Here is a 56,198-nt window from a genome sequence, read left to right as displayed (position 1 = left end):
CAGCAAAGCCTCGGCCTCCCGGCAGGTTTCTTCGTAGTCCTCCTTCGAAATTACTCCTTCCTCCAACGCAGCGTCCAAATCGTCCTGATCGATCAGATCGGGCTCGTAGGGGGAAAAACAGACGACATCCAAATACATATCGTCCCAATAAGGGATTCCGTCCGAGGATAGTCCGACTTCCCTGGCAACATCGTAATACCACTGCCTCACCTGCAGCTTACGGTCGAGCATGATCGTGAGCGTATGGCGCCCGCCGTCCGGAAACAACTGCATCCATACGTACCCGTCGTCGGCTACGCAACGGCGGACTCCCTGTACCTCCACCTCCAAGGGCTGCTTCACCCGGTCCAGCCACAGCCAAGTTATATACCCGTGAAACCCGGCATGATCCAGCCGCTGTTGCTCGTATCTTTTGCTTAGAATCCGCAACCAGTCTGCACGGTTCGCATATTTCCTTTTCATCGTTGCAGCGGCCGCCTTTCCGCGAAATTATCGCAGCACATATTTGACGATTGCTTTGTAAACCCCATCATTCTGGTTGGAAGCCGTCTCGGCGTCCGCTCTCTGTTTAAGCTGCCAAGGAGCGTTCCCCATAGCGATGCCCAATCCGGCATACTGAATCATACTCAGATCATTATATTGATCCCCGATCGCCGCTACCTCCTGCCGGCCGATCCCCATCGACCGGGCCAACCGCGCCAGCGCCTCGCCCTTGTTTGCGTTCGGATGCATGATGTCCATCGTATAATCTTTCACCGTTTTTCTTAAGGCTGTCCCAATCGATTGCCATCCGCCCATTCTGCGATCGTCCTCCACTTTTAATTTTACTACCGGCTCGCGCTCCGCCAGAACATCTTTCCGTATCGAATAGTCCCTAAGATTTTCGTTGTATGGCCGCTCCACGACCATATCGAATGCCGTATACACTCGAAAAGGAATTTCGCGCCCGCGGCAGTAGTGAATGAAAGGGGCGACGGCCTCCACCGGAAACGACATCCGGTCCAGTACGGTTCTGCTCCCAATCTCCGACGTGACCGCGCCGTTATGGGTAATAACCGGTCCTTCCAAGCCGAGCTGCCGGGTAATGTCGGAGCTTTGCCGCAAACTGCGGCCTGTGCACAATACGACTTGAATGCCTGCCGCTACCGCTTCCTTCACGCCTTCCAGCGTCTTAGCGGATATCCTTTTGTCCAATGTTAACAACGTGCCGTCAATATCCAAAGCAAGCAGCCTGTATACAACGTCCACCTCCCGCCTCCGGATCAGAATATCCGGACATGCACTCGTGACGAAATCCATTCTGTACAGGAACAAAGGCTTCATTAAGAGCCGCGCGGCATCTCCTTATACGTATCATACGCGGCTGGCAGCGGCTCCGCGTTCATCTTACTTCTCGGCCATTTCCCCAATCGCCGTGAGCAGCCTGCCGACAAACGAAGGCTTCCCCCACAGGACAAACCGGCTTTTCTTCTCTTCCTCCAAATAAAAATATTGGAACTTCGCCTTGCCTCGGGCCGGATTGTCTTCGTTCATGAACACGATCAATTGCTGCGCGATCCGCGCCGCTTCGTCCTGTCGAATGCTGCAATCGATGACCGAGCAAACCTGGTATTTCTCCCCCTCCCCCGGTTGATGTTCGCTGAGAAACGATTCGATATCCCGCTTCGCCGACTCGTGAATCACTTTCACCGCCTGCCCTGTGAACATCTCAAGCTCCTCCTCCCGGATTCTCCATTCGCCGCCAACCTTGCCTGCGGACAGCTTGCCTTCCCGTATATATCTGCGAATCGTTCTAGGATGCATATCCAATAACTTGGCAACTTCCTCTACGGTGTACACCCGCACCACTCCCACTTATTCCCATCTGACCTTCTCAGTATAAGGGAATCTCGAGTCACAAGTCAAGATATAATGTAATTATAGGTAATAACATGTATCAATTCGGACATTTGAAACCATCCTATTCATTTTCGTTTTGCTTTCCCTTTGATTTATCGTAAAATAAATCGTATTGAAAAATAGAGATGAGACGCGGTGGTGTTGCAAGTGAGAGAATCGGGTCGGCGGTCAAGACAACCGGCGCCAGGCGGCGGCAGGAGCGGCCGGCAAAAGCCGGGGTCCAAAAAAGCGAATCCCAATGACAAATCCAACTCGGCTGCCAAAAACAGCCGTTCCGATAAACAGCTTCCTGTGGGGAAAACGAATCATCGTCACGAGAACCAGCAAGCCCAGGCGAGAACAAACCGGCGCGACGTCCCCGCCGCGTTAACCAAGCCGGGGCCAAGCGGCAAACCGGCCCCGAAACAAACGGTCAGTCTGAAATCGGGCCGCCGCAAAGGCGAATGGATGGAGTTTAAGCTCCCGGATTCGCTGGCGTCCGCTCCGCTTGGGGTCATTTTGAAATCGTTCCCGATCCCTGCCAAGGTAGCCGGTCGATTAACCGCTACGAACAGCATTATTAAGCAGGGCCAGCTGCTTCGGATCAAGCTGTTCCCCAGCGAATCTCCCGGTTTTCCCGGCGACTGGGTCGACTTGAACATTTTGTACGAGGACGACTTTACGCTTGTCGTGAACAAGCCGGCCGGCGTCGAAGTCCATCCGAGCACGCAGGGACAACGCGGGACGCTCGCTCATGCGGTAGCCGCCTACTATGAAGCATCGGGGCAAAAATGCCGGGTGCGGCATATCCACCGGTTGGACAAAGAAACGACCGGTCCTGTCCTCTATGCCAAAAACGAGCTGGCTCATTACGAGTTCGATAAGGCGATGCGCGAGAAAACCATTGAACGAATCTATTTGGCGGTGGCCGAAGGCGCCTTCGAGCAACGGAAAGGGAAAATCGATAAACCGATCGCCCAGGACCGCCATCATTCCACACGCAGACGTGTCAGCGAAACGGGCGATCCGGCCGTGACGTTGTACGAGGTCGTCGAATATTTCGCGGGCCATACGCTTGTCCGTCTCAGGCTGGAGACGGGACGCACCCATCAGATACGCGTTCATTTATCGTCGATCCACCACCCGCTGGCCGGGGACGGCATGTATGGCGGAACGCGCCGGTACATTCACCGGCAGGCGCTGCACGGCGAGAGACTGATCTGGGTTCATCCTTGGACAGGCGAACGGATGGAAGTGCGTGCGCCTTTGCCGGAAGATATGAGCAAGCTGCTGGACGACCTGCGCAATGCCGACTCCGAGTAAACATCCCGGCAATCCCATGGTTTACCCGATCGGCGCAGCGTGTCCCTAGTATTCCGGATACAATTAAATTGCCTCGGCAATATCCGTATGACGACAAAAAAACGGCGCGGGATAGGCGCCGTTTTTCGTGCATCTCCAGTCTTCTCAAATTCTTCTAAACCCGCTTGGTAGTCTGCCCGTTCTGCGAATCTCCCGAATCTGGGCCAAAGTAAGGCGGACGTTCGAAGAAATAAGAGAATCCGCATCGTTGCCTGCAATGATATCGTCCAGATCCGCAATACTGCGATTGCCTCGGAATACGCGAAACGCTCCTTGGAAATTACGGCGCGAGAATAAGACCAGAGTCGCGTTGGAGCTTGTAGAGAAAAAACGAAGGCTCTCCACATCAAACCGGCCGTCGAGATTCCGGATTCCCAAGTTGCCGCGCAGCACGCGAACCCGTCCTCTGAAGTTCTCGTCGGAATAGAGCGACAGCCTAGGGAATGTTTGCAAGATTACAACTTTGTTCATTCTCTCTATCACCTCCTCTGCATTCAATATATGAGAGAAGGGTAGAGTTGCTTGGACTTGCATCCACGTCTCGAACCTATTTCTACTAGCTGTGATCGCTATGGGAAATACACTCGCCATTTCCCGGGTAAGCGCAAAAGTCGATAAAAGCTACTACCAGTTGACAGCTTCGGCTCCATATTCGACCCGCCCGTGTCGATACCAAAGGTGTGCCTTCAACCACTCGCCTTCGATTGACGGCCGGTGACGGGAACGCCCGATCCCATTCGAAGCAGGCGACCGGCTGCACATGCCGGTTCTCGTTCACGCCGTTGCTCACGATAGTGCCCCTATCAACTACAAAGCACGAAAGGCCGCCGTAAACGCCTCCGCCATCCGCTTGTCGATCCCGGGCCGGAACGGTCCTTTCAATCCGTATTCAACGACAGACCCTTCCGCTTCATAGCCGCCCTCCACGATTATTTGGTCGTCGGGTATATAGGCAGTCGCATCCGCATACCCCCAGAACAGAAGCGTGACACCCGGGAACAGCCGCTCCAGCTTCCGCTTCACTTCGTAACACGGTTCTCCGCCCATATAGGCGATGTAGAGATCGGCACTTAATCGGATAAGCCCGGCGGGCAGGATGACATAGTCCGGCATGTGATCATAGTGGTTTAGTACTCGATTCGCCATGCCGACCAACCCCGGCCGCGAAGCTGGGTCACTTGCGATTGCAGCAAAATGGCTTTTTGGATACGGATCTATTTCTAGGTGAACCTTGAATTGACAGGCCGCCACATCCGGTTGTACTTGAACCATCGCCTTCGGATTGGTCAAAAGCAGCTTGATCGCTTGAACGATCGAAATCGCCATTTCATTTATTTCGTCATAGGTGCAGGTGATGAACATGCCCTTGTATGCCGTCGCCTTCGGTCGGCTGTTTCCGCCCGCCCCCTGGAAGAAAATGCCCATCGCCCCGAAATACTCGGCTTCAAGGAGGTGACAAATCCGGCCGGGGTAGTCCCCCGAAAGGTACAACGTATCTCGGACCGTGACGGGATGGCAGGCGTAATTAAATAAAACGACTTTGGTCCGTCCATCTAAATCCAACACCCTTAGCACATGCAAGCGATCATCTTTTGCCCCTTCCGGGTTTGGCAAGTTCTGTATTTCTCCGTCTGCCGACAGCCTGCGATTGATATTCCAGTCCCCGTTCACTCCTCCAGCCTGCAGCGTCCCTTCAAATGTATTGACCATCGCCCTGGACACGCAGCTCTTAATTCGTGATAGCAGGAATCGCTCATAGCTAGGCGAATGCTGACTTGCATCGTCATAGCCCACCATTGCGGGACCGCCATGCGTATGACTGTAGGTCAGGAAGAAATGGTCTGCTGGGATATGAAAGGTGGCTTCACTCCACTTCTGCAGCTCTTCAGTCAGGGCGAAATCGTGGAATAACAGATCGAGCGATACGAATATCAGCTTCGTTTCACCGTCTTGTACAAGTAAGGCCCGCACGTACAGATCGTCATGAACGCCTTGAAACGGCTTATTGAAAAAGGAGCCGTATCCCCCCATGTACGTGGGCAAATCCGGGGTTATCAAATCTTTTGCAACTCCGAAACGCATCATTCTCCCCTGCCTTCGTCTTACTTGTGATGGACGGGTTGGCCCGGGATTCGATCCGGCCAGTTCGCGACGCAAATGTACTCGAAATCCTCTTCGGAGATGCAGGTCGCTTGGTGCTCTACATCGCGCGGGATGTAGACGACGTCCCCGAATTCGACTTCATAAACGGTTTCGTTCAGCCTGAGACTCGCTCGGCCACCCATGATGATGTAGACTTCCTCTTCATCGTCGTGATTGCCGACCGTTGTGCTCTGGCCCTTGGAGAGCCTCACATAGTTGCTGGAGATCGTCTCTGCTTCGTGCTCTTCCAGGAAGGTGACGCCCTCCCCCTCATAGCCGGGAAGTTGGGATAGTTTTTTGACGAATGGTTGCGCCATAGCTTGTTTCCTCCGTTTGTAGTAATATTTTTTTAGCTGCACCCCGAGTATAGCTTGAAGGGGAGGAAGGCAGTAGCCGGCCAAGCGCCATCTTTTGCAGAAACATGTCACTATCGTGCTATTTCAGCTTACATGGGAGAGTGGGGGGAAGGTTATGGAATTCATCGCAGCAACGAATTTTATAGTCCAGACCCGGATCGGGAGCTTGATGTTCACCATACATATGGATGGAACGTTCCTATCTGACGGCTCGCCCGCGATGCAGAATCAGCACAATCATGCGATGAGTGAACTGCACTTCGTTGCATCGGGTTCCGGGCTGTTAACGTTGAGCGGACAGGAGGAGGAGGAAGCGCTTATCCCTCATACGGCCTACCTGATTCCGTCCGGCCTGTACCACGCCTTCCAATCGGATCGCTTCGCACCGTTACGCAAATACACGTTCCGTTTCGAATATGTCGAAGCCGATGAGCACTCGGATGGCCCGCCCGAAGAGGCTGAGACGTTAAAAGCTGTTTTCCTTTCCAAGGAATTGCGCCGTATCCCGAATCAGGAGTGCCTGCTCCCATTGTTTCAACGGATCACCCGTGAATTGCAAGAGCGCCGTCTCGGTTACTACACCATTGTGCAGGCAGGCTTCAACGAGATCCTGGTCGAGCTTATGCGTGCCTTAACCGGCTTCAGCGCTGTATCCGTTCCGATTCCTATCCCAAGTATCGACGATACGCGCAGCCAGCTGATCGATGATTACTTCGACCATTATTCCTCTCATTTGACGCTTGAACATTTATCCAGCCTGCTTCATCTCAGCACTCGTCAAACGAACCGGGTCCTGCAACGGATGTACAAGAAAACCTTTAGTGAGAAATTGGCGGACATTCGGATCGAGGCGGCGCGTAAGCAACTCGCGCATACCAAACTCCCTGTCTCCCTCATCGCAGAGCAACTTGGGTTCGCCTCATCCTCATTCTTTTGCAAAACGTTCAAAAAACGGACCGGGACGACGCCGCAGGCCTACCGGAGAATGAATGCAAGGTTGAAGTGACGGAGACTCCAACCTTCAATCTTCATACCTCACAGTAAAAGCGCTAACAAAAAACATGATACTTTTCCACACAAATAGCGGCACTCTGCAAGTGCCGCTTCGTCGCCATCTCTTCTTCCCGGCTCCGAGTTACCGGGCCGCCGTATCGATCCACACCGTCTTTTCTTGAACCGGCCGTCGCGACTTGGCGGGAGTCGGCATATCCGGATAGCCCAGATAGATCAGCGCGGTTAACTTCTCGTCTTCGGTCAAACCGAACGCCTGCTTCATGATCGGATGATACATCGGCTCGCCGGAACGCCAGATCGCGCCGAGACCGGCGGCATGCGCGGCAAGCAGCATATTTTGCACGGCGGCATGGACGGCGGCGAATTCTTCGCTCCGGTTCACTTGAGGCTCTTTGGAAGGCGAGGCGGCGACGGCTATGACGACAGGCGCCCGAAAAGCTTTGGCCCCCTGCTTCGCCCGCAGCTCGGCTTCATCCGCCGCATTGCCCGGCTTCGCCGTTTCGACGGCGATATCGCCGTACGCTTTGGCCAGCACGCTCCGCCCTTCGCCTCTCATGACATAAAAACGCCAAGGCTCCGTCGCATGATGACTCGGCGCCCAGTTGCCCGCTTCCAAGATTAGCTCGATCGTTTCCCGGCTGATCGTCTCGTCTTTGACCCGGCCAATCGATCTCCGGCTTTTTATCGCTTCATACAAATCCATAAGTATCCCTCGTTTCCGGCCGATCGACCTTCTTTGTCTACATAATGGGGGCGACCGCCCCGTTCTAGAGTTCGTCTTTATTAAACGAAAGTACAGGGATCTTCTCCCCCTCATTATAACCGTTGCACCGGCTCAGCGCGAACGTGTAGCTCGTCCCGCCGTCAATCCGCTCGATCGCACGGCAGACAAACTCCCGCTTCCCTCTGTCGGCCTCGCCGGTCATTCCGTCCCGGGTGTTGTCGATCGTCCATCTGATTTCTTTTCCTTGTGAATGTACGTCATGAATCCAGTAACCTCCGTCCACGACCGGCGGGATCAGGAGAACATATCCCCCTTTTCCTTGCTGAAACCGGTCGGCGAAATCGTTAAACAACTCCAAATCATACCGGTCGAAATGGGTAAGTATAATCGGATGCCGTTCCTCCTTCAACTGGTCGTAAAGCTGCAAATTCAAATATATGGACGCCAGTGCAATCAAAGTTACCGCCAGGAAAGCAATCTTACCCGGCACGCTTTTATTCATGGCTTTCCCCCTCCGGTTCACAATGCCCGCACCGGCAAGCTACCCCAGTCTGGACAGCTCGGCGATCCGGATATAACCGGCCCCGTCATAAAGCTCGTCGCTTTCGTATCGTTCGAGCTGAAAAGGGGTATCCTCCAGCTCGCTCCGCAGCTGCTCCGAAGTAAACCATCGAACGTACCCTTCCCCTAGCGGGAAAGTGTCGCCTCGCTCCAGGATGGAGAACGCCGCTACCGGACTCCGCTCAAAATAGTCGTCTCTCGCTTCGTCCAGGCTATCGTCAGGCACAATATTTTGCATAAGTAGCAGGAGTCAGGTTCATAACAGCGGTAACCGCGCACGGGATGTCAGGCCAGCGGAACGGTCCAGTCTGCCTCTTCGATCCAAGAACGCCCGATAAATTCTCTTCCCCGCAGCCTGATCTTATCTTCGAAAACTTGCACGTATAAGCCTTGCGACACCTGCTCCCTGAACGGCCTGAACTCGGCGTTCAACACCCGGCCGACGGACGAATTCTGAAACCAGTGAAACGTCTCCTTGACGTAATGCTCCCTGCCGTTCTGGAAATCCTGGTGCGTGTGGCCGGAGAATACGAAAACCGGGGAATGCGGTTGCAAAATATCCCGGAATTCGTTCGCCCGGATCATAGAATGATTGCCTCCGTTGCGTCCGGCGGCGGGCAGCGGCTGATGAATCATAATAAAGACCGGCTTGTTGTCACTCCGCGCCGCCAGCCGCTCCCGAAGCCAAGCCAGCTGCTCGTCGGAATACCACGCGCCTTCCCCGACGTCCAGTTTTTCCTGAACGTAGGTTTCCTGGGACAGCAGCAGCAGCCGGTAACCGTTCACCACCGCTTCCGAATACGGCTTATCCAGACCGAACTGTTCCATGAACATTATACGTGACTGCCGATCGGACTTGCCGTTCGGCATCGTTTCCTTGCTCCACGCTCCGTTTGCGTCGATCCAGATGTTGTAATAGTCATGATTGCCCATATTGGCGTATACCGGCGGGAGCTTGTACGGACTCATCACGTTCCGGAACTCCTTATAGTCGGTTTCGGTCGCCGATTCGGTAATATCGCCGGTCAGTACGATCGACTCGATCTTCGATTCGAAAGCTTTCATATCTTCAAGCGCGCGGCGCAAATTGTCGCTGGGATACGAAACGCCGCTATTGATATGCAAGTCGCTCAATATCATAAATGACAGCAGCGCACCGGACGGATCGTCCTCATTGCCCCATACGATACCTTGCTCTCCGAGCCGTGTGTGTCCGGCCGGTTCGTCTAAGCCCGGCTTCTCTGCGGGGTCCAGCCCGAATGTCCATGCGCCTCCCGCAGCGGCGGCCGTCAGGAAGCCTGCTGCCAGCATCCTCCGGATAAATGTCCGTCTGTCCATAAGCCGCCTCCTTATCCAGCAACGTTCTCTGTAATTTGATTATAACCAGCCGATTGCCGAAGAGAAACAGCGATATGTGCGGGAAGAACATCTCCTTAATTAATTAATGGAATTAAATAAAAGCTTGAGCGGGGTCTCATCCAGACAGAGGAACGCTTCAACGGGAAGAAGCGGTATATGGGGTTTGAACAGTCGCGGTTTACTTTATTAGGGCTCAGGCGAATTTTTAATATGACGCTGCAAATCCCCTTCCTAGGTTCATCAGTTTGTGCGATTGGGGGGAAGGGCCGTAGACAGTCATTAATGTGGTTAATCACTTTAATTCCCAGAATACAGCAGCTGGATCGATTCGCAATGTTTCCGGTTCCATCTTCCCCGTGGACATCTGCCTGCTTATAGTTGCGAGGAAGCCCCGCATGCCTGTTGAGGCAGTACGGGGCTTCCAGTGTTACAGCTCGTCGTGGATCGGGTTCAAATTTTCGCTTCCGGACAAATGTACGATCATATCGACCAGCAGCTCGATCTCTTGCTCGATGTCCCGCAAACTGGCTGTTTCCACAGGAGCGTGCATATAACGGAGCGGCAGCGAGACGAGCGCGATCGGAACGCCCCGGCCTGTCGTACGAATCATATCGGCGTCGGTCCCGGTTTTGCGAGGCGTCAGCTCGTATTGCAGCTGCATGCCCAACCGCTGCGCGCTAAGCTCGAGCAGCCGGTTGACTTTCCGGTTGATCGGCGCTCCCTTGGCAAGCACAGGCCCTCCGTCCAGCTCGATGATCTCATGCTTGGACGTCGCTCCCGGGTAATCGGTGGCGAACGTAACGTCGACCGCAATCGCCATCGTCGGAGCAACCCCGGCACCGGCGAAATACGCCCCTCCCATATTCGTCTCCTCGTTGACCGTGCTGGCCGCATACACGCCGACTTTCGCCCCCCGCCCGGCAACGCGTCTAAGCGTCTCTGCGGCGATAAACGCCCCGGTGCGGTTATCGAGTCCGCGCCCGCTCAGCCTGTCGTTAAGCAGCAGCTCCGGCTCCCGCTTGTACACGCACAGATCGCCCACCTGCACCAAAGCGGCAACCTCCTCCTTGCTCGCCGCTCCGCAGTCGATGCACAAATCGGAGAATTCAAATTCTTCCTTCAGCCCGCCATGATGCTGGGCGTTAGCCCCGATTACCCCGGTAAGCCGGCCTCCGTAGCCCAATATATCCACCTTCATGCCGACCGCGAGCTTTTGGCTGATTCCTCCCAAGGCGTCAAAGTAAATAAACCCTTTCTCGTCAATCCGGCTGACGATCAGCCCGATCTCGTCGCAGTGTCCGGCGATCAGCACCTTGAACTCCGCCTCCGGGTTAAGAACGGCAATCGCATTGCCCGCCATATCTGTCCGGATTTCCTGTGCATACGGTCTTACGTAATCCATCCATTTCCGCTGTATGCCCCATTCCTGACCGGAGGGGGACGGAGTCGACAGCAAGTCCAGCAAAAACTGCTTGGCCTCAGCCTTCATACGGGAACCATCCTTTCTTCATTAGCTTGCAATTGATCCAATTTTATCAGAATCGGATGGTTCCGTTCCACTGTACCGATCCGGCCGATCAATTTGTTCGGTCGCCTGCTGGATTCCACCACGCCGCATCTGGTAAGATATAGCTAAATGTGAAAACAAAAAGGTCGTGAACAGCTTATGGGCGTCAGGTTCAATCGCGAATACCGCGACATCGTACGGGATTTGGGACATGCTCTCGGACAAATTGACAATTGTTACGAATCGTTTGCTATGGAGCGGGCGGACTGGGAGGAACTCGATCGCGAGGAGCAGATCGAATATATGTGTACGCTGGCCGACGATATTTTCTACGGGCTCGGGGCCGAGCCTACAATCGAGATCGGCGAAGGTAAAGTACAGTACGATTCCGTCAACCACGTGATCCGGATATGGACGGACGCGCAGGTCGTGCACTTGGTGAAACTCGTATAGTCCTAGTCGCTACCGTTTCAATAAAGCCGGGAGACGCTCGCTGCGTGCTTCCGGCTTTATTTTTTTGTCCCCCAAACCATACGGATTCCGCCGAAGATAATCGGCAACCAAGAGCGAGACCGTTCTCCGACGTCATGGGATCGCCGCTTTGCTCATACGATAATAAAAGAGTACGAACCGGCCCATGCCGAAAGGAGGCTGCCGTGAGCGAAATCCCCCGCCAATTTTGGAAAAACCTTCGTTCCCAAGCCGACCGGACGTTGGGCGATCAATTTTGGCAAGATATATCCGGACTGATTCCTACGCAGCAACCGCGCACGGACGTCTACCTGACGGCGGACCGGCTCTTCGTCATCGTCGAGCTTCCGGGCTGCAAGGCGGATGCCGTCAAATTGTCGTTTCACAAAAACTCGCTCCATATCCGGGGAGACCTTTCTTGTCCGTATCCGGTGGAGGAAGATGAGCTGATCGTAGCCGAACGGTTTTTCGGGCCGTTTCACCGCAAGGTCGAGCTTCCTCCCGGCATATCCGGAACCGGTATGAAAGCCCGTATACGCGATGGACTGCTGACCGTCGAATTTCTCCGGAAGCTCGAGGCCGACTCTCCGGTCGATATCGTTATCGATCCGGCGGATCTTGCAGATTCAGACAGCGAGCCGAGCAACGATGCTTCGGATTAAGGGAGGGAAAACCGAATGGTACGCATCCGATTCGAATCGATCCGGATCGACGAGTTGACCGACAGCTCGTCGGTTAATACCGGAATCAATGTCATTATCGGGAGAACGAGCCGGGAGGAAGTCAGCGAAAGTATGGGCTCGTTTGACGGAACCCGCAATCAGGCGCATGGCGGCATACATATTCAGAAGAAACGTCCGCAGCGATCCTCATAACAGGGCGATGGGAGGCTCGAGATCATGGCCGCTTCGTTGTTTTCCCCGAACTTCGTGATCGGGCATATCGAGATCGGCAGCGTGGAAGGCGCATCCTGCGTCAATATGGGCAATAACTTTCCGTCCCATTTTCAAAGCAACAAAAAGCATAACCAAGGGTTCGGCGACGTAACCGGAAATAACAACAGGTTGTCCGGAATCCACTCAGCGCTGGACGATTCGGATTTTATGGACTGGTTGTCCGGCGAAGAAGCCAAGGAAATTCCCGAGCCGATTCGCCGCTGGTTTACCGATCTCGTGCGCGAATCGGCCGGGCAAGCCGACCTTGTCGCCAAATAAGGCTGAACCGCAGGAAGTTCATGCCGGCTGGCTACAGCAATCCCGATTCTCTAAATACGGTCGGCGATCCGCAATCTGAGCAAAACGCCGCATCCTGGCGATTCACCTTCGAGCAGCCCTTGTGCAAAGGGCTTTTCTTTTTGGTGCAGCGATTCATCAAAGGTGCGCCGCAGCGGACGCAATACTTGTCGGCTTTCTCAGGCTGATGTCCGCAGCGGACGCACGGGTCCCTCTCTTTCTCTTCCGCCATGTCCCCCGCCTCCGCTTCCGTGATCCGATTCAACATCCTCGGGATATCGTATGCGGAAGGCGGTCACATGCGCATCAGGAACCGGGACAGACGAACCCAAATTTCGCTTTCGGAACGGAAACGTCATGCGTACAGGCTACTAACTCTATAAGAGTCTCTGGCACCTCCTATTTTCGGCATCTTGGGAGGAAAGTGACAAATAGAGGCGGTTTGTACCCCTTATTTCTGCCACCTGAAAGGGTCTGCGCCTTTTTTGCGGGATATTAGAGCTTCAAACCGCTCTTATTGGTAGCGACCAAGCTGGTTTTCGGACCAAATAAAAGCTGCAAACCGCTCCTATTCGGGGCCTCCCTCCCCCCAGCTAGAAGCAGAGAAGCAGGACAGAGCGCCGTCCTCCAACAAAAACAAACTGCCGGGGGATTCCGGCAGCTCGCGGGTGGACCGTTCAGTTTCAGTTTCGCCCGCCCCGTCTCCAGCCGATTCGGTCAGCTGTCGCCCATAAACCGGACCGGAATCTCCTTGACGGGCGATTCCGACTCTTTCGGCAGCGTCACCTCCAAAATCTGTTCCTTGCAGATCGCCTTGGCTCCATCGAGCCTTACCGGCACGGGGAGCTTGATCGTTCTTGCCTCTCCTCCGGGCAACCCGGCCAGCCGGAGCTCGTAAGCTGTGCCGAACACCCGGACGTCCCGCGAGGCCGGGCCTCCGGACAGCTTCACTCTGACGATGACGGCGCGATGCGTCTCGAATACGTTGCAAGCGACAGCCGTCTGCCTGGAAGGCGCGGCGGAAGGCTTGAAGTTCGCCGCAGCGGAGTCAGGCACCGCTTCCGCCAGGATGCCTTTCACGTACCGGTCGACCCAGGGAATCGTCCCGGATGCGCCGTTCCACGTTTCTTTCCACCCGCCTTCGCCGAAAAAACGGTTCTGAAAGTCGTCCCAGTCAAACGGAGCGCGTCCGGCTGGAGCCTCTTCCTCGTTTGAACGGCGCATATTCATCCCCTCCTTCCGCTCTCAGCCGCCGCCGTGAGACCCCGGCTAGCACGCTTTCGCCACCTGCTGCCCGCTTAAGATAACGTCCCGGTCGTCGATCGGCGTGTCGATCATATCGTTATCGTAAATCACATTGATGTTGCCCGTAATTTCATGATGATCGCCGGATATGCCCGTAATGCTGGCATTCGTTTTACTGTGGGAGCTCCACGCGTACTGCAGGTTCGTGCCGATAAATACGCCCGAGTTCGTTTCCATCACATTCACGACGATCCGGTCGAACTGTACGAGAAACTTCGTATCGAGCATGGCCTCCGCCCGCCTCCTCCTTACGATTGAATGCTGCCCCCGCCTTCCTTCTCGAATCCGTCGAAAATAAGCGTATCGAGGAAATCGTTATCCGACAGCAGGTTCAAGTTGCCCGAGAAATTGCCGCCGCCTCCGAAGCCGTTCGTAATCGAGCCTATCGACATTTGGTTTTTATTGTGCGAATCCCAGCCGGGGGCCGCATTTTCGCCGACGAAGATGGCGCCGTTCGTCTCTTGAGCGTTCACATAGATCCCGTTAAAGATAATCGTTCCCGGCATGCCGTTCCCTCCATTCCGTCGTAATAAACCATATATATGACCGGTCTTTGTTGTCCTATTCGTGCCCGCGGCAAAGCGCAAGCATCGTTTCCAGGGTCAGCCCATATACTGTTATAGACAAGTTGTCAAAATCCCGTACACAAAGGACAATGGCCATGTTCAAATGGTTTGCGCAGCGCGGTAAACCGGCGCCGGACCCCCGGGAAAGTGCGGATCATGAGCTGGCCCGGCTGGAACGACAAATCGAACGGCTTGAACAGACGGTCCGGTCGCTGGCCAACGAAACGAGAAAACAAAATATTGTCGTGCGCCAGCTGAACGTCCATCACCCCGTCGTGGAAAATGTAACGTTCCGGCTCGACGCCCTGGATATCGAGGAACTGAGCGGTTCGCTGAATCTCGGCAACAACTTCGACGTCCAATTCGATCCGCAATCACTGTTTCGGGGCAAAGAAGCGGGCAAGCAGACACCGCCGCAAACTCCCAATTCCGCGAACACCTCAGACGCCCCAAAAAAACGCGCCGGACGACCGGGCCGCGAAGACAATCCGGCGGGCGCAGACGGCCTCCGCCGAACGTCCTCGGGTTATTCGTACAAAGCTCCGTAGCAAGATTCGGACCCATGCGGTCATTCGCCCAACCCGCGCTCCCTATTCCCGCGTAAGCTGTAGCTGACCACACACCCGGAGCTTCCGGACGAAAGGAGGGGGCAGCGATTCCCCAATCAGCGATCATCTTTAAGGAAATCCGGGTGAATGAGATGGGACCGAACAGCGGCGTCTTTATCGGCAACAACCGGGCGCCGCTCTGGGGCTCGTTCAGCAAGCAGCAGACCGCCTTCAGCGGCGGCAACGGAAACGCGACCGGAAACCGTACTTATTTCTGGGACCGCGACCGGGTCGACTTCGTTGCCATCGGTCCGTTCAAAACGCAAAAAAAGCGCACAAAGAAAAGCCGGACGCTTCTCCGCAAAGGCGGGAACGTCCGGTCCAAGTCCAAATCTTCCAGATTATAGGTCATGATAACGGTTTCAAACAAATCCGCCAGAACATCCCGCTTGACACGACCGGATGCACATCCGACCATTTCCCGTCGTCCGGTCATCTCCCGGCTTCATCAAACCGTCAGTTTACCTGCTTGCGCTCGGTTTTTTTGCTGTCGTCGGTGTTCTCTTGTTCGGCGTCTGCGATCATCTGACGGCTGCCTTTGCGGAATTCCCGCATCGTGTCCCCGATTGCGCGTCCCAATTGGGGAAGCTTCGATGGTCCGAACAGAAGCAATGCGATCAAGACGATAAGAACGATCCCTGTCCAACCAATATTGAATGGCATGCGATTCCCCTCCTTTCTCTTAACGATAACAGACAACCCGGTCCGGAGCAATCCCCGGCCGGGCTATTTTTGCGATTTTTCGCGAATTTACATCTACGCAATATTTACCAGCGATCCGCCCTCCCGGGCAGAGCGCGCTTCCGCTTCGGCGATCGCCAGCGACGCGAGCGTCTCCTCCGGCTTGGCTCTCACAATCGGCCGGTCATGCAGCACCGCGTCGGCAAAATATTTAATTTCCCGGTAATAGCCGGGCTCGTCGGGTAACTGCGGCACAATTGCTTTGCCGTCCCCAGGATTGTCGCGAAGCACGCGCTTCTCGTAGACGAGATTGCCGCGTTCGAAATTAACGCGGAACGACATCTCGAAGCCGAATTCGCCGGCCAGCGTCCGGTCGCTCTGCGAACTGACCACCTTCCGGTCGGGATAAACGTACTGGGTGGAAATAATATCGAACGAGCTGCCCGGCAGTACGTCGAGCGCCAACGTCGATACCGAATCCGGCTTGCCGAACAGCCAGTTCACCATATCGATATCGTGGATATGGAGGTCATACAGCCCGCCTCCGCTCGTCTCCGTGCGCACCATCCAATCGTTGTGCGTCCATTGCGGCGGATTCCCGCCGCGGAAAAAATGAGCGGACAGCACTTTGCCGTAACGGCCGCTGTTTACCGTCTCCTTCAAATATTCATACTCGGGCCAGAAGCGCAATACTTGGGCGACCATCAGCTTCTTGCCGCTCCGCTCCGCCGCTTCCAGCATCCGCCTTCCTTCTGCGGTACTCAGCGCCATCGGCTTCTCGCAGAGCACGTGCAGTCCGCGCTCCATCGCTTGCACCGTCATATCCGCATGAAGGTAGCTCGGCATCGCGATGTCGACGATATCCAGCTCCTCCTCTTCGAGCATGCGGCTGTAGTCCGTATAGTGGCGGCTGGCGGACAAAGCGAGGTTGCTCTCGTCGACCTGAATGTTGCCCCCTGCGAAAATGCCGCGAAACTTGTCCTCATCCGTATCGCAGATCGCCGTCACCCGGATCGGATAGCCTTCCTGCTCCAAGCGCCGGTAATTCGTCAGATGCGCCCGCCCCATAAATCCGAGGCCGACCAAGCCCACTTTCAACATACGTTTCTCTCCCCACATTAAATGATGACCCCGGATCAAACCGGGAACCGGACCGCGTTCGGCCTCGTCCATACGAGATGCTGAACGAACCCTTCCGCATACGTGCAGCCCGCCTGGATGCCCCTTGTCTTCCCAAGAGTCGTAACGAAATCGACGATATCGACGTTATCGTGTTCCTTCAGCCAGACGAGCTGGCTTTGGTGCTTGCGCAGCATCTCCAGCTTCGTCTCCATATGGCCGGTAACGTCGACGTAAAAGGTCGGTTCGAAGCCGAGACCGGATAAATTGTCCATGTAGTACAGCCCCGGAACTTTGTCCGCGGCCGGATGATTCGTCTTGAACCAGGGCAATGTAGCGAAAAACGTCGCATGAAACACAAGCTGGCTCACCGCGATATGATCGGGCATATAATCGTTCGGCGCATGCGTAATGACGATATCGGGGCGCGCATACCGGACCAGATCGATGAAAATCATCCGGTTTTCCTGGCTTTCGGCAATCAGCTCGCCGTCCCCGAAGCCAAGCGACAATACTTCACTGCCGATTACCGCTCCGGCTTCCTGCGCTTCCGCACGACGTATGACGGTCAGCTCCTCGGGCGGGATCGTATAATGTCCCTTGTCTCCTTTGCAGGCGTGGCAAATTACGATATGGTGGCCGTCTTCCTTCAGCTTGGAGAGCGTTCCGGCGCAGGAAATCTCGATATCGTCCGGATGGGCCCCTACTGCCAATATGTTCATTCGGTTTACTCCTCTCGTTCCTCAAACCGGCCTGTCAATTCAATTCCGGCACAAGCGGTCCTGCCAGATCGTTCAGGAAAAACAGCTTGCCCGGCAAAGTCGGCATATAACTCGACGGCACCCACGGGTCCGGTCCGTATTTCAGCGTCGTCAGCAGCGACATGCCCTGCCACATCATCCCACGCCCGAGCAGACCGTCTGCGCCGCCGATCGCATAATCCGCCTGCAAAAACAAGCCCGGACCGATCGTATTGGCGTAACAAGGGACAAGCGTCGTGCGGCTCTTAAAGCTCGTGATCGCGTTCTGCTCGATCGTCAGCGGATGCAGCTTGGCGGCGATCCGGTGCGTATCGGCGCGCCACAACGACTCGGATTCGTACTCCCCGGCGAAGTGCGGCTCCCAGAACGCAATATGGAACACGCGGCCGATCCCGTACACGACGGCAAGCTTGGCGCCTTCGCTTCTCAGCTTCGCGATCTTCTCCGCGTACAGCGGCAAGTTTTCCTTGGTTGCGAAGTTACGCTGGTTTTCCGGTACCGTAAGCTCGCCGAGCTGATCGTAGAAGCTGTTTTCCATCGCGTACTGGAACGCGCCGGGGTTCGTCGGAGGCAGCGTGTTGCCCTCCGCGTCGCTCCATTCGTCCATATTGAACCCGTAAACGTGCGAAGCGCTTACGTTCCAGGCTTTAAGGAAATAGATCGTCCATTTGTACATCCCCATCGGTCCGACCGGCAGGATCAGCGCCAGCTTCTCTCCGCGGTCGCGCGTTTGCTTGATCAGCAGGGCGATCTCATGGCCCATATACGTGTCGAACTGCTCCAGGCTTGCGCACGATACCGGTTCGAAAGACGCGTTCCAGTGTGCTTCCCGAGCAAGCGCTTCCTGCCGCGGCAAACCGGCGCAGCGGTCGATTTTCTCCAGATCCCAGCCTGCCGGGAAAAATTGTTCCATCAGAGAACCCTTTAAAGTCGTAAACAGATTCATATCCGATCTCCTCCCGGCTGATCAGGCCAGCCACGCCTTTAATTGATCGACTGTCGCCCGGATATCCCGGGCTTGCTCCTCGCCGGCGATTTCCCGTTCGATAATCAGTTCCCCGTCGTACCCGATCGAGCGAAGCTTGGTCAGCAGAGCCGGGAAATTGACTTTGCCCGTACCGACCAGCACCTCTTTGCCGAGCAAGTCCCCGTTTGTCGGGTACATCCCGTCCTTGACGTGGACATTGCGGACATAAGCGCCGATCACGTCCAGCGCGTCGACGGGGTTGCCTTTACCGTACAGGATCAGGTTGGCGGGGTCGAGGTTAATGCCCAGATTGGATGTGCCGACACGCTCGATCGTCCGCAGCAGCACAACGGGCGTTTCCTGACCGGTCTCGAACCAGAAGCCGATGCCGAGCTTCTCGCAATAAGCGGCCACTTCGCGGATCGCTTCCACGACGCCTTCGTAGTTCGGATCGGTGACGTTTTCCGGGATGAAGCCGCAATGCGTGACGAGCGCCGGAGCGCCGATCCGTTTGGCGAAATCGGCCCAGCCTTTGAGCGTCTGCACGCGTTCCTCCCGGTATGCCTCAGGAACGAGCCCTAGCGTAACGGGCCCTTCCGTAAAGTTCCATTTGCCCGGACCGGCCACCCAGCCCCACATCGCACAAATTCTCACGCCGTGCTTCTCGGACTCGCGGACGACCTGATCGGCGATCTCCGTCGTGCACAGCTCCGGATTCCATCCGATCAGCTGGCAGACGTTCAGCCCGAATTGGCTGACATGCTCGAAGCAATTGCCGTTGTTTTTCAAAATATTGACGACGCCGATTTCCATCGTGATGCGCCTCCGTTTCTTGTCGTAGTTTCAACGTAATCATACCTTGGAATCCGACAGCCATCTTTAGACGATGGAGCTTCTTTTTTGCACAAGGTTTTGTACAATTATTCGATTCATTTGCACTTTCTTCCGGCTCGCAATCATTTTTGCAATGGAAGAGGAATTTGCCGATAAATGTGGAAATGAAGAAAAAAAACGTTTTCAGCGGAAGGGGCCATTTCGACGATGCGATTCCCGCGTTACGAAATCCGAGAAGAACTACACATTCGCAAGTTGATCTCGTGCTACTATTTCGAACTGTCCAAAAACTACAAATATGCCGGCGAGAAGCATGATTTCTGGGAAATATTTTACGTCGACAAAGGGGAGATCGAGCTGGATACGGACTCCGGCCACTTCTGCCTGAAGCAGGGCGATCTGCTCTTTCATGAGCCCGACGAATTTCACAGCCCGCGCAGCAACGGCAAAGTATCCCCCAACGTGTTCGTCGTGACGTTCGAATGCGATTCCGAGCCGATGTCGTTTTTTTTGCGCAACAAAATGTTTCATCTGACCGATAAGGAACGGTTCGTACTCGCCCAGTTGATCGAGGAAGGGTGGAATTCGTTCGGCCCGAATCCGACGGGCAGCGGACGCATCCTGACCCCCCGCGAAAACGCCCCCTTCGGAAGCGAGCAGCTGTTCAAAGTGCATCTGGAGACGCTGCTCATCCACCTGATCCGCTCCAGCCACGCCGACAAGGAGCTCCCGGCTGCTCCCGTTCCGCGCGAGAAGCAGGAAATCGGGATGGCCGACAAAATCATCACCTACATGAACGAGCATATCGGGGAAAATTTGACGCTGGACCAGCTGTGCGACCATTTTGCGATCGGGCGTACGCAAATCAGCATTATGTTCAAAAAACGGGTCGGCTGCGGCGTCATGGAATATTTGAACCAGCTCAAGATCGACCGGGCGAAAATGTATATCCGTGAAGATGTTTACAATTTGACGGAAATTTCCGAGCTGCTCGGCTACAGCAGCGTCCACTATTTTTCCCGGCATTTCAAGAAGTCGACCGATATGACGCCTTCCGAATATGCCAAGACGCTGTCCGGGGGATACCGGATTATCAAGTAAACCGGCTCACCCCGGGACAGCACCCCGTTACATCAAAATAATTTCCCGGTGACTTCGCTGCGACTCGTAAGATCCAAGGATAATTCCTAGCGATCGTTTGCCGTCTTGTCCCGTTACGACGGGCGGCCGGTCTTCCCGTATGGCGAGCGCCATATCGCGGATTTGAGCGGCATGTCCGTCCGGCACGACGAAGAACGGCTCGAAAGCGGGAATGTGCACCGTTTCCCCGATCACATCCAGCGCCGTAATCTCATCGCCGGTCAGCTCAATCGTCCCTTTGTCCCCGTGAATGACGATCCGGTGGTCCGGCTGATTGTAGGCCGTCGTCGTCGCTTCGATCGAACCGAGCGCCCCGCTCTTGAACTGCATCGAGACGACGGCCGTATCCTCCACTTCGATATCTCGCAAAATGTTCCGGGCGTAGCCGTGCAGCGTCTCGACCGGCCCGGCCAGCCATTGCAGCAGATCGATCGTATGAATGCCCTGATTCATCATCGCCCCGCCGCCGTCCATCGCCCACGTCCCCCTCCATCCGGCGCTGTCGTAATAGGCCTGGTCCCGGTAAAACTTGACATAGCCGCTACATAGGCTCAGCCGTCCAAGCTTGCCTTCATCGAGCAGCATCTTGACGAACTGCGAAGCCGGCGACATGCGCCTGGGAAAGATCGTCGCCAGCTTGACACCCATCACCTCGCAAGCTTCGATCATCCGGTCGGCATCCGATAGCGAGATCGCCATCGGTTTCTCGACGACGACATGTTTGCCCGCCTCCGCCGCCTCGATCGTCTGTTCGGCATGCATGCCGCTCGGCGTGCACAAGCAGATCGCCTCCACGTCCGGGTCGGCGAGCAGCTTGCCGTAATCGGTATACGCTTTAACCCCGTATTTGCTGCCGTATTCCGCCGCCCGGCTCTCGTTTGCGTCGCAAATGGCAGCCAATTCCGCTTCGGGAGCCCGCTCGATCCCGATAAAATGGCTGAACGAAATGCCTCCGCAGCCGACGACGGCAAATTTCACCTTGCCTCTCTCCATACCCATCGTTTAACCCTCGATTCTACGATTCATTTGAATGTCTTCATTCCCTATTCCACCAGACCGGTCCGCTCTACCCCTTCGACAAACCACCGCTGGGCGATCATGTAGACGATCAGTGGCGGCATAATGATCAGAAAGCTGGCCGCCATCCGGATCGTTTCGTTCAGATCGAAGCTGCCGCCCTCCGCATCCGGGTACAGTCCCGTCAATACTTTGTTCAGGCTGTACAAGCTGAGCGACAGCGGCATATCGTTGCCTCCGAGCATCATCCCGGTGGTGAACGTCTCGTTCCAATGCCAGACGAAGGAAAACAGGAATACGACGACGATCGCCGGCTTCGCCAGCGGGATCATCACCCGCCAGTACACCCGGAACGGTCCGGCGCCGTCGATCAGCGCGGCATCCTCCAGCTCTTTGGGCAGCGTCATGAAAAACTGACGGAATATAATGACGAACAGCGCTCCCCGGATGCCATGCCCGAGCAGGGCGGGCAAGATAATGCCCCAATGGGTGCCGAGCAGTCCCAAATTTTTGAACAGGACGTACAGCGGAATAATCAGCGTTTGCGGTGGGATCAGGAAGCTGAAAATAAGCAGCGCGAACAAAATATTTTTGCCCGGAAACTTCTGCCTGGCGAACGCATAACCGGCGAGCGAGCAAAATAACACTTGCCCGATCGCCGAGCTGCCGGACAAAAGCAGCGAGTTTTTGAGCGCTTCGGGAAATTTCAGCCCCTCCCACGCCAGTCTCAGATTGCTCCATTCGAACGATGTCGGCACCCACCGGATCGTCGGATCGAGCAGATCGGCCGTCGTCTTGAACATCGTCGACAGCATATACAGAAACGGCGTCAAATACATCAGCGCGATGTCCAGCAGAACGAGATACAAGATGACGAGCACGATCATTCCTTTCCGTTCCCGGTCGCCGAGCAGCAAGGTGCGCGCCCGGTCCGCCCAATGTCTCCCTATCATGGCGCTCCCCTACCTTTCCCCGGAATAATGAACGAATCTGCGCGACAGCCCCAGCACCACCAACAGCAGGGCGAACACGACGGAGAAATAAATCCAGCCTTGCGCGCTAGCGTAGCCGTAGCCGAGATTAGGCGCGGACATATTCGTAACGATCATGTTTAGCACCGGATTGAGCAGAGGCACCGTGAACATGTCGACGACCGTATAGATGACGTTAAGCAGGATGAACGGAGTCAGCGCGGGAAGCGTAATTTTCCAGAACATCTCCCAGGCCGTCGCCCCGTCGATCAGCGACGCTTCGTACACACTGGAGCCGATCGTCTGCAAGCCGGCCAAGTAGATCAGAATTTGCACGCCCGAGTACCAGAGAATGACGACGAACAAATTCAGCACGGTTAAGATCGGGTCGGCCCAAAAGGTCGGCACGTTGGCCGAGACGAAGCCGGCGATATCGTATTTGTTCAGCATGTCGAGACTTCCGGCCTTCTGGTTGAATATTTCCGATAACACCTGTCCCGTGCTGAAGATGACCGGAAGGAAAAAGATCGCGCGGAACGACATCCGGCCGCGAAACTTCATATTCAGCAAAATCGCCACGAACAAGGAAAACAGGACGATAATCGGGATGACGAGCATCGTATTTTTGACGATATTGATCAGTGCCGTGACGAACGTATTGTCCGACAAAAAAGCGTATGAGTAGTTCTCCCAGCCCTTGTATTCGAACTTCATCCCGTCTCCCGTAAAGCGGACTTTCTGAAAGCTCATGTACAGGGAAAATCCGAGCGGGAACAGGACGAACAATCCAAGCCCGACGAGCCACGGGATGAGAAACAGATAGCCGGATATCGCCTGCTGCGTCTCGATCGAAAGCCGGGAACGTTTGCTGTGCGTTGCTTGCGCCGGTAACATCTTATCCCCCCAAGCCGCTGTAGACGGCAAAGTTTTGAGCCGGCACGCTGACGCCTTTGCCGGCATACGGCGTGTCGTTGTAATTGACGACGATGGAAGTCCCGTTCTTATAACGGGTTTCGAAGACGCCTGGCGCCAGCTCCCGGTGATCTGTAATAAAGACGCTGCGAACCGGACCTAACGCTTCGTTCCACCTTTTGTATTCGGTTGCGATCGTTTCTTTCCATTCGTCGTACTTGCTGCTGAGGATCAACTCGCCCGACGTCTTGCGCAGGGTTACCGGATCTTCATAAGTCAGCAAATATTGCGGAAGCGCGCCGAATTCGATCGAGCGCAGCCGTTCGGACGTCCCCGTCTCCCGCATATTCCCCCAGCCGCCGGAATAATCGACCAGACCGTGGATCGCGATCGGCAGAAACGGGACGGACTTCGTCGCAACGAGATCGTAGCTCGCTCCGAGCGGGAGCCTCTGGATGAAGTCGGTACGGCCCAGCAAATAACCGCTTCCTTCCGACGTGCCGGCCGAACCGAGCCGCTCCTTGGCCAGCGCCAGCAGCTTCCGGTAATCCGCCGCCGCATCGGCCCGGGAGGCGCGGTGGCTCGCGCGATAGTCGGAGTAGACGCTCTCCAGGCCGGTAAAGGATATTCCGTCGATGCCGAGCGCTTCGTACTTCCCGACCTGTTCGCCGAACAGCCGGAGCGCGACGGCCGCAGGATTCACGTATTCGTTCTCGCCCAGCCATTTGCTGAACGGGGCCTTGTTGTTAATGTCTTTCATCGCATCGCGCGAGACGACGAAGCTGTCGTTTTGCCGCGAGCGGGTATAGTCCGCCTGCAAATAGACACGGTCGCCCAGCCGCTGCGCTTCCCGGATGAAGGCGGTCAAGCCTTGATTGCCGCCCAGCTCTTTCTCCGCAGGCGATACTTCGGGAAGAACGCTCCGGTCTCCGCCCGCCGACCAGCCGGCGTACAGTACGTGGATCGGGCCGATTCCCGCCCCGTGCAGCCCTTGTAAAATGTCGCCGCCTTGACTGAACGTAGTGGCAGGGACGAATCTCGGCGAGAACAGCCCTTTCTCTTCTGCGCCTCCGTACAAGGTCAGCAGCAGCGGCAACGCTTCGGAAACCGGCTTGATCCGGTTCATCCCTTCGGTTTCCATCAGATAGTTGCGATAATCCGCAGCCATTCCGGCATAATCCGCCTGGTCGCCCGATTGGAAATAATACCGGATGCGCCTACTTTCTGCGATTCTCGTCTTCTCTACCGTCTTGTAGCCTGCCCCGAGCTTGCTCGTCTGGCGGAAATACTCGTTCCTGTACACGAACTGCGGGGCGATCCAATGGTAGGACGTATACAATCCCGCAGGAGTGGCGTGTACGGTCGACGTGTATTCCCCCTCTTCGACGATCGCGACGAACGAATGCGAATCCCGCTTCATCCCGAACGCCGGGAAGATCGAATTCGATCCCGGCTGGCCCGGGATCGCCCGGTCGCTGCCATACAGCTTGGCGGATACGCGGGAGAGCAGTTGATGCTCCTGCTTCATCGGGACGATGGCGCCCATCTCCAGCGGCACGAGCATATAGCCGTCCTGTTCGATGTCGCCTTTCTGCGCCGCGCCAAAAAACGGGAACGGCCAGATCGACACGACCTGTTTGGCCGTCTTCTCGACGATGCCGCTATCCGGAATCGTTACCTCCACGTAGTCGTCCTTTAAGCGGATTTCGGTCTTGAATTCGATGCCCAGCGTCTGCAAGTCAAACGTAATATTCGCACCGCCGGCCGCCGGCTCGACCGTCGTTTTCGTTTTGGCGTCGCTCAGATTGGCGGTCTGGATCAGGACGCCGGTCGTTTGCTTCGAGCTGTCCGCATAATCCAGCAAAAACGGCGAATCGGCGTTGCTTTTCCAGATTCCCCTCAAGTCCGGCTCCTTGGACGTATCGGGGTCGCTCTGCCAGACGAAACGTCCGCCCGGCTTGTCGAACACCCGGAGATGCCCGGCATCGTTTACGTGAAGTTCCAGCTTGCTGTTCTCCGCGACTTTCCGGTAGCTGGCAGGCTCGTATTCCATCCTTGCGAAGGAAGCGGGATTCGCCGCAGCCGCCGGTTCGCCCCAGCTATCCGGCGCCGCCGGGCCGAACGGCACGCCGAACACTACGATATATACGGCGACGGCCAGCACCGCGGCTATAATCATCCCCGTAGCAGCACGTCTAACCACGGTACGACACCTCCTTCACAATCTGGGAGACGAAGTCGTACAGCTGGAACGTAAGTCCTGCCAGAATAAACAGCAGAATCCAGATGGCGATCATAAACAGCACGGACAGAACGATGTTAAGCACCGTCTCCCCGATGTCGTAGTTATGGATTTCTTTCACCATGACGAAAAATAAGAACAGCGTCCAACACACCATCGCCACATTGCCGAAATCGTATACGACCCTCTCATTCAGCGTTAATACGTTGGACAAAACCGCGAGCGGCAAAGAGAGGAGCAGAAACGGCATCAGCGCATAAGCGCTGCCGACGAACACCTCGGTCCAGCGGCCCTGGCCTTTCATAATCGAGCCGATCAAATAATTGGCGAACACCCAGGTAACCCACGGCAGCAGCGATTGCAGCAGCAGCGTAAGCGGGTTCACCATATCCTCGCCCGACGGGTTAAACAAATAAGAAGTCGCCAGCTGCGACAGCACATGTACCGAGTAGCCGGCCGCCAGCAGCAGCACCGCCGCCCACATGCTGCCTTCGGGACGGTAGCGGATTTCCCAGAACACTTCGAAAGGGTGCTTCAGCACCCGGAACGATTGCTTGAGCTGATAGCCGACATCCCTGGCCAGCTGCGACCAGAAACCGGACGATAGCAGGTCCGGTGTGTAACCCGATGCTCCGAACAGGGCAGCGGACGGTATACGGAACGGAAGTCTTCTCCGCTTCGTTTCGTTGTCGTTAGGCTGCAGATTCAATGCGTTCACCGTCCTTCCTTCGGGCCCGTTTCGTTTTCAGCTTCCATCCGGCGAATGCGATCAGCAGAACGACTGCCCCGATAGCCGCCATTTGCGTAAAATGCCGCTGCATCCAGAGCAGCCGCAGTTGCCAAAACGCGTCGGAATATCCTCCGGTATCGCCGCCTTCCCGAAACGCCCGCATCGCCTCGGTATATTCTCCGTTTTTGTAATACGATTTGGCGAGACCGAGATGCGCCCTGACGTATTTACTGTTCAGATGCAGCACTTCCCGCCACGGGCCTGCGCTTTCGTCATAATGCCCCTGCAGGTGCAGATCCGTCGCCTTCTGGACGAGCGCTCCGAATTCGGTACGCTTGAACGTCTGGATCATATGGGCCGTCCGGTCCAGCACGTACAACGTTCCCGCCGAGTCGACCGCCAGCGCGGACGGATATTGGAACAGCCCGAGCTTGCCGTAGCCTTCGTCCTTGCTGCCGAATGCAAACATCAGCTCTCCCGCCGAGTTGTATTGGAACAGCAAGCCGAACAACGCGTCGACGGCGGTCATATTGCCGAGAGAATCGACCGCTACGTCGGTAAATTGCTTTTGCTGGCCGGCCAGCAGCCGTTTGACGCCGTAGTTTTGCTCGCCGAGCAGATCTTTGCCGTCGTAGTTCAGCTTTTTGATTTGCCCTCTCGTCACCTTCATCGAGGTCGTGTATAACAGGCCGTCCGGGCCTGCCGTGACGTTGGAGACGGTGCCGGGCAGCTTGAGCAGCTCCTTTTGCATTTGCTCCTTCGTAAAAAATACGCGTTTCAGCGCGTCGGACATTTGGAAATCGACCTTGTTCGCGCCGAAAAATCCTTCAAACGCTCCGTCCTGATCAAGCAGCAGCAGTCCCTGATATCCGTTGCGCGTCGCGACATACATATATCCCCGTTCGTCGACGACGAGCTTGGTAGGCTCGAACACGAAATCCGGCGGGATCATGGGAGCTTGCGGCCTGCCGATGGAACGAAGGAAACCGCCTGTCTCGTCGAACACGGCGATTCGCTTATTTTTCGTATCCGCGACGTAAATCGTCCCGTCCGGACTGACGAACACGCCGCCCGGCTCGTTCAGCTTGCCCGCCCCTTCCGGCTGGATGACACGTCGGGTCTCGCCCCGCAAGTCCATCTGCACGATCCGGTTATTTCCCGTATCGGCTACGAACAGCCGGTCTTTCGCATCGATGAACAAATCTTCGGGATTTTTCAATCCGCCGTGAAAAAACGTCTCCGGCACATAGGCCGGCTGAACCGGGATTTCCCGGCCGCTCAAGTCGTATATAAACGTTCCGTACGGTACTTCGGCACGCGCGCTTGCGCCGTTCCCCAATCCGCAGACAACGAGCGCGAGCAGCGCAAGCAAGCTTCGTCTGACCAACTTCCCACTCATCGCTCTTACCATCCCCTTTCCTGTATTCCCGCTGCCTGTGCCGGTCATTTCAGTCCGGAGTGCGCCATCGTCGAGATGACCTTGCGCTGCAGGAAGAGGAACAGCACGAAGCTCGGAACGAACATAAGCAGCCCGGCCGCCGCAGCCACGCCTTGACGGGCTACGTTATTGGCGAGTCCGCTCGTCAGCGAGCTGACATAAAACGGCAATGTTTTCATCGTCTCGTCCTCGATATACAGCGTCGACGCCTCCATATTGCCCCACGACGACTGGAACAGCAAAATGCCCGCCGTTGCCACCGCCGGCATGCACAGCGGCAGGATGATCCGGCCGAACAAAACAAACTCGCTCGCTCCTTCCATCCGCGCAGCCTCCAGCAGCTCATCCGGCAGCAAATCGATAAATTGCTTGAACAGAAACACGATGACCGGCAGTGCAATCACCGGCAAAATATGCGCCCAATACGTGTTCATAATGCCCAGCGTGCTGATCACATAATATCGCGGTATTTGCACCGTCTCCGGCGCGAACATCAGGGAGACGATAATCACCGAGAACATCCACTTTTTGCCGATAAACTGATGTTTGGACAAAGCGTACGCGCACATCGCGCAAAGGAGCGCTCCGAGAAAAATCGTAGCCAGGGAGACGATCACCCCGTTGAAAATATAACGGCTGACAGGTACGATTGCCGTTTTGGTGACAATGAGCAGGTCGTAAAAATTATCAAGCGTCGGCTGCCTCGCCAGAAAGATCGGCGGGTACAAAAACAGCTCGTGATACGGCTTCAGCGCGTGATTGAACAAATACACCATCGGCAGCAGCATAAAGACGGCCAGCAGCGTAAGCAGCGCCGTCAGCACCCACTGGAATGCGGAAGTCCGATGCAACCTCCGGCGCCTTCGGAACGGAATGAATGCCATGTGCTACTCCCCCTTCGAACCGAACAGCTTCCAGCACAGCTTGCTGGACAAATAGATGATGATCAGCAGAACGACGGATATCGCCGATGCATACCCCATCTCGTAACGGATAAAACCGTAATCGTCGATATGGTTGATCATCAGGTGCCCCGCATAATTGGGAGACGGGTTCGAGCCGGTCAACTCGACGCTGATCGAGCCCGCTTTCAGCGTGCCTACCACCGCCATGACCGCCCCGAACAGCATCTGCGGCTTCATCGCAGGTATCGTAATGTACCAGATCTCCTGCAGCCTGGAGCGGATTCCGTCGATCCGCCCCGCCTCGTAGAGCAGCTTGTCGACGTTCTGGATGCCGGCCAGCATCGCCAGAAAACCGACGCCCATGCTGGCCCATAACGAGACGACGATCATAATCTTCATAATGTACTCCGGCGACGTGGTCCACAGCTTCGGCTCGTTGATGTAACCGATCGACAGCAGAAAGTTGTTCAGATAACCGATCCGGTCGCCGCTGAACAAAATGAGCCATACGACCGACATGGCGATTCCGGCGGTCATCGACGGCGCGTACATGGCGAGCGTATAAAACGCCCGGATTTTGTCCGGCAGTTGGGCGATCAGCCAAGCGAGCATAAATGAAAGCACATAACCGACCGGGCCTACGATCAAGGCGAACAAAAACGTATTCGGCAGCGCATACTGCCAGAAGACGAGATCCTGCGTAAACAACACCTGGTAATTAAACAGTCCGACAAAGGTTGGCGGCTCGATGGCGTTAAAGCTCGTAAAGGAGAGTACAATCGCCGCTACCGTCGGCAGCGCGATAAACAGCACAAACAGCAGAAAGAAGGGGCCAACGAACAAATAGGACACCCAGCTCTTCCTCAATTCGGAAAGCAGACTGCGCCATTTCTCCTGTAACGGGACGGCCCGGCGTCCGCCCAACCGTGTGCCTGTCGTCGACGGAACCACCTGCGGACCGCCTTGTTGTGAACGAATCGTCATCGTTTGCCCGCCTCCTCCCATGGTATCGTCACATCGGGCACCTGCAGTTTTCGCACCGTGTCTCCCTGATCGTTTACGAAGCCGAATTCCCGCTGCTTGCGTTTCAGCTCGCTGTCGATCTGGAACACCGCTTTTTCGAGCATTTCCCGGTAGTTGCCGTTTTGCAGCACCGTCCGCGTCCAGGCAAACGTCAGCTCGCGTGAAGTGAAGTACCCGCCCGGCACGTTCGGCACTTCCTTGTACCACTTCCACTGGCTAAGAATCGTTTCTCGGTCTTTCTCCGGCCAAGGCAGCGTCTGAAAAGCCGCCACATTCGCCGTATTCCAGCGAAACTCGACGCCGTTCTGCAGCTCGATCTCGTTGCCGAACCGGGACTGCGTCTCCGTCGACGTCCACCATTTCAGAAACTCCCAGGAATCGTTCTGCCGCTTCGACGACTTGAAGATCATCCCGGACGTCATGTTGCCGCCGGACCAGCGGGCTACGGTTCCGTCCTGCTGCTTCATGCCGGGAATCGGCGCGATCTCCCAAGAGCCCGCCAGCTCCGGAGCCGCCACAAGCAGCTGCATGTAGGCGTTGTAATCGGCGATCCCGACAGGCATATCGCCGCGGCGGAAATGCATATAAAAGCTCGGCACCTCGGTCGGAAATCCGTATACCGTAAACAGCTCCGTCCACTGCTTGAACGAGTTGAACGCCTCCCTCGAGTTCAAGGCGGAGCTTAACCCGTCATTTGTATAAAAGGACGCACCGTTCTGCAGGAAGAGAGGCACATAATTTTGTCTGGCGAAAAAGAAATCGTACCCTTTCTGCTGCAGCGTCGGTAGCATTTTGTACATCTCTTCCCACGTGTCCGGCGGCTTCAAGCCGATCCGCTGCAAAATATCGGTGCGGTAAAACAGCACGTTCAGCGCAACCGTCTCGGGCAGCGCATAGACGCTGCCGTCATACGTGAACGGGATCAGCGTACCCGGTACGAACCGTGGAGCCACGGCCGCATAGTCCGGAAAGTCGCTCAGCTTCGTCAAAGAGCCGCGCATCGCGAAATCGACCGGAGTGCCTTCGGCGATCCCGAGCGCCACATCCGGCTCGCGTCCCGCGGAGTTGCTCAGGATGAGCTGTCCGGGGTTCGGCATCAGATTAATGTTGACCTTGATTCCCGTCTTCGCCGTGAACGACTCGTCCGCCAGCTGCTGCATCAGCGCTACGTAATCGCGTCCCCGGTTGACCCATACGTCGATTCCGTCCGAATCGCGGCGGCCGTAATAGTGGTAGTCCGGCGAGAACGTACGGAAAAAGTTTTGCACCAGATCGCCCAGAACGGCCAGTGTACCCGGCGGCTTGGCCGGCTGTTCCGGAGACGCGGTGATGTAGATCCGGTCAAGCGTCAGCGGCTGCCGGGCCAATGCGTCGATAAACATCGTCATTTTCTCCAGGTTTTGCGCATGCAGCTCGGGCGGCCGCTTCGACAGCAGATCCGGCTGTGCAGCCATCTTGCGCAGATCGAAGATGACCGAGCGCAGCCCTTCCGCCCCCTGCAGCGAATTGCCGTACAGCTGCTGGAGCTTGTCGACCTGCCGCTGCAGACGGTCGGCGAGCGAGCCCACCTGCGTCTCGATGCCCGGCATCGAATCCGACAAGTTCCAATCCCGGTTCTGATCCACCATGCTGCGGTTTTTGACGCCGGTCACCATCGCCACTTGACGGTTCAGCTCCTGATACGCATCGACAATCGCCTGAATCGATTCGCGGATCGGGGTAGTCGGGGACGAATCGGCTGTCAGTCCCAGCGTGTGGCTTCCTTTGGTCAGATAGATTGCGTACGGCTTCCCTTGATCATCCTTCAAGTGGTCCACGTTCCAGTTGCGCGAATACGGAAACGGATACGATTGCAGCTCGCGGAACGGCACTTCGCCGTCGATGCGGATTTCCCGGAAACTGATCGCGTCCTTCGTAAAGTTTTGCAAATATTTGAAATGGATATAGTACAGACCGTCACTCGGAACGTCGAACGTCCATTCCGCCGATTGCCCGCCCCTGCTCCATCGGTAGCCGCCCATCGTATTGTAGATCATCTTGCCGTTCGAAGCGGGAGCGGCAAGGTTGTCGTTGCTTGCCTGCACCTGTACGGACGGGTCCGATTTGGCGCTCATCTGTTCCGCTTCCAGTACGGATGTCCAGCCGGGCTGGACGTTATCCGGCAGCGACTGCCAGCTTGCCGCGACTCGCTCGTAGGCCGGCAATTGGCGGGGAGCCCTGACGGCCAGCTCCGCCAACGCGAACGGCTCCAGCACCGATTCCAGCCGGATCGTATGCTTGCCCTTGGACAGCTTCCAGCGAAGCGGACCCGGGCTAGATAATTTGGCGTCCGTCAGCGGCCGCACGCTCCATTCGGACGTTTCCTGCTGCGACGGACGGATCTGATCCCCATGCTCATTGACGGCAGGCGGATACACCGATTCCGTCCACGTGCGCGGCAATTGGATGTTTCTCGCCTCCGCAAAAGGAAATACACCGTCGATTTTCACCCCGATCTGAACGGGGCCAAGCGTCCCTTCCAGCGGCAAAACCGTCAAATCGATCGTATATAAGCCGTCCTGCGGCACGTCGATCTCGAATTCGGCCCAATCCTTGGATTGCGTAAATTGGAGCATGCCCGTTTTGCCCAGTAAGCGGTCCGACCGGACCGAGACGCCGGAAGACGCCGCCGAGAAGCGGTTAGCCGCTGCACGGGGGGCGTCGGCCGGCGCATCCTTCCACCCTTTCTCGTTCCACTCGAGAAGCGTCTGCGAGTATAACGACGCATACGCTTCGGACAACCGTTCGACCGGCGGTCTGACCGTACGGCCGTCCTGCCGGGAATCGGCTGCGTTGCCGCCGGCGAACAGGCTGCCGCACGGCACCAGGAGCAGCGCTCCCGCCAGCGCGAGCTTCACGGCACTTCCAGATTTCGTTCCCATCGACAATCCTCTCCACCCTTGTGCCTTATGAAGCAGCTCCCCTATAGCGGGGCCGATTTACGGCATTCTCCGCTTTCTTGTCAGGGGAACCCCTTAAACGATCAACTGCTGTGTGTCTCGATTGAAAAACAGCGTGTAGTTCGGATTAAACGTTAAAAGGAGCTTCGTCCCTTCTGCCACCCGATCGTAAGCGGCCGCCCTGGCCACGATTTTGTCGTCGCCGACCTTCACGCGGATGAACCGGTCCGCCCCGACCAGCTCGCTGAAATAAGCTTCTCCGCGGATCGGCGCCTCCCCGGGCTGGCTCTCGCCGGCATCCGCGTCCTGCCATTGCACATATTCGGCCCGGATGCCGAGCACGACCGCTTTATCCAGATACCCCATCTCCAGCAGCCGCCTGCTCTTCTCCAGAGACACCGGCAGCGCGAAGCGGGGCGTATCGAAGATGAGACCGCCGCTCTTGCCCGGCTTCAGCCGTCCGTCCATAAAATTGATCGGCGGCGAGCCGATAAAGTTCGCCACGAACATATTGGCCGGCCGCATATACACTTCTTCCGGCACACCCACCTGCTGGATGACGCCGTCCTTCATAATGCAGATCCGGCTTCCCATCGTCATTGCTTCCGTCTGGTCGTGGGTGACGTAGATCATCGTCGTCCCCAGTCTCCGGTGCAGCTCGACGATCTCCGTCCTCATCTGCACGCGCAGACGGGCGTCGAGGTTGGACAGCGGCTCGTCCATGAGGAATACTTGCGGGTGCCGGACGATCGCCCTCCCCAGTGCGACGCGCTGACGCTGGCCGCCGGACAGCTGCCGGGGCTTCCGCTCCAGCAGATGCTCGATTTCCAGCGTCCGTGCGTTTTGCTTCACCGACGAATCGATCAGATGCTTCTCCGTTTTGCGGAGCCGCAAGCCGAACGCCATATTTTCGAAGACGCTCATATTCGGATACAGCGCATAGTTTTGAAACACCATCGCGATATCTCTCCGCTTCGGAGGCACATGATTCATCAGCTCGTCGCCGATATAGATTTCGCCTTGGCTTACCCGCTCCAGACCGGCCACCATGCGCAGCGTCGTTGATTTCCCGCAGCCGGACGGTCCGACGAATACCATGAACTCCCCGTCCTCGATATCCAGACTGACGTCCTTTACGACATACGGGCTATTTTTGCCATACGTTTTATACAGATTGCGCAGGGATACTCCTGCCATAGGGAGCGACTCCTTTCCTTACACGTTAATGATGCCGAAATTCCGCATCGCCTGCTTCAGCGCGTTCAGCTCCGTTTCGAGCTGGCCGACGGACAGTCCCGACGTATCGGCGATAGCCGGCAGCTTGCCGGTATGGCCGAATGGCTCGTATACCGGCGGAACGTACAATACAGCGCTCGGCGACGCGACGGCGACGGACAGCGGAGCGTTGATCCGAAGCTCGTTGCCGGCGATCCGGTTAATCCGGCGCGTCTGGTCTCCCGCGGTAATCTTGATCCATTGTCCGACCCGAAGCTGGGACGAATCGTTCACCGTTACTTTGTACGAGCCCGCCGTCCCGGTCGCCGTTACGCCGGTTAGCGTGCCGAACGTGCCCCCGTTCAAAATGCGGTAGCCCGCCGGGGTCTGCCCTGGAACGACGGTACCGCCTGTCGCCAGCACGACGGTCCCCGGCTGATACGTCGTGCCTGCCGGCAGCAGCGGGTCGTCGAAAGCGCGGTCCGTAAATTTCAGATGTTTCTCGGCGCTGTTCGTACGAACCGAGGTGTGCAGATCGAGCCATAGGCCGCCTTGAACGGACGTAATGACATTGTCGGTTACTTCCACGTCGGTAAATGTTCCGTCTGCGGCGTTCAGCCGGATCGAATACAGACCGCGCGACGTCGTATACGTTTCGCGGATCGTATTGCCGGATATTTTCGCTCCGGCCACGGTCGAACGAAGCAGGATCGCCGCTTTGTACGCTTCATTGCCCGCCGGATAATGACCTGCGTTCACGATCATATTGTCCGTAATCTGAATGTTCGACATCGTGCCGACTTTCGGCGTATTGCCGATATGGATCGCCGCGATCGGCGCGTTTTTAATGATATTGCCCGCGATGACGATATGTTTGACGTCGGTTTCACGGACGAAGCCGATGCCGTAGCAGAATCCCTCCAGCACGTTATCCCGCTTGACGAACTCCTCCTCGCAGATGATCGTATTGCCGGTTATCGTAATGTTCTCGAACGTTCCCGTGTGATCCGGAGGCAACACGCCGGGGAACGCCCCGATCCCGACCATCATGCTGCGCTGCTGCCTCGCGTTGGCCAAACTGACCGTATTGCCCGTTACCGTCACATTTTTGAGCGAATACTGCTTATACGGCCAAAACTGAATCGCATGCACGGCGTTCGTAAACGTGTTGCCCGACACGGTAATGTCCGCTCCGTCGCCGCTCGTCTCGCTCGACTGGATATGGACGCCGGTAACGTAACCGTCCGAGATGTTGCCCGAGACGACGCTTTTGCCGCTATGCGTCTCGATGGCGCCCATCGCTTTCTCTCCCGGAGCGGCATAGAAACGGCAGTTCGTGACGACGTGCGACCAGCCGTTCATGTATACGGCCGAGTTATCGTAACCGTCGAAGCCTCTGGCGTGGACGAAGCGGAACGTGCAGTTGTTGACGATTGCGTTGCGGGAAGCGGCATTATTGAGCACAACCGTATTCCAGCCGCAGATCGGATCGAAGGTGCAATCCTCGATCTCGATGTTTTCGTAATCGAACAGACTGATGCAGAATTGCGTCCAATAGTAGTCCGTCCGGCGATGATCGATATTGCACGTCGTATTGCCGCTCGGATTTTGATCGAACTTCAGGCCGCGAATCGATACATTGCTCACCTTCGGCCAAGTCTGGAAATTGCCGATGATCGTCCAATAGTCGCCGGCGTCGTCCTTCACTTTAATGACCGAGTTCGTCCCATCGCCGAGCAGATGCACGTTGCTTTTCGGGACGATCCGCCGCGTCTGCAGCAGCGGGGAGACGATATACGTGCCTTTCGGAAAAAATACCGTCCCGCCGCCCAGCGCATAAACGACGTCGATCGCCGCCTGAATCACGTCCAGATCGTCGGTAACTCCGTCGCCCTTCGCTCCGAACCATCTGACGTTATAACGGCCGTCCTCGACAATCCGCTTGAAGCGGGCTCCGGAGGAGGAGACGACCACAAGCCCCGTATTGTCCGCCGACGTGGTGTCGGACGGATCGTACAGCAACGAGCCTTCCATCCCCGGGTCGGTCATATAATAAACCACGTCGGAGCTGGGAGCGCTTAAGGCGCGCAGCTCAGCAAGCGTCGTTTTTACAAAATCGCAGCAGGCCAGCTCCTTCGGGGGAACCGGGGGTTTCGGAGGTTTAGGCGGCCTCGGGTTGATCCGGCTATCCCCGTATACGGCATCGATTACATCCGGGTCGTCCTTCCCGCCTCTGCCGGCACTAGCCATTCCATATGTCGTGCCGTATACGACGGCGGCGGCGCCCGCCGCCCCGATCGAGGCGAGCAGCTTGCGCCGGCTCAGCTTTTGCGCCGCGATATGGCCGGGGTCCGTGCAATCGGCGGTCTCCTTCGGGTATGACTCCTGCTGCGGCTTCTCCGGTTGATCCTTACTGTGGCGATCGGCTTGGCTCATGATCGTTCCTCCTCCAGAATCGTTGAAAGATCGGCGAACGGCTCCGTTTCATAGGAACCGTCCGCTCGTACCGCCTTACTTCTTCTTGCTTGCGTAGAAATCGTCGATCCGCTTCTGCACTTCCTTGTTGACATGGTCCATCATTTCTTTGGCCGTAATTTTGCCGGCCTGGAAGTCCGGGAACAGCTTTCTGTATTCCGTGTCGTAAGCGACCGGGAACTGCGGAATCCATTTTTTCGCTTGAGCGTTAATCTCAAGGAACACTTTCAGATCCGGATCGTTTTTGCTTTGCTCCGTCAAAAATTTGCTCGTTTTCATTGGCGTCAGTAAGCCAAGCCGGTTATACAACGATTCCGCCCCCTCCTCCGAAGAGGTCATCCATTTGATGAACGTCCACGCGGCGTCCTTGTCCTTGCCGGCCTTCACGATCGCAAGGTTGGAGCCGCCGTTCCACATGCTCGCCTGAGGAGCCGGAAGCACTGTAATATCCAGATCGGGCTTCGCCTTGCGGAAATCTTTCACCTGATTGGACGTGACGACCATCATCGCTTGTTTCTCCGCCACGAACGGATGCGTGTTTTTCGGCAGCTGGGCTTTGAGCTGGGTGTACGCCTGCTGGTTGATCGTGTCCCGGTTGAATTTGTACAGCCAGTCGAGCGCGTCGACGATTTTCGGATCGTTGAAATTGACTTTTTTCGTCTCCGGATTCCAGAACGTGGACGGGTCCGCTCCGTTCAAGTAAGCGACGAAGAACAGCCCGGACAGGATGCCGTAATAAAACAGCGGATTTTCACCTGTCATTTCGTATTCGCCGTTTTTCATGATCCAGAACTTTTTGAAAAATTCGTCGGTATCCTTCAGTCCCTGCAGCTTCGGAATCGATTTCTCCCCGTACTGGCTCATAATTTTGTTGTTGACGATCAGGGCGTAAGTCGGATTCGAATACATCGGGAGGCCGTATTGGCCTTTCTCAAATTGCGGGATCTCGTAAAGCACTTGATGGAACAGGCTTTCCGGCTTGTAGGTGGGATCTTTCTTGATGTAAGGCGTCAATTCCTCAAACAGCCCGTCCATAATCCAGTTCGCTTCCAGACGGTTGTTCGTCGCCACGTTCGGCGGGTTGCCGGCGGCAATCATCGGCTCCAGCGGACCGAGCACCGGCTTCACGGAAATGTTCGGATACTTTTTGTTGAAGTCGGCGATCATGTTTTTGATGTCGGCTTCGGGCCAAGTCGTGTTCGGGTATTGCCAGACGACTTCGCCTTTGAGCGATGCCGGATCTTCGGCTTTCGGCTTAACTGCCTCCGGCGTCGTTCCCGCCGGCGGTGCCGCTTCCTTGCCCGCTCCACCGCAGGCCGACATGAGGAGGGTTACCAGCATTACCGCGATCAGACCGATCATAGAAAAGCTTCTTCGTGGTGCGTTGTTCATCTTTTTCTCAGACTCCTTTGTGATAAGGTTCATGCTCTCCCTCTTTTCGCAAACGCTTACAACTCGCGTTGTTACCGTAATTTTATCGCGGGAGCCGGGCGAAAAGCTTTGGAGGATAAATCGTTCTTTTTGCACTTCGTGTTGGATAATCGTTCATTTTTTTTGCACTCCGGCACTTGAATCGGGAAACAAAAAGAACCCTGCTCAACAATGAACAGGGTTCGCTTTGGAACGATAGGATTCAGTTAAAGCTGCACGACAACCATCACTTCGGCTGCAAATTTTGGATCATTTCCATCGTTTCGTTAATTTTATTGACGGTCTGGACGATATTGGAATTTTGCAGGCTGGTAACGCCATTTTGGATTTGCGCCAAATAACCGTTAATATCGGTCAGCAGCGTATCGTTCAGCCCGACGAGCTTCTCATGAATCGTCTTCGCAAAAGCCGGAGCCTCGATTCCTTTAAACTCCGTAATCCGCGCTTTCATCGCTTCTAGTTCCCGCGTCAGCTTCTCCTTCGCCTCCGTGCTGGCGGCCGCCTGCTGCGCAAGCTCCTGAACCGAACCGCCGAACTGCGAGGCTTCCTGGATAAAGGCGCCGGCTTCTTTCGTATAATCCAACGATTGATTCACACTGTCCAGCAAGGAGCAGCCGGAGAGGACGCCTAGCATAAGCGAAAATAACAGCAGTCTTTTGAACATTTCTCACCCTCCTGTCTACGTTACGCTGTACTCACTGTTGTATACGTAACATTTGGAGAATGGTTTTTTTTTCACATCGCCCGCTCTTCCGTCCGAACCGCCCGCACCGACTGAATGAACAAACAGCTGACGAATGCGATGAGCGTCATCCAGAACCCGTACATCAGCAATTGATGAATGCCGGTCATCGTTTCGGGCGCCTTGGTCAGAAACGCTCCCATCAGTGTAGTGCCGACAGCCGCACCGATGTTGCGTGAGAAAAACTGCATCGAGGTCGATATGCCTTTCTGATGAGGACCGACAAGCTCCTGAGCGCCGATCGTCGTTACGGTAAAAATAAGGCCGAATGCCAAACCTTCTACGAACATGAATGAAAATACGTACCAAAATCCGCTGTTCTCGTTCAGGAAAACAGCCAGGATTCCACATCCGACCAGCAGCGCGTTGCCGTAGATCAGCAGCTTGCGGTACCCATACTTGATGACCCAGCGTCCGGCCGGCACCGAGACGAGCATCCAGCCGATCGCTTCGCCAAGCAGCGGAAGCCCGCTTTCGAACAAGCTGTACCCGCCCACTTCCTGCATAAACAGCGGGACGTAGCTGGAGGTGCCGAATAACGAAGCGCAGGCGAGAAACGAATTCGCGATCATCCACGCCACATTGCGGTTGCGGAATAACGTCATCGGGATAAGCGGCGACGGATGCTTCCTCTCCCAAGCGACAAATCCGATCAACAGGATTATCCCGCCCGCAGCATAGATGACCAGGTTCGTTTCGACAACCGTCAGAAGCAGCAGCAGGCTGATGCTCCCTGTAAATAACGCCGCCCCCCAATAATCGATCTGAGCGCGCTTCGGCTCATATTTTTCCTTATACGGGATAAGCAGCAGCAACGCCAATAGACAAACCGGGATGTTCACGTAGAAAATCCATCTCCAGCTCGCATATTCCACGAATACGGCACCGAGAAGCGGCGCAATGACGGCGGAAATGCCCCACATGCCGGAGAACAGCGCCTGTACCGTCCCCCGCTTCTCTACGGTCAGCAGATCGCCTGCGATGATCGCCGGAAACGGGTTCATAATGCCGGCTCCGATCCCCTGAACGGCGCGGAACAGCACCAGCTGCAGCATCGTATCCGCGCTGCCGCACAACGTCGAGCCGATCAGGAAGACGGCAATGCCGGTGGCGAACACTTTTTTCCGTCCGAATATATCCGAGAGCCGGCCTGCAATCGGGGTCAGCACCGTAGAAGTAATCATATAAGCGACGAAGCTCCACGCGTACAGCTCGAATCCGCCCAGTTCCTTAACGATATGGGGAACGGTCGTGTTCGTAATCGTCGAATCGATCGAAGAAACCAGCACAGCCAAGACGATGCTGGCCATAACAAACCATTTGCTTTTCATGTTAGACCTCATTCCAATAACGCCAATTCCAGCTTATGTTGCGCGGCCGGTATCGATCGTTCTGTTCAGCAGCTGTCCGATCATCCGCCAGCCTTCTTCGCATTTCTCGTTCTCAAATACCGGGATAAATCCGTAGTTCAAGTACATGCCTACCGCTTTATAACTTGTCGTTTGCGTCGTTAGATACGCCTGCTCGTGAAACCTCGCCATCGTTCTCAGCGCCTGCGACAGCAGCGGCTTCGACAGCTTCTTCCCCTGATGCTCGGGGACGACCGCTACCCAATGAATCCGGCCGATGACCGCCCCTTGAAACTCTCCGTACCAAGCCGTAGTCGTCCCGATCGGGTCGCCGTGTTCATCTGTAATGAACAGGCAGCGCTCCTCTATCCCGGCAAGATGTTCGCCAAATTCTTTGCGAAAATGTTGAAGTGCTTCCTCTTCGGTTTTGAATTCCCCGGCGGCACATTCGATCCGCGCCCAAGCCGTCTCGTCCCCGCGTCTGAATGTGCGCACCTCGTAACCGGCAGGCAGCGGCGCGTCCGGAATCTCTGCTAAATTCGGACGCTGCATCGTAAGCGGAATATACGGAATCGCTTCAGGTCGTTCTTGGTTCATCTTCTAGCACACTCCGTTCTCTGATTAGCTTCTACGATATATTGTCGTATAGTTGGGTTGCGGAAATCTTATCCGTTCGGATTACTCCTCGCAGCTCATCTTGCGGGTCACTGCCTCTTCCTCGCCCCGTCGCTTCATACGATATGGTTCCTTCCTCTCTACTCCGCCCCGATAGTCTGGTATACTTATCGTGCATCGGAAACTATCAACGTGACTAAGGAGTTGGTCCTCATGCGTATTCCGTTCGAACAAATGACCGAACGATTTCGTTCTGTGCTGATCAAAAACGGCTTCACCCCCGAGCGGGCCGGGCTCTGCGCGCGCCTGTTCGCCGAGGCGAGCCGGGACGGCGTTTATTCCCACGGCTTGAACCGTTTTCCGCTATTCATCGATTTTATCCGGAAGGGCTATGTTCAGCCGGGAGCGGAACCGGAGCTGCTGGAGCGGATCGGTATCGTAGAACGATGGGACGGCCGATCCGGTCCCGGCAACCTGAACGCCCACTTCTCAATGGGAAGGGCGGTCGAGCTCGCGCAGGAACACGGGATCGGCTGCGTGGCGATCCGCAACACGAACCATTGGATGCGTGCGGGCAGCTACGGCTGGCAGGCGGCGGAAGCCGGCTGCGTCGGCATATGCTGGACGAATACGATCCCGAACATGCCTCCGTGGGGCAGCAAGGATAATAAGCTAGGCAACAATCCCGTCGTCATCGCCGTGCCCCGCGAAGAAGGACCGGTCGTGCTGGATATTGCCATGTCCCAATTTTCCTACGGCAAGATGAGTATCCACGCCAAAAGCGGCGAGCCTCTTCCCGTAGACGGCGGCTTCGACCGCGACGGCAACGCGACGAGAGATGCGGCCGCTATTATGGAGACCCGCAGAGCGATGCCGATCGGCTTCTGGAAAGGCTCGGCCTTGTCGTTCGTACTCGATCTGGTCGTTACGATGTTGTCCGGAGGAAACTCCTCGATGGATATGGGCAAGCTCGGTGCGGAACGCAACCTCTCCCAGCTGTTTCTCGCAATCGATACGCGCAAGCTGCCGGATCAAAGCGCGCTTCGCGATAAAATCAACGAGATGATCGAAGATTTGCATCAGGCGACTCCTGACGAAGGCGGCGGCAAAGCCCGCTACCCTGGCGAAGAGACGCTGCGGGTCCGCGAGCGGAATGAGAGAGACGGTATTCCGGTCGACGAAGCGATGTGGCAGCGCGTATTGGAGCTGGACGCTTAATCTCCAGACCGCAGAGCTGGACGGCACCTTTCAAACCCGGCCGCGAATCTTTACATATCCAGCGCTACGTCCCATTTGCCGAATTGTGCGATCACCTGCATCAGATCGTGATGGATCGGAATAATAAACCGCATCTTGCCCAGCGGGAACAACCCGCTCCGGTTATGGAGGGTCGCCTGCTTCACATACACGTTGTAATGCGGGGGGCCATCCGACTCTTGAACGATCTCTTGCTGGGAAGCCTGCTTGTTTACAAATCGCAGATTCGGCGATTGCTTCGATTCGAAGGGCGTAATGCTGACAATATCGCTTAAATGCAAATAATAATTCGCATGAGGCTTGTGAAGCACCACTTCTTTCGTCGAGACCGTGATGCCGAACAGCCTCTTTTTGTGCGACAGCTTTAATTCGCCCTCCAGCGGCTTCAGCTTAATGAAGTCCGGGTTCATCCGCGTCTCCTCCTCCGCTGTTTTCTCCTCCGGAACCACTATCAGAAACGAAACAGAACCGCGGAACGGTCGTCGGGGCGCATTTGCTTCGCCTGCTCGGCCGCTTCCACCTGTTCGACGTAACGGTCAAAGCCCAGTTCCAGCAGCAGCTCCATCGTTTTCTCCAGCGGATAGTCGGGGTGGAACATGCCGTCGGAGATGAGCAGCAGATGCGTCAGCCCTTCTTGCGGTACGAGACCGGTTTGGATGTAATCGGCCGCTTCCGCCATCCCGTTGGCGACGCCGTATCCTTCCGGCGTGTTGGCCATGCCCCGATGATACGCCATCCGGTTGTTCAATTCGGCGAAAAAGCTTTCCTCTTCAACGTGAAGCCCGTTCTGGCGGTCTCTCTCTCGCTTCGCTTTCGCTCTTGCGCTAATTCCGCTTACCCGGTTTTCCGTCAGTACCTTGACGCTGCCGTCCGCGTAACGGACAACTGCCATACTGTCGCCGAGCTGGGCGTATCGAATCCCTTCCCCCGTAACCTGAGCGACGGACAAACAGGTCGACCACAACTCATGCTTAATCCGGACGTCGACTCCGTACGATACCATCTTGCGGTTCAGCTCGCGGTTCGCTTCGGCGATCGCCTCCGTCAAGCTTCCTTCGATATTTTCTCTCTCCAGCGCGGCTTTGAATAAATTGGCGGCGAGATAAGCTCCGTTATGACCGTTCTCGTCGGTAAAAGATGCCATCGGCGTAACTCCGTCAAGCACTCCATAGATGCCGCAGGACGGATTGAGAATCAGTGCGTCTTCTCCCTCGCGTTTTTGCGGACTCGGCTTCGAATAGTGAACAATTTCCATGATAGCGCCTCTTCTCTAGAATGTGATGTCAGCTTCGCTTACGAAAAAAAATGGTGCTCTGCGGTAAACTCCCCGTCACGAATATGGATCAGGCCGTACGAGTACAACGGCTGACGCCGCTTGTCCGTCGGTGAACCGGGATTAAACAGCAGCACGGAACCCGCTTGCTCCTTCAGCGGAATATGGGAATGACCAAATACGACGATATCCGGCGGATCTTCGAGAAACGCCCGTCTCGCCCGTTCGGGCGTCGTTCTCCCCGGCCCTTCGTGGCCGTGCACGATGCCGATCCGGATGCCCTCGTAGACCGCGATGCGCTTCATGCCGAAATGCCGGATGATCTCTTCGCCGTCGCCGTTGCCCGCAACCCCTTGCACCGGAGCGAGCCCGGACAGCTCCTCGTACACGTCCAGCGTCATCCAGTCGCCTGCATGCAGAATTGCGTCTGCCCGGCGCAGCCCTTCGATCAGATCGGGAGGCAGCTTGCGGCTGCGCCCGGTCAAGTGCGTGTCGGATACAATCCCGATGATCATAACGCGTCCCGCCTTTCCTTAACCCGTGCTTTCCTTCAAATAAACCGTCAGTTGGCGAAAAATGGCCGTAATCTCTTCGGATCTCATGCGGACCAGGCCGCTGGACGACGGGGCGACAAACTCCACGACTTTCGGAACGACCGATTCCGGTTGCGGTCCCCATTCGATTCCGGTCCTTCCGCTATACTGCTCGTATACGCCTTTGCCGACGAAACATGCGACCTTGGGCCGGTAACGCTGGATCGTCTCCATTAGCCTCAAGCGTCCGGCCTTGTATTCTTCCTTCGTAATCTCGGCCGCCGTCTTCGTCGGACGCGCGACGATATTCGTGAACCCGTAACCGAGCTTCAGCAGGTCACCGTCTTCCTCCGGCTTATACTTGCGCGGGGTGAGTCCGGCTTCGTGGATCAGTTTCCAGAACCGGTTGCTCGGATTCGCGTAATGATGACCGGTTTCGGAGGATCGTACGCTCGGATTGTAACCGATGAACAAAATCGATAAGCCGTAGTCCAAATGATCGGGAATCGGTTTCACGTTCGCTTCCGCCTCCTCTGCCGGCCTCAGGCCGGATAAATTCATTCTATTATACCACAATGAACCACGGTTGATTGAAATAAAAGCAAGAAGCTTCACTGCAAGCATGTCTAAAGGCAAGACCATTTTGCATGAACAGGAAAGGACGGTATTCCTTCCATTGTTCTATTGAACTTCCCCCGGAAGTGTGTATAATGAGAAGCAAGTTCATATTAAGTTTTCTAGGGTTCCGCAGTTTCGTCTGGTCAGGTCCGAGGGAAAACTCGCAGCTTAACCGCTGTGCCACGGAAGGATAAAATCCTGGGAGAATAACTGCATTCGAATTTCGAATGCGGTTATCTCCCGGGTTTTTTGTTTTTCTGGTCCATACTACCATAAGGAGGCGAACCAACATGAACATGAACTGGGTCAAAGTATTTGTAGCCGCTTTTTTTGAAGTATTCTGGGTGATCGGATTGAAGCATGCGGACAGCGTGCTGGAATGGGCCGGGACGATCGTCGCGATTATCGTCAGCTTTTATATGATGATCATGGCCGGGCGTCATCTTCCGGTCGGCACCGTGTACGCCGTTTTTGTCGGGATGGGAACCGCAGGCACCGTGCTTTCCGAAATCCTTTTTTTCGGCGAGCCGTTTAAAGTGGCCAAAATGATCTTGATCGTCGTGTTATTGGCGGGTGTCATCGGATTGAAGCTGGTAACGGGCGACAGTAAAGAGAAAGGAGCGGATGCCGCATGAACTGGGTATTTCTGATTCTTGCCGGAATTTTTGAGATGTTCGGCGTTGCGATGATCAACAAACTGCACAAAGATCGCAATGCGACCGCTTTTCTGCTCATGACCGCCGGTTTTGGAGCCAGCTTCATCTTTCTCGCGATCGCCATGACTACGCTGCCGATGGGGACGGCGTATGCGATCTGGACCGGAATCGGAGCTTCGGGAGGGGCGATTCTCGGAATGATGCTGTACGGGGAGCCGAAAAACTTCAAACGGATCTTATTTATTACAATGGTGCTTGGTGCGGCTGTCGGGCTGAAGCTGGTGTCGTAACGAGGCGATCCGGGACATAAAAAGTCCGGAGCTGCCGCGAGAATCGGCAGTTTCCGGACTTTTCAGAAGGGACGGTTATTTTCTTACGCTGGCTTCGAGCATCTGATTCACTTGCATCTCCGCATCGCGCAGCGTCGTATTCAGATCCGTACCGTCAAAGTACGACTGAAACGTTTTCTGGACGATCGCGCGCGCCTGGAACTCGTACAACGAAAAGGTTGGCGCCGGGGCCGGCGTGCTTTTGAAGATCGCCTCCAAATGTTTGCCCTTCAGGAAAGCCATGTCCGCGCCAAGCTGCTTCTTCAGCTCGGTATTTTTCAGCGGCGACAGCCTGGCCGTCGTGCGGGTGCTTAACAGCTGCACTTCATCGGACGTAATTACGCTTAATACTTGCATCGCTTGATCCTTGTATTTGCTCGGCTTCGTTACGGAGAAAATATGCGTATCCACATGACCATATACGTTCGGGCTGTTTTTGTAGCTCGGGTATTGCGCCATATCCCAGTTCAAGCCTTTGGCCGCCGCCGCTTCGAGTCCCAGATTCAAAATATTTTGCACCGGCAGCATGGCGACGTTTTTGTCATTCATAAACTGCGTCCGGCCTGTGGCGTTTAACGTTCCCGGCTTGTTGTTCGGTATCGACCAGATCCGCTTGGCCAGCTCGAACACCGACTTCCAGCCTTCGTTATTAACGGACGCTTTATTCGTCTTGGCATCCACCATCGTAAGCGAGAGCGGCATGGACATCCGATTAATATTTTCCGGGTCCAGCCCGCGGTAAGTCGTTCCGTCCTCGATCCGGGACAGCTTCTCCGCCATCGGAATCAGCTCTTCCCAGGTCAGGCCGTCTTTCGGATAGGCAACGCCGAATTTGTCGAAAATATCTTTGTTATAATACAGCGCATTAAAGTTAACCGCGAAAGGCAGCGCCGCCAGCTCCTTGTTGTTCGACATGGAGCGGATCGCATCGAGGACGACCGGCTCGAACCGGTTAATATCGATTCCATGCTTCAAAGCGAGCCCGCTCATATCCTCCAGCAGACCGAGCTCCTTGAACAAGCCCAGATCCCCGTTCCAGGTAAAGACGATATCCGGCGTGTCCCCTGCGGCAATCAGTTCCTGAATGCTGGTGCCTTGCCCCGGCCTGTACGTCTTGATCGAGATGTACGGAAATTTCTTTTTGACCGGGTCCGCAATAAGGTTTTGAATATCTTTGTCCTCGAACCCTGTGCCGAAAAATACTTTCAGCGTAACCGGGCTCGTATCAACCGCCGGCGCGCCGGGCTTCGTCGTTTGTTCCCCCGCGTTTGGCTGATCTTTGGCCGGATCGGCCGGCGTGCCTGCGCCTCCGCCGCACCCTGACAATGCCAGCATGGAAGCGATCGCGATAGCCGTCATCCCTCCGACAGCCGCTTTCCCTGTACGATTTCCTCGATCGTTCATTTTGCGGATTCCCCTTTTGTTTAAGTAATGGATGAACCGAACCGAAACCCCTTGTGACCGTTCCTCTCGCAACTTTTGCGAAGTGGATTCATTTTGAATCTATACCGATTTTACCTGATAAAGAATGCAGGGTTCTGCATGGATTATTGTTTAAATTGCAATAAACTTTGCAATTCTTGTTGTCGTTTCTATGGGAGGGATGCTACAGTAAGAGGAAAGGAGGAGCGGTATTGAACATACAAGCCAAACATTACAAGCTGCAGGAAGCCGAGCTGCTTATCGCCTACTCGCAATATTTCGGAGCATTCGATATGCCGGTCAACCATATGCACGACACGTTCGAGCTGTATTACCTCATGTCCGGGGAGCGGAACTATTTCATTAAAGACCGTCTGTACCAGCTCCGGAAAGGCGATATCGTCTTTATTCCGAAATACGAGCTGCATCGGACGTTAGCCGCGGGCACTCCGCATCACGACCGGTTTCTGATTGAATTCAGCGAGCGGCTGTTCCGGGAAACGATCGGCGAGTCCTACGACGAGATCTTGCTCCATCCCTATTTGCGCGGGATACGGACGTTTCGCCCGAAGCCGGAGGAGCAGCTCGTCTTGGACGGGATCGTATACCGGATCATCCGGGACTTGAAACACCCGCAAACCGCGCATGCTCTGCAGGTAAAGCTGCTCGCGATCGACGTGATGCTGTTTCTGGCCCGTTGTCTGGAACGTTACGCCGAGGACGACTCCGAATCCGATCCGCCCATCCATCGGAAAATATCGGACATTGCCGCCTATATCAACACGCACTACATGCGCCCTCTTACTTTAGCTCAGTTGTCGGAGACGTTTTCACTCAGTCCGCATTATATCAGCCGGATTTTCAAAGAAAAAACCGGTTTTTCTTTCATCCAATATTTGACCTACGTGCGGATCGGAGAAGCGAAGCGGCTGCTGAGGGAGTCGGACCGGAAAGTGCTCGAGATCGCCGATCAGGTCGGCTTCGAGAACCTGGCCCACTTCAACCGGGTGTTCAAACAAACGGTTCAGCTGTCCCCCTCCCAATATCGCCGCATGTCGGGCAGTCCATTGTCCCCCTGACAGGCAAGCCAAACGAAAAAAAGCTGCCCATATGGACTATGGACAGCCGGGTTGCTTGGCGCTGATCGGGATCAATCATCGTCTTCGTCGTCCGGCGAATAGCGGGACTGGACGTGCCAGCGGTTAACTCCGTTTGACATCAGAGTGACCGATTCGTTTCTCGACTGCAGCTTCATCGACCGGGTCCCGCCTACGGTATCGTGCTCAACAGCCTGAACCGTTACTTTGTTCCGTCCCGGGCTCGCCTTGATGATCAGGAAGGTGCGTCCCGGATGCTCGGACGCTTTCGGCAGCTGGATCACCGACGGTCCGGCCGTTGCGTCGACTTCCATCTGATAGTCGTTAAGGGAAGCGGTGTAGGCCGAACCTGTTATTTGCTTAACCGGCAGCACTTGCCCCCGAGCTTCGGAGTTCGGCAACGTCTGTACGTACACCCGTTGCTCCGTCCAATCGATTCCGGCTATATGCTCAGACCCGGTCGTCAGGCGCACCCAGCAGCTTACAAAATATTCGTCCGGCGCCGTTCCGAGAAGAACGGGATTTTGATTGTACACGATATCGTTTCGTACCCAGCTTCCCGTTGTGGGCATGGCCGATTTGCTCGTCTGAATTGGATCGACCGGTGCACCGGTCAAATTCAACGCCGTATTGTCCGCAACGACCGAACGAGAGAACGCGCTGTCCGGAAGCGGCCGGACGGTTGAAGTGAAGCCGGATATCCGGTTTCCCGCAATAGTCGGCTTCGAGTTGGGCCGGACCATCACGCCGAATCCCCAGCCGCCCGCCCCGCTGAGCCGGTTGCCCGTAATGAGCATTTCCTCTTCCGTCAAATCGATGGCGGATACGTTCACGGTCTCAATCTCCACCTGATTACTGATTAACGTAAATCCTTTTTTGTTGCCGCCGGTATAGGAGCGGTAAAACGTGCCTTTTGTTTTGGATGATAGATTGCTGATCGTAATGTCCTTGTACAAGTAGTTCATCCCGGCTGTCGTAATAATTCCGGCGTTGCAGTCCGAGATCGTCCCGCCGGTGATCGTCGCCCGTTCCACGTAAGCATCAAGCATAATGCAGGAATGAATGTCCGTCAGGTTCTCGCTGACAATCGACTGAAAGTCGTTTCCTACCGCAGTCGTATCGATCGCTCTGCTCAGAAGCAGTCCTCCCGAGGAGCTTTTTCCTTTCGGCACGTTCCTTATTTTGTTTCCGATGAATAGATTGCCTCGCGCATACCGCTCGATTGTAACTTGCACGCCTGCATGGTTCAATCCCGTATAAATGACCCCTTGGGCACGCATCGCTATCGTTTGCGGTGTCTCCGAGTCAACCTTGACACCTTCCAATGGACCTGACATCTTCATAATATCGTTATTTTCAAACCGGTTGTAGGAGCCTCCTTTGTCCGATTCGATGCAGGTGACCGCGTTCGTATCATGGATCGTGCATTGCCGGATCGTATTGTAAATGGTGGCCGGGCCGGCCAACTCGATCACATTAAACGTAAACCCTTCGAAAACGCAATCTTCAACCAGGTTATTTCGGACAAACTTCGTAAATTGATGATCGCTCAAGTTTACGTTCGTAAAATTCGTAAAGTAGCGGACCGCAAAGCCCGACATCCGGGACGGGTCGTCAAACCGGCATTTGCGGATGACGTTGGAGTGACAATCTCCGGTATCCTGTTCGGTTGCTTCGATCGTATAAAAATTGCCGCTTCTGTCGTTGTTTCCGAAATTTCTTATCGTGACATTCTCCACCAGATTATACTGCGCTTCGTTGCCTAAAAACAGGCAGCCGTTTCCTCTCCGAATATCCGGCCGGTTCTGGATGTTGCCGTCCAGCACCAGGTTCCGGATCTGCGCATGTTTACACGTAAACAGCCCTGTATACCCTAACAATATGAAAGAAAAGCCTTCTTGTCCCGCCTTGGCCAGAAGAACCGTCGCCTCGCCGTCCCCTTCCAAAATCGTGTTCGAGTATACGTTCAGCGTACCGCTTATGATGTACGTTCCTTTCGGTATTACAAGCTTGCCGCCGCCGTTGTCCCGAATCGTAAAAAGCGCGCTGCGAATCGCAGCCGTATCGTCGGTTGCTCCGTTTCCTTCCGCTCCGAACCAAGCGGCGTTTAACGCTCCCTCGTACAACCGCTTTAGCCTCATACCTGAAGCGGTTACAACAACAGTCGCTGTATTGTCTGCAGAAACGGTATCGGCGGGATCGCACACAAATATTCCCTCGTGTCCGTTGTACCGGACCAGATAAACGAGTTCGGGTGATACATTCGTACGGCTTCGCAACTGTTCGAGCGTTAATGTTACGACATGTTCAGGATTCGGTTCGCCTCCGCCCGGATTGCCGTACACGAGCGACGTCACCGATTGTCCATGCGATTCGGCGGCGCTCAAGCTCATTCCGGCCACTCCCGCAACCCCGGCCATTCCAAGTGCGGCCAGCATTTTACGCCTGCTTATTTGGGCAGCTTGCTTTGACATCATCTCAACCTCCTTTAATAGGTAGGGAACCGTGAGAGACGACCGTCCGGCCTATCGTCTCCCGCAGCAGTGTAACCTTATCCGGTTCGCATTCGTTTGGTTTTGACTCGGCCTGATCTTATTTCGTCCTGGATTTATACTCGGCGATCGCTTTCACCGACTCCTCCTCAACTTTCCGGAATGCGGTGTTAATATCAATCGTTCCCCGCTCCATATCGAGTACATATTTGCCATACAGCGTAACAAGGTTCGAGTCGTACGGCGCTTTCGGCGGAATCGGCGCGAATTTGTTGCGGAATATCGCCTGCAAGTTTTTGCTTTTGAACTCGGAATCCTGGCCAAGCGATTTACGGACGGCGTCATTGGTGACGACCGGGATGATCCCTTTCCTGGCCAGTTCCGTCTGCGCTTCATCGGACGTCATATAGTTCAGCACGTCCATCGCCTGATCTTTGTATTTGCTCATCGCCGTTACGCCGAAGTAACTCGGATACGCTTGCGAGCCTACGTTCGGTGCGTCCTTAAAGGTCGGCAGGGAAACCATATCCCAGTTCATCGCCCTCAGTTCCGTAGGGGAGATCATATAATAACTGGACAAATAAGCGAACATCGCAGACGTCTGGGTTTTCATAAACTCGTTCACATTCGATGGCCAAGTAAGCTGGGCCAGTCCAGCGCGGTACCCTTCATCAGTTGCCGGATCGATGAACAGTGTCTGGTACAGCCGTTTCCATTTCTCGTCTTTGTTGATCAGCGGCGTATCGGTCTTCATGTCCGCCGTACCGAGCGAATACGGATTCATCCGGATCAGATGGATCGGCGAAGTCGTAAACCCCTGATACTGCTTGCCTCCCTCGCTTCGTGTCAGCTTCTTGGCGATTTCCAGCGTTTCGTCCCACGTCATGCCATCCTTCGGGTAGGCGACGCCGAATGTATCGAAGATGTCTTTGTTGTAATAAAGCACCATGTTGTTGTTAAACACCGGAAGCCCGTAAATTTTGCCTCCGGCCACTTGGCGAAGCGCATCCACAATCGTCGGCTCGAAACGGTTCATATCGATCCGGTGTTTTTGGATCAGCTCGCTCATGTCGTACTGGATTCCCGTATCGAGCACCCAGCTCTCGAAATTGCCGATCGACTGGAAAAAAATATCGATCTGCTGACCGCTTGCAATCAGATCGGCCAAGGTAGGTCCTTTGTTGGCGCTGCTGATGAACTTGATCGTATGCTCGGGAAACTTTTTGCGGATCGAATCGCCGAACCGGAGGTTGAAGCTTTCCTCGGAGTCGCCATTGTTCGTATAAAATACGAGCTCGGCCGGTTCGCTTTTTTGGTGTACAGGTGTTGTCGTGCCCGGACTCGAACCCGGTTCTTCTTTGCCCCCGCATCCTGCCAGCACAAGCGTCGACAGCATCATCAAGGAAACGGCCGGCATTATTGCTTTTTTATGTCTCATCTGATTGGTGTACCTCCCTGTCGGATCTGTTGATTTTCGTATTCATCACTTTGGTTTTATTGGGTTACGTTGGATTTACTTGGAGGACGTAAGAAAAAATCATATTTGTCCTCTGCGGTCGAACTCCGCAACTGTTTATTTCCTCCCCTCTACGAAAGCGCATTCACTAGTTTCTGAATCGATCATACCGTATTAATGATGCATGGTTCTGCGTCAAAAACGGCAATTTTTGCATCTACCTATGCAATTTTTGTTGTTGATTCCGTTCCATTCTGCTACAGTAATCGTAAAGGAGGAATCGGACCCGCATGATCGTTACCCCCCCGCAGAAACATCACGTTTTACTCGAAGACAACTTGCTTGTCGGTTATTCGCAATATTACGGAACGTTTGACATGCCGGACAACCATATGCACGAAACGTTGGAGCTGTATTACTTGATGTCCGGAAAGCGTCATTTTTTTATTAAAGACCGACTGTATCCGATTCAAAAAGGAGACCTCGTCTTCGTACCGAAATATGATCTGCACCGGACGATGGCCGCAGGCCCCCCGCATCACGACCGGTTCCTCATTCAATTTTCGGACGACCTGTTCGACGTCATGCTTGGCGGAACGTATAGAGAAGTGCTGCTTCGTCCGTACTTGTCCGGCGTTCGGACGCTGCGGCTGAAGGCCGAAGATTTGCTGACACTGGACGGTATCGTTTTCCGCATGATCCAGGACCTGAAGGAGCAGCCGACCGCCCATTCGCTGCAGGTGAAGCTGCTTGTTACAGAGATGCTGCTGTTCATATCGCGATGCATGGAACGGTACGATCTGGAAATTACGCCGTTCGATACGCCGATTCACCAAAAAATTACGGAAATCGCCGCATACATCAATGACCATTACATGAGCCCGGTAACGCTGAAGCAATTGTCCGAAACGTTTTATATGAGCCCGCATTACATCAGCCGGATTTTCAAAGAAAAAACCGGATTTTCGTTTATCAAATATTTGACCTATATCCGAATCGGCGAAGCGAAACGGCTTCTGCGCGAAACCGATACGAAGGTGCTTCATATCGCGGAACAGGTCGGATTCGAAAATTTGGCCCACTTCAACCGGGTGTTCAAGCAGACAGTTTCCTTATCCCCCTCCCAGTACCGCCGCATATCGGGCCGCAAATGATATTAGGATGGATAGGAACACCAAAAAGCTGCCTGCGATCGGATCGCAGACAGCTGGAAGCTAATTGATTTTATTCGATGACAAGTTTGCCTTCGTTCAGCTGGCGCCGCTGCTCATCGGTCAAATGTTTGATTTTGTCCGCACCGGTCACTCCGCTCAGCCGGATACCGTGTTTTTTCTGCACATAGCTGTGCAGCTCCTTCATCTCCTTGGCAGACAGCTCCGACAGGACGCGCTTATCGTCAAGCCTTGCGAGCAGGATGCCGATCACTTCGCCGGCCAACGCCGTATTCGGCTGAATTCTGGCGCTTCCGTAAGCGACTGCCGAGGCGCCTACGTTTTTGCCTGCCGTTATGACGTTCGAATATCCTTTCGGGATAAACGATCTTAGTGGCATGCCGTATTTGTCGGGGACCCCCTTGCGGCTGCCCCACACGTGATTTTTCGTCCCTTGCAGATCGAGCGCATACCCCGCAATGCTGACGTTGTCGTCATACATCGTACCGCTCATCAGATCGGTCGCCTGTAGCACGTATTCGGTCTCGTACCGGTCGTAATCCCGGACATATAAATATTCGGGATATCCATTAATCTCCGCCTTCTCCCAGCCCGGAAGCTCCTGGCGCAAATGCGGGAGCACCCGCTCCGTCTCGCGTCTGCCGAGCTCGATCGCTTGGCGCACGCTCTCTTCGCTGGAGGGGTCAACGTCATATAACAGCAGCGCGTTAATCAGCACGTCGCCGTCACGCTGATTTACAGTATTCAGACCGCGCAGAAAGACATCGCTGCTGCTTGGCTTAAACCGCCCTCCCACATTGCCGAATCCCCATGTGAACGTATCGGTTACGGTCGTTTCCGCGCCGTACGTTTCCTCGATCCCTTTTTTGCCGAGCTTGTTCACTTCTTGCTGGAACTTGGCCCAGTCGACGTTGCGGAACTTCATCATGAGCGACGACGCCATGTAATCCTTCTTGCCGCCGAACACCGTCTCGATGCCCGGAATCCGCTGTAACCCCAGCTTGCTCGTCAAGGCGGCAAAGTCGGTGTTTTCGACCCAGTAGCGGGCTGAAACCGTTTTGGTCGTACCGTCCTTTGTCCGGTAGGAGACCGACTCCACGCGCCGCTTGTTTGTCGCCGGATCTTCCTTGATCTCTACGTTCGTAATGGATATCCCGGATTCGATCGGTATGCCGTCGGACAATTGATTGAAGTAGGCAACGAATTCTTCTTTTTTCCGGATGTCTCCCTTTTTGTACGCATCGAAAAGCAGCTTGACTCTTCCCTGCAGAAGCGATTTTCCACTGCCTTCGAACGCTTCGTCCAAATAATGCATCTCGCCTTGGATCAGCTGGCCGCCGGGCTTCTCCCGGGGATCGATGACGATCACGGACAGCCCTTCGTCCTTGGCTGCTCTCGCCAAATACATCCCTTCCATCTCCGAACCGAAAACGACGACATCGAGCTTCGACGGATCGGACGCCGCACGCTTGGGTTCCGTATCCCGCTCGCAAGCCGCCAACACCCACAAAGCTGCCAGCAACAGGCCGAACCTGGCCAAAGATAACCGCTTCATAATATCCCCCTCTATTCATATACGCTACCAGATATATAGACGAATGGAAGGCCGATTGGTTTCCGTTTTCGGCCAAAAGAGCTAGGTTTATTCCGGCACGGGAAGACGGGCGTAGACGGGTGCAGGCTTCCAGCTCCGCAAACACACATTTTGGGGCGGCGCATACACTGAAGTACAGTTGTAACCCCTTACGTGGAGGTGTACCGCCAAATGGACGTCACACTTATATCGCTGCACTGGGTTTACCTCGCCTTCGTCTTGCTCATTATCGGCTTTATGGTGATGCGGCGCGATACGACGGCCGTGTGCGTCGTCGGTATTTTAGCGCTCGGCCTGATTGCCACCCAGTCTGTCAGCCAATCGGTCGGCGGTGTTTTTTCCGGATTTATTTATGCTATTAAAGAATTAATCGGCACGATTCTGGTCATCTCGCTCATTGTCGCCTTGAGCAAAGTGCTGATCCGCACGGGCATTAATGAAGTGATGATTTCGCCCGTAACCCGGCTGATTCGTTCGCCAGCGCTCGCTTTCTGGGTTATCGGCATCGTGATGATGATCATTTCGTGGTTTTTCTGGCCATCCCCGGCCGTAGCGCTGATCGGCGCCGTGCTGCTGCCCGTTGCGCTTCGCGTAGGCTTGCCCGCACTGGGAGTCGCGGTGGCAATGAACTTGTTCGGCCACGGCATCGCCCTGTCCGGCGACTTCGTCATTCAGGGAGCGCCCAAGCTGACCGCAGATGCGGCAGGCATCCCGGTAGCGGACGTCATTCAAGCCAGCATTCCGCTCGTGATCATCATGGGTGCGGTTACGACCGCCGTCGCCTTCTGGTATATGCGCCGCGACATGCGCAACGGCAGCTTGACGATGGATACGGGCCTTAAAGCGACAACCGTCCCTGAATCCGAGGCGGCCAAAATCGACAGCCCTCTGTCCCCCGCCGTCAGAAAAATAGCCGCAGTCGTGATTCCGCTTCTGTTCGCCCTCGATATCTTCGCCATGTTCAAGCTCGACCTGCAAGGCGGAGACGCAACCGCCCTGATCGGCGGCACCGCGCTGCTCGTCATGATCGTGCTCTCCCTGTTATCGAGCCGCAAGGCAGGCCTGGAGCGTACGACGACGCAATTGATCGACGGCTTTTTGTTCGGGTTTAAAGTGTTTGGTCCGGTTATTCCGATCGCCGCGTTTTTTTATTTGGGCGACTCCGCCTTTGCCGACATTTTCGGCAATATGCTGCCCGCCGGCTCCCACGGCATCGTCAACGATCTCGGTCTTGCGCTCGCCCAAACGGTGCCGATCAATACCGGCGTCAGCGCCGCCACACTGACGATCGTCGGAGCGATAACGGGCCTGGACGGCTCCGGCTTCTCCGGCATCTCGCTGGCCGGCTCGATCGCCAACCTGTTCGCCGCCGCGATCGGCTCTGGTATCGCTACGTTAACGGCGTTAGGCCAGATTGCTGCGATCTGGGTTGGCGGCGGAACGATCGTACCTTGGGCGCTTATTCCGGCAGCGGCTATCTGCGGCGTAGACCCGTTTGAGCTGGCCAGACGCAATCTGAAGCCGGTCGTTATCGGACTCGTCGTCACGACGATCGCCGCCATGTTCCTGATTTGAGTGGCTAATCGGGTAGGAGGCTACCCATTAATTGAGTAGCCGACCTCCCACACCACCGTACATACCGTTCGGTATACGGCGGTTCCTTAGATCACGCAGTTATTTGTCGATAATATTCTGAAAAGAAGAGAAA

58 protein-coding genes and 1 riboswitch (1 of these 59 running past the window's edge) are annotated in these 56,198 nt (G+C 55.4%); of the genes, 15 read left to right on the top strand and 43 right to left on the bottom strand.

Features of this window, described 5'->3' with window-relative positions:
* The 3 genes from AC3Y2E_RS28685 to AC3Y2E_RS28675 all read right to left on the bottom strand — a co-directional run.
* Positions 1-462, bottom strand: the 5' portion of a protein-coding gene (locus AC3Y2E_RS28685; RefSeq protein ID WP_379216632.1) for a DUF402 domain-containing protein. 81 nt of this gene lie to the left of the window's left edge; 462 of the gene's 543 nt are visible here — the first part of the coding sequence; it begins with the start codon at positions 460-462; its stop codon lies off the left edge, out of view.
* 27 nt (positions 463-489) lie between these two features.
* Entirely contained in the window at positions 490-1,248 is a 759-nt protein-coding gene (locus AC3Y2E_RS28680; RefSeq protein ID WP_379216630.1) for a Cof-type HAD-IIB family hydrolase, read from the bottom strand.
* A gap of 138 nt (positions 1,249-1,386) precedes the next feature.
* Positions 1,387-1,839: a helix-turn-helix domain-containing protein gene (locus AC3Y2E_RS28675; protein WP_190926656.1), complete on the bottom strand. Its 453-nt coding sequence runs from the start codon at positions 1,837-1,839 to the stop codon at positions 1,387-1,389.
* Positions 1,840-2,046: 207 nt separating this feature from the next.
* Here AC3Y2E_RS28675 and AC3Y2E_RS28670 point away from each other — a divergent pair, with 207 nt between their 5' ends.
* Positions 2,047-3,201 (top strand): RluA family pseudouridine synthase, encoded by a 1,155-nt coding sequence (locus AC3Y2E_RS28670; protein ID WP_379216627.1) that lies wholly within the window; start codon positions 2,047-2,049, stop codon positions 3,199-3,201.
* Positions 3,202-3,345: 144 nt separating this feature from the next.
* Here the strand turns inward: AC3Y2E_RS28670 and AC3Y2E_RS28665 are convergent, their stop codons facing one another.
* The 3 genes from AC3Y2E_RS28665 to AC3Y2E_RS28655 form a co-directional block, all read right to left on the bottom strand.
* Positions 3,346-3,711 (bottom strand): hypothetical protein, encoded by a 366-nt coding sequence (locus AC3Y2E_RS28665; protein WP_379216625.1) that lies wholly within the window; start codon positions 3,709-3,711, stop codon positions 3,346-3,348.
* Positions 3,712-4,047: 336 nt separating this feature from the next.
* Positions 4,048-5,397 carry a neutral/alkaline non-lysosomal ceramidase N-terminal domain-containing protein gene (locus AC3Y2E_RS28660; protein ID WP_379216623.1) on the bottom strand — a complete coding sequence of 450 codons (1,350 nt, stop codon included), beginning with the start codon at positions 5,395-5,397 and terminating at the stop codon, positions 4,048-4,050.
* Positions 5,343-5,699 (bottom strand): cupin domain-containing protein, encoded by a 357-nt coding sequence (locus AC3Y2E_RS28655; RefSeq protein WP_379216621.1) that lies wholly within the window; start codon positions 5,697-5,699, stop codon positions 5,343-5,345. Before AC3Y2E_RS28655 ends, AC3Y2E_RS28660 begins: the two co-directional genes overlap by 55 nt.
* A gap of 154 nt (positions 5,700-5,853) precedes the next feature.
* Between AC3Y2E_RS28655 and AC3Y2E_RS28650 the strand changes: the two genes are divergently transcribed.
* Positions 5,854-6,744 carry a helix-turn-helix domain-containing protein gene (locus tag AC3Y2E_RS28650; RefSeq protein ID WP_379216619.1) on the top strand — a complete coding sequence of 297 codons (891 nt, stop codon included), beginning with the start codon at positions 5,854-5,856 and terminating at the stop codon, positions 6,742-6,744.
* A 129-nt stretch (positions 6,745-6,873) separates the two neighbouring features.
* Here AC3Y2E_RS28650 and AC3Y2E_RS28645 read toward each other — a convergent pair whose 3' ends face one another.
* The 5 genes from AC3Y2E_RS28645 to AC3Y2E_RS28625 all read right to left on the bottom strand — a co-directional run bounded on the left by AC3Y2E_RS28645 (position 6,874) and on the right by AC3Y2E_RS28625 (position 10,885).
* A complete protein-coding gene (locus tag AC3Y2E_RS28645; protein WP_379216617.1) occupies positions 6,874-7,455 on the bottom strand; it encodes a nitroreductase family protein in 582 nt (193 codons plus the stop codon).
* Between the two features lie 64 nt (positions 7,456-7,519).
* Positions 7,520-7,978, bottom strand: coding sequence for a hypothetical protein (locus AC3Y2E_RS28640; RefSeq protein WP_379216615.1), 459 nt, complete (start codon positions 7,976-7,978; stop codon positions 7,520-7,522).
* A gap of 39 nt (positions 7,979-8,017) precedes the next feature.
* Positions 8,018-8,263: a hypothetical protein gene (locus AC3Y2E_RS28635; protein WP_379216613.1), complete on the bottom strand. Its 246-nt coding sequence runs from the start codon at positions 8,261-8,263 to the stop codon at positions 8,018-8,020.
* Positions 8,264-8,322: 59 nt separating this feature from the next.
* Positions 8,323-9,375 carry a metallophosphoesterase family protein gene (locus AC3Y2E_RS28630; RefSeq protein ID WP_379216610.1) on the bottom strand — a complete coding sequence of 351 codons (1,053 nt, stop codon included), beginning with the start codon at positions 9,373-9,375 and terminating at the stop codon, positions 8,323-8,325.
* A gap of 448 nt (positions 9,376-9,823) precedes the next feature.
* Positions 9,824-10,885 carry a zinc-binding metallopeptidase family protein gene (locus AC3Y2E_RS28625; protein ID WP_379216608.1) on the bottom strand — a complete coding sequence of 354 codons (1,062 nt, stop codon included), beginning with the start codon at positions 10,883-10,885 and terminating at the stop codon, positions 9,824-9,826.
* A 177-nt stretch (positions 10,886-11,062) separates the two neighbouring features.
* On the opposite strand from AC3Y2E_RS28625, the gene AC3Y2E_RS28620 reads away from it, so the two are divergent.
* The 4 genes from AC3Y2E_RS28620 to AC3Y2E_RS28605 all read left to right on the top strand — a co-directional run bounded on the left by AC3Y2E_RS28620 (position 11,063) and on the right by AC3Y2E_RS28605 (position 12,588).
* On the top strand, positions 11,063-11,356 hold the full coding sequence (locus tag AC3Y2E_RS28620) for a hypothetical protein (protein ID WP_379216606.1): 294 nt from the start codon (positions 11,063-11,065) through the stop codon (positions 11,354-11,356).
* A 203-nt stretch (positions 11,357-11,559) separates the two neighbouring features.
* A complete protein-coding gene (locus AC3Y2E_RS28615) occupies positions 11,560-12,036 on the top strand; it encodes an Hsp20/alpha crystallin family protein (protein ID WP_379216603.1) in 477 nt (158 codons plus the stop codon).
* A gap of 15 nt (positions 12,037-12,051) precedes the next feature.
* Positions 12,052-12,249: a hypothetical protein gene (locus tag AC3Y2E_RS28610; protein WP_379216601.1), complete on the top strand. Its 198-nt coding sequence runs from the start codon at positions 12,052-12,054 to the stop codon at positions 12,247-12,249.
* Positions 12,250-12,273: 24 nt separating this feature from the next.
* Positions 12,274-12,588 carry a hypothetical protein gene (locus AC3Y2E_RS28605; protein ID WP_379216599.1) on the top strand — a complete coding sequence of 105 codons (315 nt, stop codon included), beginning with the start codon at positions 12,274-12,276 and terminating at the stop codon, positions 12,586-12,588.
* 31 nt (positions 12,589-12,619) lie between these two features.
* Here the strand turns inward: AC3Y2E_RS28605 and AC3Y2E_RS28600 are convergent, their stop codons facing one another.
* From AC3Y2E_RS28600 to AC3Y2E_RS28585, 4 genes are all read right to left on the bottom strand, one after another.
* Entirely contained in the window at positions 12,620-12,838 is a 219-nt protein-coding gene (locus tag AC3Y2E_RS28600; protein WP_332072413.1) for a double zinc ribbon domain-containing protein, read from the bottom strand.
* 485 nt (positions 12,839-13,323) lie between these two features.
* The gene (locus tag AC3Y2E_RS28595) at positions 13,324-13,830 is read right to left on the bottom strand and encodes an Hsp20/alpha crystallin family protein (RefSeq protein ID WP_379216596.1); all 507 of its coding nucleotides are present in this window, start codon (positions 13,828-13,830) and stop codon (positions 13,324-13,326) included.
* Positions 13,831-13,875: 45 nt separating this feature from the next.
* Positions 13,876-14,139, bottom strand: coding sequence for a hypothetical protein (locus tag AC3Y2E_RS28590; RefSeq protein WP_379216594.1), 264 nt, complete (start codon positions 14,137-14,139; stop codon positions 13,876-13,878).
* Positions 14,140-14,159: 20 nt separating this feature from the next.
* Positions 14,160-14,417 carry a hypothetical protein gene (locus AC3Y2E_RS28585; RefSeq protein WP_190926628.1) on the bottom strand — a complete coding sequence of 86 codons (258 nt, stop codon included), beginning with the start codon at positions 14,415-14,417 and terminating at the stop codon, positions 14,160-14,162.
* 155 nt (positions 14,418-14,572) lie between these two features.
* On the opposite strand from AC3Y2E_RS28585, the gene AC3Y2E_RS28580 reads away from it, so the two are divergent.
* Together AC3Y2E_RS28580 and AC3Y2E_RS28575 are read left to right on the top strand one after the other, a co-directional pair.
* Entirely contained in the window at positions 14,573-15,025 is a 453-nt protein-coding gene (locus tag AC3Y2E_RS28580) for a hypothetical protein (protein ID WP_379216592.1), read from the top strand.
* Positions 15,026-15,168: 143 nt separating this feature from the next.
* Positions 15,169-15,432: a hypothetical protein gene (locus AC3Y2E_RS28575; protein ID WP_379216590.1), complete on the top strand. Its 264-nt coding sequence runs from the start codon at positions 15,169-15,171 to the stop codon at positions 15,430-15,432.
* A gap of 109 nt (positions 15,433-15,541) precedes the next feature.
* Here AC3Y2E_RS28575 and tatA read toward each other — a convergent pair whose 3' ends face one another.
* From tatA to AC3Y2E_RS28550, 5 genes are all read right to left on the bottom strand, one after another.
* The gene (gene tatA / locus AC3Y2E_RS28570; RefSeq protein WP_379216588.1) at positions 15,542-15,748 is read right to left on the bottom strand and encodes a twin-arginine translocase TatA/TatE family subunit; all 207 of its coding nucleotides are present in this window, start codon (positions 15,746-15,748) and stop codon (positions 15,542-15,544) included.
* Positions 15,749-15,841: 93 nt separating this feature from the next.
* Positions 15,842-16,867: a Gfo/Idh/MocA family protein gene (locus AC3Y2E_RS28565; protein WP_379216586.1), complete on the bottom strand. Its 1,026-nt coding sequence runs from the start codon at positions 16,865-16,867 to the stop codon at positions 15,842-15,844.
* Positions 16,868-16,902: 35 nt separating this feature from the next.
* Complete coding sequence (locus tag AC3Y2E_RS28560) at positions 16,903-17,607, bottom strand: PIG-L deacetylase family protein (RefSeq protein ID WP_190926619.1); 705 nt, start codon at positions 17,605-17,607, stop codon at positions 16,903-16,905.
* A gap of 34 nt (positions 17,608-17,641) precedes the next feature.
* Positions 17,642-18,592 (bottom strand): sugar phosphate isomerase family, encoded by a 951-nt coding sequence (locus tag AC3Y2E_RS28555; RefSeq protein ID WP_379216583.1) that lies wholly within the window; start codon positions 18,590-18,592, stop codon positions 17,642-17,644.
* 21 nt (positions 18,593-18,613) lie between these two features.
* A complete protein-coding gene (locus AC3Y2E_RS28550; protein ID WP_379216581.1) occupies positions 18,614-19,426 on the bottom strand; it encodes a sugar phosphate isomerase/epimerase family protein in 813 nt (270 codons plus the stop codon).
* A gap of 228 nt (positions 19,427-19,654) precedes the next feature.
* On the opposite strand from AC3Y2E_RS28550, the gene AC3Y2E_RS28545 reads away from it, so the two are divergent.
* The gene (locus tag AC3Y2E_RS28545) at positions 19,655-20,548 is read left to right on the top strand and encodes an AraC family transcriptional regulator (RefSeq protein WP_379216579.1); all 894 of its coding nucleotides are present in this window, start codon (positions 19,655-19,657) and stop codon (positions 20,546-20,548) included.
* Between the two features lie 27 nt (positions 20,549-20,575).
* Here AC3Y2E_RS28545 and AC3Y2E_RS28540 read toward each other — a convergent pair whose 3' ends face one another.
* From AC3Y2E_RS28540 to AC3Y2E_RS28470, 15 genes are all read right to left on the bottom strand, one after another.
* A complete protein-coding gene (locus AC3Y2E_RS28540; RefSeq protein ID WP_379216577.1) occupies positions 20,576-21,586 on the bottom strand; it encodes a Gfo/Idh/MocA family protein in 1,011 nt (336 codons plus the stop codon).
* A gap of 44 nt (positions 21,587-21,630) precedes the next feature.
* The gene (locus tag AC3Y2E_RS28535; protein ID WP_379216575.1) at positions 21,631-22,557 is read right to left on the bottom strand and encodes a carbohydrate ABC transporter permease; all 927 of its coding nucleotides are present in this window, start codon (positions 22,555-22,557) and stop codon (positions 21,631-21,633) included.
* A gap of 9 nt (positions 22,558-22,566) precedes the next feature.
* A complete protein-coding gene (locus AC3Y2E_RS28530) occupies positions 22,567-23,469 on the bottom strand; it encodes a carbohydrate ABC transporter permease (protein ID WP_379216572.1) in 903 nt (300 codons plus the stop codon).
* 1 nt (position 23,470) lies between these two features.
* Positions 23,471-25,690 (bottom strand): DUF5696 domain-containing protein, encoded by a 2,220-nt coding sequence (locus tag AC3Y2E_RS28525; protein ID WP_379216570.1) that lies wholly within the window; start codon positions 25,688-25,690, stop codon positions 23,471-23,473.
* Positions 25,683-26,447 carry a Yip1 family protein gene (locus tag AC3Y2E_RS28520; RefSeq protein WP_379216568.1) on the bottom strand — a complete coding sequence of 255 codons (765 nt, stop codon included), beginning with the start codon at positions 26,445-26,447 and terminating at the stop codon, positions 25,683-25,685. Before AC3Y2E_RS28520 ends, AC3Y2E_RS28525 begins: the two co-directional genes overlap by 8 nt.
* Complete coding sequence (locus tag AC3Y2E_RS28515; RefSeq protein ID WP_379216566.1) at positions 26,422-27,858, bottom strand: hypothetical protein; 1,437 nt, start codon at positions 27,856-27,858, stop codon at positions 26,422-26,424. Before AC3Y2E_RS28515 ends, AC3Y2E_RS28520 begins: the two co-directional genes overlap by 26 nt.
* Positions 27,859-27,902: 44 nt before the next feature.
* Positions 27,903-28,781, bottom strand: coding sequence for a carbohydrate ABC transporter permease (locus AC3Y2E_RS28510; protein WP_379216564.1), 879 nt, complete (start codon positions 28,779-28,781; stop codon positions 27,903-27,905).
* A gap of 3 nt (positions 28,782-28,784) precedes the next feature.
* Complete coding sequence (locus tag AC3Y2E_RS28505; protein ID WP_379216562.1) at positions 28,785-29,786, bottom strand: carbohydrate ABC transporter permease; 1,002 nt, start codon at positions 29,784-29,786, stop codon at positions 28,785-28,787.
* Positions 29,783-32,746: an extracellular solute-binding protein gene (locus AC3Y2E_RS28500; protein WP_379216559.1), complete on the bottom strand. Its 2,964-nt coding sequence runs from the start codon at positions 32,744-32,746 to the stop codon at positions 29,783-29,785. The genes AC3Y2E_RS28505 and AC3Y2E_RS28500 overlap by 4 nt, the downstream gene beginning before the upstream one ends.
* 93 nt (positions 32,747-32,839) lie before the next feature.
* Positions 32,840-33,961, bottom strand: coding sequence for an ABC transporter ATP-binding protein (locus AC3Y2E_RS28495; protein WP_379216557.1), 1,122 nt, complete (start codon positions 33,959-33,961; stop codon positions 32,840-32,842).
* An 18-nt stretch (positions 33,962-33,979) separates the two neighbouring features.
* On the bottom strand, positions 33,980-36,415 hold the full coding sequence (locus tag AC3Y2E_RS28490; RefSeq protein WP_379216555.1) for a glycosyl hydrolase family 28-related protein: 2,436 nt from the start codon (positions 36,413-36,415) through the stop codon (positions 33,980-33,982).
* Between the two features lie 75 nt (positions 36,416-36,490).
* Complete coding sequence (locus AC3Y2E_RS28485) at positions 36,491-37,846, bottom strand: ABC transporter substrate-binding protein (protein WP_379216553.1); 1,356 nt, start codon at positions 37,844-37,846, stop codon at positions 36,491-36,493.
* 265 nt (positions 37,847-38,111) lie between these two features.
* Positions 38,112-38,549, bottom strand: coding sequence for a DUF6376 family protein (locus AC3Y2E_RS28480; protein ID WP_379216551.1), 438 nt, complete (start codon positions 38,547-38,549; stop codon positions 38,112-38,114).
* Positions 38,550-38,620: 71 nt separating this feature from the next.
* A complete protein-coding gene (locus AC3Y2E_RS28475) occupies positions 38,621-39,958 on the bottom strand; it encodes an MFS transporter (RefSeq protein WP_190926593.1) in 1,338 nt (445 codons plus the stop codon).
* 33 nt (positions 39,959-39,991) lie between these two features.
* Positions 39,992-40,573, bottom strand: coding sequence for a GNAT family N-acetyltransferase (locus AC3Y2E_RS28470; RefSeq protein ID WP_379216548.1), 582 nt, complete (start codon positions 40,571-40,573; stop codon positions 39,992-39,994).
* A gap of 231 nt (positions 40,574-40,804) precedes the next feature.
* Here AC3Y2E_RS28470 and yiaK point away from each other — a divergent pair, with 231 nt between their 5' ends.
* Complete coding sequence (gene yiaK, locus AC3Y2E_RS28465; protein ID WP_379216546.1) at positions 40,805-41,809, top strand: 3-dehydro-L-gulonate 2-dehydrogenase; 1,005 nt, start codon at positions 40,805-40,807, stop codon at positions 41,807-41,809.
* Between the two features lie 50 nt (positions 41,810-41,859).
* On the opposite strand, the gene AC3Y2E_RS28460 is transcribed toward yiaK, so the two are convergent.
* Genes AC3Y2E_RS28460 through AC3Y2E_RS28445 form a run of 4 tightly spaced genes read right to left on the bottom strand, consistent with a single transcriptional unit; the run spans position 41,860 to position 44,170 of the window.
* On the bottom strand, positions 41,860-42,258 hold the full coding sequence (locus AC3Y2E_RS28460) for a hypothetical protein (RefSeq protein ID WP_332072441.1): 399 nt from the start codon (positions 42,256-42,258) through the stop codon (positions 41,860-41,862).
* 41 nt (positions 42,259-42,299) lie between these two features.
* A complete protein-coding gene (locus AC3Y2E_RS28455; RefSeq protein ID WP_379216543.1) occupies positions 42,300-43,103 on the bottom strand; it encodes a PP2C family serine/threonine-protein phosphatase in 804 nt (267 codons plus the stop codon).
* A gap of 38 nt (positions 43,104-43,141) precedes the next feature.
* Complete coding sequence (locus AC3Y2E_RS28450; protein ID WP_379216541.1) at positions 43,142-43,636, bottom strand: metallophosphoesterase family protein; 495 nt, start codon at positions 43,634-43,636, stop codon at positions 43,142-43,144.
* 18 nt (positions 43,637-43,654) lie between these two features.
* Positions 43,655-44,170, bottom strand: coding sequence for a mismatch-specific DNA-glycosylase (locus AC3Y2E_RS28445; protein WP_379216539.1), 516 nt, complete (start codon positions 44,168-44,170; stop codon positions 43,655-43,657).
* Positions 44,171-44,380: 210 nt separating this feature from the next.
* A riboswitch (guanidine-I (ykkC/yxkD leader) is annotated at positions 44,381-44,479 on the top strand.
* 83 nt (positions 44,480-44,562) lie between these two features.
* Between AC3Y2E_RS28445 and AC3Y2E_RS28440 the strand changes: the two genes are divergently transcribed.
* Both AC3Y2E_RS28440 and AC3Y2E_RS28435 read left to right on the top strand, forming a co-directional pair.
* Complete coding sequence (locus AC3Y2E_RS28440; RefSeq protein ID WP_379216537.1) at positions 44,563-44,907, top strand: DMT family transporter; 345 nt, start codon at positions 44,563-44,565, stop codon at positions 44,905-44,907.
* Positions 44,904-45,218 (top strand): DMT family transporter, encoded by a 315-nt coding sequence (locus tag AC3Y2E_RS28435; RefSeq protein ID WP_379216535.1) that lies wholly within the window; start codon positions 44,904-44,906, stop codon positions 45,216-45,218. The genes AC3Y2E_RS28440 and AC3Y2E_RS28435 overlap by 4 nt, the downstream gene beginning before the upstream one ends.
* A gap of 75 nt (positions 45,219-45,293) precedes the next feature.
* Here AC3Y2E_RS28435 and AC3Y2E_RS28430 read toward each other — a convergent pair whose 3' ends face one another.
* Positions 45,294-46,661, bottom strand: a complete 1,368-nt coding sequence (locus AC3Y2E_RS28430; RefSeq protein WP_379216533.1) for an ABC transporter substrate-binding protein — start codon at positions 46,659-46,661, stop codon at positions 45,294-45,296.
* A gap of 230 nt (positions 46,662-46,891) precedes the next feature.
* On the opposite strand from AC3Y2E_RS28430, the gene AC3Y2E_RS28425 reads away from it, so the two are divergent.
* Positions 46,892-47,758 (top strand): helix-turn-helix transcriptional regulator, encoded by an 867-nt coding sequence (locus AC3Y2E_RS28425; RefSeq protein WP_379216531.1) that lies wholly within the window; start codon positions 46,892-46,894, stop codon positions 47,756-47,758.
* 71 nt (positions 47,759-47,829) lie between these two features.
* Here the strand turns inward: AC3Y2E_RS28425 and AC3Y2E_RS28420 are convergent, their stop codons facing one another.
* Both AC3Y2E_RS28420 and AC3Y2E_RS28415 read right to left on the bottom strand, forming a co-directional pair.
* Complete coding sequence (locus AC3Y2E_RS28420) at positions 47,830-50,253, bottom strand: glycosyl hydrolase family 28-related protein (RefSeq protein WP_379216529.1); 2,424 nt, start codon at positions 50,251-50,253, stop codon at positions 47,830-47,832.
* A 115-nt stretch (positions 50,254-50,368) separates the two neighbouring features.
* Positions 50,369-51,706, bottom strand: coding sequence for an ABC transporter substrate-binding protein (locus AC3Y2E_RS28415; protein ID WP_379216527.1), 1,338 nt, complete (start codon positions 51,704-51,706; stop codon positions 50,369-50,371).
* Between the two features lie 308 nt (positions 51,707-52,014).
* On the opposite strand from AC3Y2E_RS28415, the gene AC3Y2E_RS28410 reads away from it, so the two are divergent.
* Positions 52,015-52,878, top strand: a complete 864-nt coding sequence (locus AC3Y2E_RS28410) for a helix-turn-helix transcriptional regulator (protein WP_379216524.1) — start codon at positions 52,015-52,017, stop codon at positions 52,876-52,878.
* Positions 52,879-52,948: 70 nt separating this feature from the next.
* On the opposite strand, the gene AC3Y2E_RS28405 is transcribed toward AC3Y2E_RS28410, so the two are convergent.
* Complete coding sequence (locus tag AC3Y2E_RS28405; RefSeq protein ID WP_379216522.1) at positions 52,949-54,451, bottom strand: FAD-dependent oxidoreductase; 1,503 nt, start codon at positions 54,449-54,451, stop codon at positions 52,949-52,951.
* Positions 54,452-54,661: 210 nt separating this feature from the next.
* Here AC3Y2E_RS28405 and AC3Y2E_RS28400 point away from each other — a divergent pair, with 210 nt between their 5' ends.
* Positions 54,662-56,065 carry a hypothetical protein gene (locus AC3Y2E_RS28400; RefSeq protein WP_379216520.1) on the top strand — a complete coding sequence of 468 codons (1,404 nt, stop codon included), beginning with the start codon at positions 54,662-54,664 and terminating at the stop codon, positions 56,063-56,065.
* The last annotated feature ends 133 nt before the right edge of the window (positions 56,066-56,198 follow it).

This window comes from Paenibacillus sp. MAH-35, assembly GCF_058135425.1.
This window is presented reverse-complemented; position numbering and strand designations above follow the sequence as displayed.

Excerpts from the sequence above, each read along its gene's own strand:
- AC3Y2E_RS28550 (WP_379216581.1), bottom strand. The coding sequence starts at position 19,426 with ATGGAAATCGGCGTCGTCAATATTTTGAAAAACAACGGCAATTGCTTC.
- AC3Y2E_RS28485 (WP_379216553.1), bottom strand. The coding sequence starts at position 37,846 with ATGAACAACGCACCACGAAGAAGCTTTTCTATGATCGGTCTGATCGCG.
- AC3Y2E_RS28490 (WP_379216555.1), bottom strand. The coding sequence starts at position 36,415 with ATGAGCCAAGCCGATCGCCACAGTAAGGATCAACCGGAGAAGCCGCAG.
- AC3Y2E_RS28410 (WP_379216524.1), top strand. The coding sequence starts at position 52,015 with ATGATCGTTACCCCCCCGCAGAAACATCACGTTTTACTCGAAGACAAC.
- AC3Y2E_RS28415 (WP_379216527.1), bottom strand. The coding sequence starts at position 51,706 with ATGAGACATAAAAAAGCAATAATGCCGGCCGTTTCCTTGATGATGCTG.
- tatA (WP_379216588.1), bottom strand. The coding sequence starts at position 15,748 with ATGCCATTCAATATTGGTTGGACAGGGATCGTTCTTATCGTCTTGATC.
- yiaK (WP_379216546.1), top strand. The coding sequence starts at position 40,805 with ATGCGTATTCCGTTCGAACAAATGACCGAACGATTTCGTTCTGTGCTG.
- AC3Y2E_RS28420 (WP_379216529.1), bottom strand. The coding sequence starts at position 50,253 with ATGATGTCAAAGCAAGCTGCCCAAATAAGCAGGCGTAAAATGCTGGCC.
- AC3Y2E_RS28630 (WP_379216610.1), bottom strand. The coding sequence starts at position 9,375 with ATGGACAGACGGACATTTATCCGGAGGATGCTGGCAGCAGGCTTCCTG.
- AC3Y2E_RS28560 (WP_190926619.1), bottom strand. The coding sequence starts at position 17,607 with ATGAACATATTGGCAGTAGGGGCCCATCCGGACGATATCGAGATTTCC.
- AC3Y2E_RS28580 (WP_379216592.1), top strand. The coding sequence starts at position 14,573 with ATGTTCAAATGGTTTGCGCAGCGCGGTAAACCGGCGCCGGACCCCCGG.
- AC3Y2E_RS28650 (WP_379216619.1), top strand. The coding sequence starts at position 5,854 with ATGGAATTCATCGCAGCAACGAATTTTATAGTCCAGACCCGGATCGGG.
- AC3Y2E_RS28600 (WP_332072413.1), bottom strand. The coding sequence starts at position 12,838 with ATGGCGGAAGAGAAAGAGAGGGACCCGTGCGTCCGCTGCGGACATCAG.
- AC3Y2E_RS28585 (WP_190926628.1), bottom strand. The coding sequence starts at position 14,417 with ATGCCGGGAACGATTATCTTTAACGGGATCTATGTGAACGCTCAAGAG.
- AC3Y2E_RS28505 (WP_379216562.1), bottom strand. The coding sequence starts at position 29,786 with ATGACGATTCGTTCACAACAAGGCGGTCCGCAGGTGGTTCCGTCGACG.
- AC3Y2E_RS28460 (WP_332072441.1), bottom strand. The coding sequence starts at position 42,258 with ATGAACCCGGACTTCATTAAGCTGAAGCCGCTGGAGGGCGAATTAAAG.
- AC3Y2E_RS28605 (WP_379216599.1), top strand. The coding sequence starts at position 12,274 with ATGGCCGCTTCGTTGTTTTCCCCGAACTTCGTGATCGGGCATATCGAG.
- AC3Y2E_RS28405 (WP_379216522.1), bottom strand. The coding sequence starts at position 54,451 with ATGAAGCGGTTATCTTTGGCCAGGTTCGGCCTGTTGCTGGCAGCTTTG.
- AC3Y2E_RS28545 (WP_379216579.1), top strand. The coding sequence starts at position 19,655 with ATGCGATTCCCGCGTTACGAAATCCGAGAAGAACTACACATTCGCAAG.
- AC3Y2E_RS28435 (WP_379216535.1), top strand. The coding sequence starts at position 44,904 with ATGAACTGGGTATTTCTGATTCTTGCCGGAATTTTTGAGATGTTCGGC.
- AC3Y2E_RS28555 (WP_379216583.1), bottom strand. The coding sequence starts at position 18,592 with ATGAATCTGTTTACGACTTTAAAGGGTTCTCTGATGGAACAATTTTTC.
- AC3Y2E_RS28595 (WP_379216596.1), bottom strand. The coding sequence starts at position 13,830 with ATGCGCCGTTCAAACGAGGAAGAGGCTCCAGCCGGACGCGCTCCGTTT.
- AC3Y2E_RS28540 (WP_379216577.1), bottom strand. The coding sequence starts at position 21,586 with ATGGGTATGGAGAGAGGCAAGGTGAAATTTGCCGTCGTCGGCTGCGGA.
- AC3Y2E_RS28440 (WP_379216537.1), top strand. The coding sequence starts at position 44,563 with ATGAACATGAACTGGGTCAAAGTATTTGTAGCCGCTTTTTTTGAAGTA.
- AC3Y2E_RS28475 (WP_190926593.1), bottom strand. The coding sequence starts at position 39,958 with ATGAAAAGCAAATGGTTTGTTATGGCCAGCATCGTCTTGGCTGTGCTG.
- AC3Y2E_RS28530 (WP_379216572.1), bottom strand. The coding sequence starts at position 23,469 with ATGTTACCGGCGCAAGCAACGCACAGCAAACGTTCCCGGCTTTCGATC.
- AC3Y2E_RS28400 (WP_379216520.1), top strand. The coding sequence starts at position 54,662 with ATGGACGTCACACTTATATCGCTGCACTGGGTTTACCTCGCCTTCGTC.
- AC3Y2E_RS28510 (WP_379216564.1), bottom strand. The coding sequence starts at position 28,781 with ATGGCATTCATTCCGTTCCGAAGGCGCCGGAGGTTGCATCGGACTTCC.
- AC3Y2E_RS28610 (WP_379216601.1), top strand. The coding sequence starts at position 12,052 with ATGGTACGCATCCGATTCGAATCGATCCGGATCGACGAGTTGACCGAC.
- AC3Y2E_RS28515 (WP_379216566.1), bottom strand. The coding sequence starts at position 27,858 with ATGAGTGGGAAGTTGGTCAGACGAAGCTTGCTTGCGCTGCTCGCGCTC.
- AC3Y2E_RS28665 (WP_379216625.1), bottom strand. The coding sequence starts at position 3,711 with ATGAACAAAGTTGTAATCTTGCAAACATTCCCTAGGCTGTCGCTCTAT.
- AC3Y2E_RS28590 (WP_379216594.1), bottom strand. The coding sequence starts at position 14,139 with ATGCTCGATACGAAGTTTCTCGTACAGTTCGACCGGATCGTCGTGAAT.
- AC3Y2E_RS28470 (WP_379216548.1), bottom strand. The coding sequence starts at position 40,573 with ATGAACCAAGAACGACCTGAAGCGATTCCGTATATTCCGCTTACGATG.
- AC3Y2E_RS28430 (WP_379216533.1), bottom strand. The coding sequence starts at position 46,661 with ATGAACGATCGAGGAAATCGTACAGGGAAAGCGGCTGTCGGAGGGATG.
- AC3Y2E_RS28645 (WP_379216617.1), bottom strand. The coding sequence starts at position 7,455 with ATGGATTTGTATGAAGCGATAAAAAGCCGGAGATCGATTGGCCGGGTC.
- AC3Y2E_RS28495 (WP_379216557.1), bottom strand. The coding sequence starts at position 33,961 with ATGGCAGGAGTATCCCTGCGCAATCTGTATAAAACGTATGGCAAAAAT.
- AC3Y2E_RS28625 (WP_379216608.1), bottom strand. The coding sequence starts at position 10,885 with ATGAAGGCTGAGGCCAAGCAGTTTTTGCTGGACTTGCTGTCGACTCCG.
- AC3Y2E_RS28620 (WP_379216606.1), top strand. The coding sequence starts at position 11,063 with ATGGGCGTCAGGTTCAATCGCGAATACCGCGACATCGTACGGGATTTG.
- AC3Y2E_RS28480 (WP_379216551.1), bottom strand. The coding sequence starts at position 38,549 with ATGTTCAAAAGACTGCTGTTATTTTCGCTTATGCTAGGCGTCCTCTCC.
- AC3Y2E_RS28500 (WP_379216559.1), bottom strand. The coding sequence starts at position 32,746 with ATGGGAACGAAATCTGGAAGTGCCGTGAAGCTCGCGCTGGCGGGAGCG.
- AC3Y2E_RS28455 (WP_379216543.1), bottom strand. The coding sequence starts at position 43,103 with ATGGAAATTGTTCACTATTCGAAGCCGAGTCCGCAAAAACGCGAGGGA.
- AC3Y2E_RS28535 (WP_379216575.1), bottom strand. The coding sequence starts at position 22,557 with ATGATAGGGAGACATTGGGCGGACCGGGCGCGCACCTTGCTGCTCGGC.
- AC3Y2E_RS28565 (WP_379216586.1), bottom strand. The coding sequence starts at position 16,867 with ATGTTGAAAGTGGGCTTGGTCGGCCTCGGATTTATGGGGCGGGCGCAT.
- AC3Y2E_RS28640 (WP_379216615.1), bottom strand. The coding sequence starts at position 7,978 with ATGAATAAAAGCGTGCCGGGTAAGATTGCTTTCCTGGCGGTAACTTTG.
- AC3Y2E_RS28450 (WP_379216541.1), bottom strand. The coding sequence starts at position 43,636 with ATGATCATCGGGATTGTATCCGACACGCACTTGACCGGGCGCAGCCGC.
- AC3Y2E_RS28655 (WP_379216621.1), bottom strand. The coding sequence starts at position 5,699 with ATGGCGCAACCATTCGTCAAAAAACTATCCCAACTTCCCGGCTATGAG.